At 67.4% G+C, this 56,726-nt stretch carries 53 protein-coding genes and 1 tRNA gene (1 of these 54 running past the window's edge); 10 read left to right on the forward strand and 44 right to left on the reverse strand.

All coding sequences use genetic code 11. From position 1 onward, the window contains the following. Positions 1-144 precede the first annotated feature (144 nt). The 6 genes from B5F85_RS04090 to B5F85_RS04115 form a co-directional block, all read right to left on the reverse strand. Positions 145-1,596: a citrate synthase gene (locus tag B5F85_RS04090; protein WP_204204628.1), complete on the reverse strand. Its 1,452-nt coding sequence runs from the start codon at positions 1,594-1,596 to the stop codon at positions 145-147. A 51-nt stretch (positions 1,597-1,647) separates the two neighbouring features. Beyond that, entirely contained in the window at positions 1,648-1,953 is a 306-nt protein-coding gene (locus B5F85_RS04095; RefSeq protein ID WP_239386672.1) for an ACT domain-containing protein, read from the reverse strand. A 123-nt stretch (positions 1,954-2,076) separates the two neighbouring features. After that, the gene (locus B5F85_RS04100) at positions 2,077-2,574 is read right to left on the reverse strand and encodes a CarD family transcriptional regulator (RefSeq protein WP_087314653.1); all 498 of its coding nucleotides are present in this window, start codon (positions 2,572-2,574) and stop codon (positions 2,077-2,079) included. Between the two features lie 127 nt (positions 2,575-2,701). Next, positions 2,702-3,397, reverse strand: coding sequence for a peptidylprolyl isomerase (locus B5F85_RS04105; RefSeq protein ID WP_239386674.1), 696 nt, complete (start codon positions 3,395-3,397; stop codon positions 2,702-2,704). A 13-nt stretch (positions 3,398-3,410) separates the two neighbouring features. Next, on the reverse strand, positions 3,411-4,802 hold the full coding sequence (gene brnQ / locus B5F85_RS04110; protein ID WP_204204629.1) for a branched-chain amino acid transport system II carrier protein: 1,392 nt from the start codon (positions 4,800-4,802) through the stop codon (positions 3,411-3,413). 14 nt (positions 4,803-4,816) lie between these two features. Then, a complete protein-coding gene (locus B5F85_RS04115) occupies positions 4,817-6,781 on the reverse strand; it encodes a subtype A tannase (RefSeq protein WP_087314655.1) in 1,965 nt (654 codons plus the stop codon). Between the two features lie 155 nt (positions 6,782-6,936). On the opposite strand from B5F85_RS04115, the gene B5F85_RS04120 reads away from it, so the two are divergent. Then, complete coding sequence (locus tag B5F85_RS04120) at positions 6,937-7,281, forward strand: acylphosphatase (protein ID WP_087314657.1); 345 nt, start codon at positions 6,937-6,939, stop codon at positions 7,279-7,281. 117 nt (positions 7,282-7,398) lie between these two features. Here the strand turns inward: B5F85_RS04120 and B5F85_RS04125 are convergent. The 15 genes from B5F85_RS04125 to rsgA form a co-directional block, all read right to left on the reverse strand. After that, positions 7,399-7,474: transfer RNA gene (locus B5F85_RS04125), tRNA-Phe, on the reverse strand. A 96-nt stretch (positions 7,475-7,570) separates the two neighbouring features. Next, entirely contained in the window at positions 7,571-8,056 is a 486-nt protein-coding gene (locus B5F85_RS04130; RefSeq protein ID WP_087314659.1) for an FHA domain-containing protein, read from the reverse strand. A gap of 12 nt (positions 8,057-8,068) precedes the next feature. Next, positions 8,069-8,431, reverse strand: coding sequence for a DUF192 domain-containing protein (locus B5F85_RS04135; protein WP_087314661.1), 363 nt, complete (start codon positions 8,429-8,431; stop codon positions 8,069-8,071). Next, positions 8,432-8,866, reverse strand: a complete 435-nt coding sequence (locus B5F85_RS04140) for a hypothetical protein (RefSeq protein ID WP_087314663.1) — start codon at positions 8,864-8,866, stop codon at positions 8,432-8,434. A gap of 41 nt (positions 8,867-8,907) precedes the next feature. Beyond that, positions 8,908-10,956 carry a hypothetical protein gene (locus B5F85_RS04145; RefSeq protein WP_239386676.1) on the reverse strand — a complete coding sequence of 683 codons (2,049 nt, stop codon included), beginning with the start codon at positions 10,954-10,956 and terminating at the stop codon, positions 8,908-8,910. Further along, complete coding sequence (locus B5F85_RS04150) at positions 10,940-11,407, reverse strand: TadE/TadG family type IV pilus assembly protein (RefSeq protein ID WP_087314982.1); 468 nt, start codon at positions 11,405-11,407, stop codon at positions 10,940-10,942. Before B5F85_RS04150 ends, B5F85_RS04145 begins: the two co-directional genes overlap by 17 nt. A gap of 8 nt (positions 11,408-11,415) precedes the next feature. Then, positions 11,416-11,667, reverse strand: a complete 252-nt coding sequence (locus B5F85_RS04155) for a hypothetical protein (RefSeq protein WP_239386678.1) — start codon at positions 11,665-11,667, stop codon at positions 11,416-11,418. Then, positions 11,634-12,098, reverse strand: coding sequence for a hypothetical protein (locus tag B5F85_RS04160; RefSeq protein WP_143786127.1), 465 nt, complete (start codon positions 12,096-12,098; stop codon positions 11,634-11,636). The genes B5F85_RS04155 and B5F85_RS04160 overlap by 34 nt, the downstream gene beginning before the upstream one ends. Next, positions 12,062-12,253, reverse strand: a complete 192-nt coding sequence (locus tag B5F85_RS04165) for a class III signal peptide-containing protein (RefSeq protein ID WP_087314668.1) — start codon at positions 12,251-12,253, stop codon at positions 12,062-12,064. The genes B5F85_RS04160 and B5F85_RS04165 overlap by 37 nt, the downstream gene beginning before the upstream one ends. 37 nt (positions 12,254-12,290) lie before the next feature. Further along, positions 12,291-12,935: a type II secretion system F family protein gene (locus tag B5F85_RS04170; RefSeq protein WP_087314671.1), complete on the reverse strand. Its 645-nt coding sequence runs from the start codon at positions 12,933-12,935 to the stop codon at positions 12,291-12,293. Then, positions 12,935-13,876, reverse strand: coding sequence for a type II secretion system F family protein (locus tag B5F85_RS04175; RefSeq protein WP_087314673.1), 942 nt, complete (start codon positions 13,874-13,876; stop codon positions 12,935-12,937). The genes B5F85_RS04170 and B5F85_RS04175 overlap by 1 nt, the downstream gene beginning before the upstream one ends. Continuing rightward, positions 13,855-15,177, reverse strand: coding sequence for a CpaF family protein (locus tag B5F85_RS04180; protein WP_087314675.1), 1,323 nt, complete (start codon positions 15,175-15,177; stop codon positions 13,855-13,857). The genes B5F85_RS04175 and B5F85_RS04180 overlap by 22 nt, the downstream gene beginning before the upstream one ends. Further along, entirely contained in the window at positions 15,178-16,410 is a 1,233-nt protein-coding gene (locus B5F85_RS04185) for a hypothetical protein (RefSeq protein ID WP_087314677.1), read from the reverse strand. Continuing rightward, positions 16,407-17,117, reverse strand: coding sequence for an SAF domain-containing protein (locus tag B5F85_RS04190; protein WP_087314679.1), 711 nt, complete (start codon positions 17,115-17,117; stop codon positions 16,407-16,409). The genes B5F85_RS04185 and B5F85_RS04190 overlap by 4 nt, the downstream gene beginning before the upstream one ends. 247 nt (positions 17,118-17,364) lie before the next feature. Continuing rightward, positions 17,365-18,525, reverse strand: coding sequence for a GTPase RsgA (rsgA, locus tag B5F85_RS04195; RefSeq protein ID WP_239386680.1), 1,161 nt, complete (start codon positions 18,523-18,525; stop codon positions 17,365-17,367). Positions 18,526-18,706: 181 nt separating this feature from the next. On the opposite strand from rsgA, the gene B5F85_RS04200 reads away from it, so the two are divergent. After that, positions 18,707-20,014, forward strand: a complete 1,308-nt coding sequence (locus tag B5F85_RS04200) for a GntP family permease (RefSeq protein WP_087314683.1) — start codon at positions 18,707-18,709, stop codon at positions 20,012-20,014. A 50-nt stretch (positions 20,015-20,064) separates the two neighbouring features. Here the strand turns inward: B5F85_RS04200 and B5F85_RS04205 are convergent, their stop codons facing one another. Both B5F85_RS04205 and B5F85_RS04210 read right to left on the reverse strand, forming a co-directional pair. Beyond that, positions 20,065-20,991: a hypothetical protein gene (locus tag B5F85_RS04205; RefSeq protein WP_087314685.1), complete on the reverse strand. Its 927-nt coding sequence runs from the start codon at positions 20,989-20,991 to the stop codon at positions 20,065-20,067. A 395-nt stretch (positions 20,992-21,386) separates the two neighbouring features. After that, positions 21,387-24,074, reverse strand: a complete 2,688-nt coding sequence (locus B5F85_RS04210) for a cation-translocating P-type ATPase (RefSeq protein ID WP_087314687.1) — start codon at positions 24,072-24,074, stop codon at positions 21,387-21,389. Positions 24,075-24,452: 378 nt separating this feature from the next. On the opposite strand from B5F85_RS04210, the gene B5F85_RS04215 reads away from it, so the two are divergent. Both B5F85_RS04215 and pyk read left to right on the forward strand, forming a co-directional pair. After that, the gene (locus tag B5F85_RS04215) at positions 24,453-25,454 is read left to right on the forward strand and encodes a 2-hydroxyacid dehydrogenase (protein ID WP_087314689.1); all 1,002 of its coding nucleotides are present in this window, start codon (positions 24,453-24,455) and stop codon (positions 25,452-25,454) included. A 46-nt stretch (positions 25,455-25,500) separates the two neighbouring features. Beyond that, entirely contained in the window at positions 25,501-26,949 is a 1,449-nt protein-coding gene (gene pyk, locus B5F85_RS04220) for a pyruvate kinase (RefSeq protein ID WP_087314691.1), read from the forward strand. 139 nt (positions 26,950-27,088) lie between these two features. Here the strand turns inward: pyk and B5F85_RS04225 are convergent, their stop codons facing one another. The 6 genes from B5F85_RS04225 to B5F85_RS04250 form a co-directional block, all read right to left on the reverse strand. Continuing rightward, the gene (locus tag B5F85_RS04225; RefSeq protein ID WP_087314693.1) at positions 27,089-28,438 is read right to left on the reverse strand and encodes an alpha-amylase family glycosyl hydrolase; all 1,350 of its coding nucleotides are present in this window, start codon (positions 28,436-28,438) and stop codon (positions 27,089-27,091) included. A 322-nt stretch (positions 28,439-28,760) separates the two neighbouring features. Next, on the reverse strand, positions 28,761-29,921 hold the full coding sequence (gene nagA, locus B5F85_RS04230; RefSeq protein WP_087314695.1) for an N-acetylglucosamine-6-phosphate deacetylase: 1,161 nt from the start codon (positions 29,919-29,921) through the stop codon (positions 28,761-28,763). 11 nt (positions 29,922-29,932) lie between these two features. Further along, entirely contained in the window at positions 29,933-30,748 is an 816-nt protein-coding gene (locus B5F85_RS04235; protein WP_087314697.1) for a glucosamine-6-phosphate isomerase, read from the reverse strand. 126 nt (positions 30,749-30,874) lie between these two features. Further along, the gene (locus tag B5F85_RS04240) at positions 30,875-31,975 is read right to left on the reverse strand and encodes a substrate-binding domain-containing protein (RefSeq protein WP_087314699.1); all 1,101 of its coding nucleotides are present in this window, start codon (positions 31,973-31,975) and stop codon (positions 30,875-30,877) included. Between the two features lie 89 nt (positions 31,976-32,064). Then, on the reverse strand, positions 32,065-32,856 hold the full coding sequence (locus B5F85_RS04245) for an ABC transporter ATP-binding protein (protein WP_087314701.1): 792 nt from the start codon (positions 32,854-32,856) through the stop codon (positions 32,065-32,067). Next, positions 32,832-33,578, reverse strand: coding sequence for an ABC transporter permease (locus B5F85_RS04250; RefSeq protein ID WP_239386682.1), 747 nt, complete (start codon positions 33,576-33,578; stop codon positions 32,832-32,834). Before B5F85_RS04250 ends, B5F85_RS04245 begins: the two co-directional genes overlap by 25 nt. A gap of 444 nt (positions 33,579-34,022) precedes the next feature. Between B5F85_RS04250 and B5F85_RS04255 the strand changes: the two genes are divergently transcribed. From B5F85_RS04255 to B5F85_RS04280, 6 genes are all read left to right on the forward strand, one after another. Then, positions 34,023-35,081: a LacI family DNA-binding transcriptional regulator gene (locus tag B5F85_RS04255; RefSeq protein ID WP_087314705.1), complete on the forward strand. Its 1,059-nt coding sequence runs from the start codon at positions 34,023-34,025 to the stop codon at positions 35,079-35,081. Between the two features lie 110 nt (positions 35,082-35,191). Continuing rightward, on the forward strand, positions 35,192-36,349 hold the full coding sequence (locus B5F85_RS04260; protein ID WP_087314707.1) for a class II fructose-bisphosphate aldolase: 1,158 nt from the start codon (positions 35,192-35,194) through the stop codon (positions 36,347-36,349). A gap of 2 nt (positions 36,350-36,351) precedes the next feature. Then, positions 36,352-37,518 carry a diphosphate--fructose-6-phosphate 1-phosphotransferase gene (locus B5F85_RS04265; protein ID WP_087314709.1) on the forward strand — a complete coding sequence of 389 codons (1,167 nt, stop codon included), beginning with the start codon at positions 36,352-36,354 and terminating at the stop codon, positions 37,516-37,518. A gap of 45 nt (positions 37,519-37,563) precedes the next feature. Beyond that, positions 37,564-38,403, forward strand: coding sequence for a triose-phosphate isomerase family protein (locus tag B5F85_RS04270; RefSeq protein ID WP_087314711.1), 840 nt, complete (start codon positions 37,564-37,566; stop codon positions 38,401-38,403). A 35-nt stretch (positions 38,404-38,438) separates the two neighbouring features. Next, positions 38,439-39,935, forward strand: coding sequence for a lactate racemase domain-containing protein (locus B5F85_RS04275; RefSeq protein WP_087314713.1), 1,497 nt, complete (start codon positions 38,439-38,441; stop codon positions 39,933-39,935). Positions 39,936-39,944: 9 nt separating this feature from the next. Next, positions 39,945-41,231, forward strand: coding sequence for a glucose-6-phosphate isomerase (locus B5F85_RS04280; protein ID WP_087314715.1), 1,287 nt, complete (start codon positions 39,945-39,947; stop codon positions 41,229-41,231). Between the two features lie 268 nt (positions 41,232-41,499). On the opposite strand, the gene B5F85_RS04285 is transcribed toward B5F85_RS04280, so the two are convergent. The 15 genes from B5F85_RS04285 to B5F85_RS04355 form a co-directional block, all read right to left on the reverse strand. Then, the gene (locus tag B5F85_RS04285) at positions 41,500-42,153 is read right to left on the reverse strand and encodes a hypothetical protein (RefSeq protein WP_143786129.1); all 654 of its coding nucleotides are present in this window, start codon (positions 42,151-42,153) and stop codon (positions 41,500-41,502) included. Between the two features lie 87 nt (positions 42,154-42,240). Continuing rightward, entirely contained in the window at positions 42,241-44,709 is a 2,469-nt protein-coding gene (gene pheT / locus B5F85_RS04290; protein WP_087314719.1) for a phenylalanine--tRNA ligase subunit beta, read from the reverse strand. Positions 44,710-44,898: 189 nt separating this feature from the next. Further along, positions 44,899-45,978 carry a phenylalanine--tRNA ligase subunit alpha gene (gene pheS / locus B5F85_RS04295; RefSeq protein WP_087314721.1) on the reverse strand — a complete coding sequence of 360 codons (1,080 nt, stop codon included), beginning with the start codon at positions 45,976-45,978 and terminating at the stop codon, positions 44,899-44,901. A gap of 317 nt (positions 45,979-46,295) precedes the next feature. Next, positions 46,296-47,594 carry a hypothetical protein gene (locus B5F85_RS10650; RefSeq protein WP_087314723.1) on the reverse strand — a complete coding sequence of 433 codons (1,299 nt, stop codon included), beginning with the start codon at positions 47,592-47,594 and terminating at the stop codon, positions 46,296-46,298. A gap of 120 nt (positions 47,595-47,714) precedes the next feature. Further along, positions 47,715-48,503, reverse strand: a complete 789-nt coding sequence (locus B5F85_RS04305; protein WP_087314725.1) for a sulfite exporter TauE/SafE family protein — start codon at positions 48,501-48,503, stop codon at positions 47,715-47,717. A gap of 153 nt (positions 48,504-48,656) precedes the next feature. Then, complete coding sequence (locus tag B5F85_RS04310) at positions 48,657-49,370, reverse strand: SIS domain-containing protein (protein WP_087314727.1); 714 nt, start codon at positions 49,368-49,370, stop codon at positions 48,657-48,659. Between the two features lie 12 nt (positions 49,371-49,382). Further along, the gene (gene nagA, locus B5F85_RS04315; protein ID WP_087314729.1) at positions 49,383-50,549 is read right to left on the reverse strand and encodes an N-acetylglucosamine-6-phosphate deacetylase; all 1,167 of its coding nucleotides are present in this window, start codon (positions 50,547-50,549) and stop codon (positions 49,383-49,385) included. A 101-nt stretch (positions 50,550-50,650) separates the two neighbouring features. Continuing rightward, complete coding sequence (locus B5F85_RS04320; protein ID WP_087314732.1) at positions 50,651-51,817, reverse strand: SIS domain-containing protein; 1,167 nt, start codon at positions 51,815-51,817, stop codon at positions 50,651-50,653. Between the two features lie 62 nt (positions 51,818-51,879). Continuing rightward, complete coding sequence (locus B5F85_RS04325) at positions 51,880-52,605, reverse strand: GntR family transcriptional regulator (RefSeq protein ID WP_087314734.1); 726 nt, start codon at positions 52,603-52,605, stop codon at positions 51,880-51,882. A 52-nt stretch (positions 52,606-52,657) separates the two neighbouring features. Next, positions 52,658-53,083, reverse strand: coding sequence for a PTS sugar transporter subunit IIA (locus tag B5F85_RS04330; protein WP_087314736.1), 426 nt, complete (start codon positions 53,081-53,083; stop codon positions 52,658-52,660). Between the two features lie 66 nt (positions 53,084-53,149). Further along, complete coding sequence (locus B5F85_RS04335; RefSeq protein ID WP_087314738.1) at positions 53,150-53,773, reverse strand: hypothetical protein; 624 nt, start codon at positions 53,771-53,773, stop codon at positions 53,150-53,152. Between the two features lie 152 nt (positions 53,774-53,925). Continuing rightward, positions 53,926-54,756 carry a PTS system mannose/fructose/sorbose family transporter subunit IID gene (locus B5F85_RS04340; RefSeq protein ID WP_087314740.1) on the reverse strand — a complete coding sequence of 277 codons (831 nt, stop codon included), beginning with the start codon at positions 54,754-54,756 and terminating at the stop codon, positions 53,926-53,928. After that, entirely contained in the window at positions 54,737-55,624 is an 888-nt protein-coding gene (locus B5F85_RS04345) for a PTS sugar transporter subunit IIC (RefSeq protein ID WP_087314742.1), read from the reverse strand. The genes B5F85_RS04340 and B5F85_RS04345 overlap by 20 nt, the downstream gene beginning before the upstream one ends. 101 nt (positions 55,625-55,725) lie before the next feature. Beyond that, on the reverse strand, positions 55,726-56,190 hold the full coding sequence (locus tag B5F85_RS04350; RefSeq protein ID WP_087314744.1) for a PTS sugar transporter subunit IIB: 465 nt from the start codon (positions 56,188-56,190) through the stop codon (positions 55,726-55,728). A gap of 1 nt (position 56,191) precedes the next feature. Then, positions 56,192-56,726, reverse strand: the 3' portion of a protein-coding gene (locus tag B5F85_RS04355) for a beta-galactosidase (RefSeq protein ID WP_087314745.1). It continues 1,271 nt past the right edge of the window; only the last 535 of its 1,806 coding nucleotides appear in the window; the start codon falls outside the window, past its right edge — the gene reads right to left on this strand; it ends in the stop codon at positions 56,192-56,194.

Below are 56,726 nucleotides of genomic sequence, written 5' to 3' on the forward strand. Positions count from 1 at the left end.
GTCCATGTGGTCATCTCCCAAGTCTCTGTCAGCGTGGTAACTGAAGATTCTAGGCGGTGGCCACACCCCTTTTCAGGGGTGCTCTGACACCAACGTTTGGCACGCGATCTGGAGATGGCGGGCGAGAAGAACGAGGCCTTGACCCTAGCGCTCGTCGAGCGGCACGTAGCCCTCCGAGTTGGGCATGACGGAGTTGTAGGCGGGACGGATGATGCGCCCCGCGCCGTAGAGCTCCTCCATGCGGTGGGCCGTCCAGCCCGCAAGGCGCGCCATCGCGAAGATCGGGGTGTAGAGGTCCTGGGGGATGCCGAGCATCGAGTACACGAAGCCGGTGTACATGTCGATGTTGGTACTGATGGACTTGGTGATGCCACGGACGTCGCGCATGACCTGCGGGCCCAGGCGCTCGATGCTCGCGATGAGGTCGAGCTTCTCGACCTGACCCTTCTGCTCGGCGAGCTTGCGCGCATAGGAGCGGATGATCTCGGCGCGCGGGTCGGTCTTGGTGTAGACGGCATGGCCCAGGCCGTAGAGCAGACCGGCCTTGTCGAAGGCCTCCTTGCGCAGAATCTTGCCCAGGTAGTCCGCCACCTCGTCGTCATTTGACCAGTCGCGCACGTGGGCGGCGACGTCCTCGATCATGTCGTTGGCCTTGTAGTTGGCGCCGCCGTGCTTGGGACCCTTGAGCGATCCGATGGCCGCCGCGTAGGCTGAGTAGGCGTCGGTCCCGGAGGACGACAGGACGCGCGTGGTGAACGTGGAGTTGTTGCCGCCGCCGTGCTCGGCGTGGAGGATGAGCATGACGTCGAGTAGCATCGCCTCCTCGTGCGAGAAGCCCTCGTCGCTGCGCAGGACGTCGAGCACGGTCTCGGCCATCGAGTAGCCCTCGCGGACGGGCGGGACCATGAGCTTGGTGTCGTTCTGCTCGGCGACGTGCGCAGCGTGCGCCACGGCCGCCGTGCGAGGCCAGCGGCCGAGCAGCGAGAGCGCGACGTCGATCTCGTGCGTAGGCGAGGTGTCGTCCGGCGTGGGGTCGAAGGCGTAAAGCAGCAGCGTCGCGCGCTGCAGCACGTTCATGATGGAGTGGCTGTACGTGGCGCGCGGGAAGATGCCCAGATAGCCCTCGGGGAGCTGCTTGCGCGCGTCGATGCGGGCGCGGAAGTCGTCGAGCTCGTCGCGCGTGGGAAGGCGCCCGGAGATGAGCAGGTAGGCGACCTCCTCGTAGCCAAAGCGGTCATCGGCCTGCGCGGCGTTGATGAGCTGGTCCACGCCGTAGCCACGATAGATCAGCTGGCCGTCGTCGGGCTCGATGCCGTGCTCGGTCCGGTTGTAGCCGTGGACGTTGGAGATCGTCGTGAGGCCCACGAGCACGCCTGAGCCGTCCGCGTTGCGCAGGCCGCGCTTGACGTCGTACTTCTCGTACAGCTCGGCGGGGACCACGTCCACGTCCTCGTAGCCGTGATAGAGCCCGTCGGAGACGGGGGGCAGCCCGAGGGCGACCGAGGGCATGGGATAGGCGTCGGCGACATGGTCGAAGGCCGGCGTGTCGCGCGGCGTCAGGATGGGCCAGCCGGCCCCCTTGGGAATGCGGATCATGGGCTACCTCCTCATCTGTTGCCGGGCCGAGGAGACGGCCCGACGCGCCCCCTAGAGACGGTACATGTACCTGAAGACCTCCTCGCGCTGCATCATGATCTGCACGCCGAGGGTTGCGGAGAGCTCGTCCAGGCAGGCCTTGAGGTCGGAGAAGTCCGCAGGGCCCAGGTCGACGAGCATCGTCATCGTGAAGGTGCCCTGCAGGATGGTCTGAGAGATGTCGAGGATGTTGGCATTGCGCTCGCTGAGCGCGCCGGCGACCGCGGCAACGATTCCGGGGCGGTCCCCACCCAGAACGGTGATGATCGCGCGGCTCTCGGTTGCGGCGTTAGTCGTCGCCATGTCGTTTTCCGCCATGGTGCCTCCTTGGGTACGGCTCATTCAGATGGTGCCCATTCTACCGGCAGAGCCGACCGCCGTCACAACTTGCCCACGCAACCGTGCGAGAGACGTAACCTCCGAGGGGCTGCCAAAGCGGCGCTAGTTCTGACTCTCCTCGCCCATGCGCTGCTCAAAGAGGACGGCGACGTCCTCCGGCGTGATGCCGAGCGCGACCGCCAACTCCGCACACGAACGCTCGCGCGCCTCCTTGAGAATGCGCTCGTAGGCCACGGGCGGCTTCTTGTTGCGCGCCGAGAGGTCCTCTATGCGGATGCGGAAGGTCTTGGCGATGCGCACGGAGTCGAGGCACGAGCCCTGCCGCATCTCGCTGCGGTAGTGCTCCTCCTCGAGCGAGTTGTTGCGCGCGGTGAAGCTCTCGACCTCGAGGGCGGGATAGACGTCGATGATGTGCTGCGCCTCGTCGCGCGTGAGGACCGGCCTCAGGCGTGCCTCGTTGGCGATGGGAAAGCTGATGTGCACCGGATGACGCTTGCCAACGGGCAGCAGCCGATAGACCGCCTGGGGTCCCTCCGTCACTTCCTCCACGCGACAGACGCCCTGACCGGGATGGACGAGGTACTCCCCTATGCCATACATTGGCAGCTCCTTTCACTGCTGCTCAGTATAGCACGGAGACAGGTGAATCCATGTCGTTTACGGAAACGGTATTGAAACCTTAAGCACACTCAAGTAGGTTAGTACGTTTATGTCTTGCAAGCGGTTTCTAGTCAACGAGCGTGATGCTCGAGATGACGGGCTGGGTCTGCTCCGTGACCAGGCCGCTTGCCTCGTCGGCGATGGACACGCCCTCGCAGATGGCGTCGACGACCTCGATGCCCGAGGTCACGGTCCCAAACGCCGCGTACTGGCCGTCCAGGTAGTCCGCCTCCTCCTGCATGATGAAGAACTGGGAGCTCGCGGAGTCGTAGTCGCTCGCGCGCGCCATGGAGATCGTCCCGCGCACGTGCGGGATGTTGTTCTCCACGCCGTTGTCCTCGAACTCGCCCTTGATCGTGGCGTCCGAGCCGCCGGTCCCGTTGCCCTCGGGGTCCCCGCCCTGGATCATGAAGCCCGGCACCACGCGATGAAACGTCAGGCCGTCGTAGAAGCCCTCCTCCACGAGGTGACAGAAGTTGGAGACCGTGATGGGCGCCACGTTGGCGTTGAGCGCCACCTCGATCGTGCCGTAGCCCTCGACCTCGATCTTGGCGTGGTGCACGCCCGTGGCGTAAGGGTCGTCCGCGTCGACGGAGGAGATGTCGGCGCCCGAGGTCTGCTCGGCGGGGGCCGTGGCGTCGTCTCCCTGCGTCTGCGAGGCGGTCTCGCCCGTGCAGCCCGCCGCGAGGACGACGAGGCACGCCGCGAGCGCGAGCGCAAAGATGCCGAGAAGGGCGCGGGGCTTTCTGTTTCTGACGGTCACGACGGTTCCTTTCTCACGAGGTCCTGCCGCCCGGAGCCTGAGCCGGGCGGAGACGCCGCGCGACGAGCGTCGCGGCGCAGCAGAGGGCGGCGGCGAGCGCCGCGGGAAGCACCCATCCGAGGCCGAGGTCTGCCAGCGGGAGCGCGTCGAGGGGCAGGGAGAGGTCGGGCGCGAGCACGTCACGCGCCGACTCGACCGAGCTCACGACCACGGTCACCCCGACCGTCCATGGCCAGACGCTCGGGAGGGCGTCGTAGGGTCTTCTCAGCATGCCCATGACCACGAGCACGATCGCGGGCGGGTAGAGCGCCCCAAGCAGCGCCGCCGAGAAGCTCAGGATCGCGTCGAGCCCGAGGTTGGAGACGGCGCAGGAGAAAACCGCGAAGACGAGCGCGCAGGCACGGTACGAGACGCGGGGCAGCTCGCCCGAGAAGTACGTCCCACAGCAGCTGATGAGGCCGACGCACACGTTCAGGCACGCGAGCAGGAAGATGGCGGCGACGAGCACCGTCCCGAGCAGGCCAAAGTGCAGCGTCGCCGACTCCGTGATGACCTCGGCCCCGTTGGTGGCACCCGCAAGCGGGGCGCTCAGCTCAAGTCCCACGAGACAGAGCCCGCCGTAGACGAGCATCATGAGCGCGCCAGCGATCACGCCGGCGCGGCAGACCTCCCGCATCACGCCGCGCCCGTCCGCGACGCCGAGCCCACGGACGTTCTCGGCGATGACGAGGCCGAAGGTGAGCGAGGCGAGCAGGTCCATGGTCTGGTAGCCTGTGAGGAAGCCCTGGACGGGGGCGTTGCCGTCATAGGGGGCCACCGGCGCGGCGGGCGCCTCTGCGCCTCCCGAGAGCAGCGAGAAGAGCGCGGCGCCGACCACCGCGACGATGAGTGCTATGAGCGCGGGCCCGGTGACGCGCCCGAGAAACCTCGTGAGCCGCCCCGGACGCAGCGCGAGCAGAAACGCCAGCGCGAAGAAGGCGAGCGAGAACGCGAGGCGCGCCGCGTCGACCGAGCTGTCCGCGGGCAGAAGCGGGGCGAGCATCTCAAAGGCGGTCGAGGCCGTGCGCGGGATGGCGAGGCACGGACCGATGGCCAGATAGACGAGGGCGACGAAGACGCGGGCAAAGAGCGGGTGCACGCGCGCGGCGAGCTCGCGCAGGGTGCCCGCGAGCGCGACGGCGACGATCCCCAGGACCGGCAGCCCCACGCCCGCGGCAAAGAACCCCAGCAGGGCAGGAAGGCTCTCGGTGCCCGCCTGGACGCCGAGCAGGGGCGGGAGGATGAGGTTGCCCGCGCCAAAGAACATCGAGAAGAGCGTGATCCCCACGGCGAGGGTCTGTCGCATGGGGAGGCTGCCCGAGGGTTCCTCTCCCCTGTCGCGGCACTCGATCGAGACGGCTGCCATCGTCAGACGTGACCTTACGCCGAGCAGCAGGACGTGACCCAGGCGACGAGGTTGGCCGTCGCCGAGCCGGAGCGCTCCGCCAGGACGTGCCCCTGACCCCAGACCGGGGTGTGGGCGACGTCGGTCACGCCGTCGTACTTCCTCAGCGCGAAGACGATGTTGGGCGCGGTGCCGAGGGGGACGTCGGTGTCAAAGAGTCCCTCGTTGATGCGCCAGTGCGGCGCAACGGTCGCCTGCCCGTAGCCCTCGTAGTGGCCGCTCAGCCAGAAGAGCGGGTTCATCATGGCCACGCGCGTCACCATGTCGGTCTCGAGGGAGTCGACCTTCTCGAGGTCCTCCTCCCAGTCCGCCTCAAGCTCGGCCGGCCAGTCCTCGCAGGACGCATAGGCGTCGAGGTTGGCCTGGATCAGGCCCTCGGCGAGGGCGTCGAAGTGCAGCGTCGACTCCTCGCCGATGCCAAAGAGCTGGTTGGTCTGGGAGCTGCGGTCCGGATGGTCGAAGGGGGACGCGTCGAGCGCGGCGGGGCGCAGGTTCAAGACAAAGTCGCGCAGACTCGAGACCGAGACGCTCCCGGAGCGGTGGTTGTAGTTGATCCACCAGTTCTGCGCGTTGAGCGCGGCGAAGTAGCTCTGCGCGGTGTCGTAGATGGTCGACTGGACCTGGGCGACGCCCGTGAGCGTGACCTGCGCGGGATCCTGAGCGGGCGTCTCGGCGGGCGCCTCTGCCGTCTCGGCGTCCCCCGCGGCGGCCTCGCCCACCGTCTCCTGACCCGTCCCGTCGGCGACCGCCTCGGCGGGAGCGGCGCTCATGGCGGCATCCGCCTCGCGCGTCGCGGCGAGGTTGGGGTCGCCGGGGAAGGTGGGGTCCTCGAGGCGCTGCGGGGTGTAGGCATAGGGGAACGAGGTGTTCTGCACGAAGTGCGTGGCGGCCTCGTCGATGACGTCGAGCAGGGCACTCGCGTAGGAGCCCATCGAGTAGACGCCCGCCTCGGTCTCGTCGAGCGTGAGCTGGGCGTCATCCGCGTCGCGGAGATCCATCTCGTTGACCCAGGTCCCGTAGGCCCCGGCGAGATCCTGCGAGAACAGGCGCGTCCAGGTGCCCTCAGCGCGCGTGGCTTCGCTCGCGTACTGGCCCTGGCCCCACTCGTAGGCGGCGTCCGCCACGTCAAAGGACGTGACGGGGCACCACGAGGCGCTGCCGGCGATGGCGTCCGAGACCGCCTGCCCCTCGGCGTCGTGCGTGATCGCGCCGATCGAGTCCAGGTAGGGCTCGAAGAGAGCGGCATCGCCGGAGGAGCCGAGCACCGCGCTCAGCCCGCCGCCGGCGCCGAAGCCAAAGACAAATACCCGGCTCGCGTCGCAAGGAAGGGCGGCGGCGTTGTAGCGCAGGTACCTGATCGCCGCCTTGAGGTCCACGACCGGCCAGGGAGAGCCGCCCGGGAAGAGCTCGTCGGAGCCGGAGGCCGTGTCATAGCCCGCGGACCTGCCGCGGAAGCCGGCGTAGACGTAGATGCAGCCGGCGTCTAGATAGGGCGCGAGGCCGTCGAAGGCGTAGGTGGTGGGGCTTGCCTGCGCGGCGAGCGTCCCGGTGTTGATGGGCATGAGGACAGGCGCGGTGGCGGCGGTGAAGGCGCCCACCACGGCCTTCTCGTTCACGGTGCAGGTATACGTTGACCCGTTCTTCTCGGCCGTGAAATAGGCCCCGGGGACAAAGACCGCGAGGGACTCGTAGGTCTCGGTCGCAGGAGACAGGCAGTAGCGCAGGCCGAGCTGGTAGTAGACGTCGTTCTCCTCGTCGTAGCGCCAGGCGCCGGCGTCGAGCGCCAGCGACTCGAACTCCGTGAGGTCGACGGAGGGGTCGGGGGACTCGGGGTCCTCGGTCGGGGTCTGGGGCGGCTGCGCGGCGGGGGTGCAGCCGGCCAGGCCAACGGCGGCGCCCGCGGACGCCAGCGCGAGGAACTCTCTTCTTGTGCAGCCCATCGATCCTCCTTGCGAGCGGGCGCGGCGCATCCGTTCGCCGCCCGCGCCTCGTGGGATTGCTCAACGCAGCTAGTATTGTACGCGTACGCATACGCGCGCGGCGTTTCTCGCGCGGTAACCATCAATTGCCGACAGGGCTCGAAGGGACGGCCGCCATGCTCAGGTTTGGGCGCAGAGACGACGGGACGAGGCGGGAGCCGGCGCAGCCGCTGCCCGAGGACGCGCGTCGGCTGCGGCTGCGCTTCGTCGGGCAGGTGCAGGGCGTCGGCTTTCGCTGGACCTCGATGAGCGTGGCGCGCGGGCTCGGCCTCACCGGCTGGGTGAGAAACGAGCGCGACGGCTCGGTCAGCGCGGAGATCCAGGGCAGCGCGGCCCACGTGGGAGCGTTCTTCTCGGGCATGCTCGAGGCGTATCGCCGCCACCCCATCAGCTACACCGTGGACCAGCGCGAGGACATCCCCCTGGTGGAGGGCGAGCGCGACTTCGAGGTGCGCTACTAGCGAGAAGGGTGACACGGGGGCGACGAGGCGCAGGCGGCCTTAGCGGAGCTTAGCGGAGAAAAACGTGCAGATAGCAAAGCAGGCCGGAGACACATGGCCTCCGACCTGCGAAAGTTCTGGTGGCGGGGAAGGGAGTCGAACCCCTGACACGGGGATTTTCAGTCCCCTGCTCTACCAACTGAGCTACCCAGCCATTTGGTGCGGGAATTACTATACCAAACTCGCCGTCGCTGTCAAAGACTTTTTTCTGGGAAGAGGAGGCGCGCGACCCTGCGCTGCCGAGGGGCCGTCACGTCCCGCTCGGAGATGTCGGCCGCGGGCCCGTCATCGTGAGCTGGCAGCCGCAGACATCGATTGCGTCGCCGTACGGGACCACGACGCGGCGGTCGATGGGGCGGCTGCGATACGTCGCCCGGACGGAGGAGCCGAGGTCACTCACCTCCATCCCGTCCGACGTGGGCACAAGGCGCAGGTGCCGGTCGGAGACGGGAGGCGCGCGGAGGATGACGTCGCACGACGCTCTCCCGCCAACGACCGCTCCCCCATCGCCCACCGGCGTCCACACCTCGAGCGCAGAGCCCCGCACGACGACGCCGACCTCATCTGCATGGCGCAGCGCCAATGAGCGCTCCATCACCGACGGGAGCGGCACCTCCCTCGCGGCGCCCCGCGAGAAGTCGTAGAGGCACCCGTAGCAGACGTCCATGTCCGCGTAGAGCTCCGAGTCGCACCGTGGGCATCGCTTGACCTCGTATCTTCCCGAACCGTTACCCATGATTCACCCCTTCTAGAGAGCCCCGACGCCGTCCGCGCTGATCGAGCAGGCCCACAGATGCTCGCCCTCCTCGAGCCAGCCCCCTTCGCGGGCCGGCCTCTCCACGACGCACCGGGCGCGCGGGTGAGACGCGCCCCGCCCCGGCGAAAGTCCCCTCTTGACGAGAAGCACCTCCCCACGCTCCCCAATAAAGGCGACGTCAAGGGGGTATCGCATCCCAAAGGTGTGTATGGAGGAACACAGGGTCAGAAGCACCGCGGGGGCGTCCTCGTCCGTGCCGAGAAGACCCCTCAGCCTGTCTCTCCAGGCGGAGAGCACCGTGACCTCGAGAACCTCCCCCGGGCGCTCGTCAGAGCGCAGACGCGCCGCCACCATCTAGACCACCACCCCGGGCCGATAGCGGTCCACCACGAGCTGTCGCTCGTGGCGCAGGGCGAGCGGTGCGGCGTAGGTGATTCCCGGCATCCTGAGAAGGCGTGGCCACGGACGATAGGTGAGCGTGCAGGTATAGCGCGTGAGCAGGGGCGATATGACAAACGTCGTCCCCTCCCCGCCGCCCTCCACCGCGCTCGCGCTCACCTCGACCTCACAGGTTTCTTCCCGACCCAGCGCCTCGGAGAGGGCGGACTCCACCTCGTCGACAGCCGCGACCTGGGTCTGCTCGCCTGCCGGAGCCACGCCGTGGGAGATGACCGCGTCGAGCGCGGCCTGGTCGAACGCGGCGCACGCCTCGATGAACCACATCAGGTTGAGCACGATGAGGGCGACCACGATGACCACGGGCGTCATCACCGCGAGCTCTACGGTCATCTGGCCCTCCTCCCCTCGCCGCGGGCGGGCGACGCGCGCGCTCATGCCGCTCCCCCGAGCTTCGAGAGGTCGATGGTGAGGGGGATGCCGATGCCCGTCCCCGGGATCGGGAGCTCGGCGACGGTGAACTCCTCCGTGCCCACCTCGTCGGCAAGCCATAGCCCCACCGACTGCGCGAAGTCGGTCGCCGAGCCCGAGTCCGGAAGCGTCGCCACGAGCTCGCGGACGGAGGAGACCTGGTCGAAGCCTCCCTGGTCGAGCACCTTCTGGGAGTTCACAAGGACGGGCTTTCGCAGCCGCAGGTCAACGGGCTCGAGGCCGGCGTCGCTCATGACTTGCTTGAGACGCCCCTTCAGCCAGGCGCCGACCGTCCCCCCGAGCACCCCGTCGAGGTTGTCAAGAAACTCGCCGCCCTTCTCGGCCACGCTCCCGTACGCCGAGCCGTACCCCAGAAGCAGGCTTCCCCAGAGGTCCATCACGCCATCCAGGGCCCCGCCAAGGGCGGAGTCGCTCGCCGAGATGGCGTCAAAGAAGCGCGAGAGCACGTTGTTCTCGGCAGTGGAAGGGTCCGGGGCGAGGACGGCTGCGGAGACGGCCGCCCCCTCGGGGAGCTCTGCGGACGAGAGGAACGCGGCGGTGAGCTCGGTCGGGACCACCCTCGAGGCATCGCGGGCGACGACGGCGACGCAGCCCCAGGCGCCCGGCGGGCACAGGGAGGGTCGCGCGACGCTCAACTGGTCGAGGGCCGTCGAGAAGGCCCCCTCGCCCTCCTCGGCTAGTCCCTTCAGGCGCTGCTCCAAGGCGACCTCCTCGTTTCTCGCGCGCTCGTGGTCCTCGGACGCCTCGACGATGATCCTCCAGTAGTACTCAAACCCGTTGTCGATGGGCGTCGAGGCGGCGGCGACCCTTCCGAGATCGCCGACGTCCATCCGGCACTCGTCGCAGCGGGCAACCGAGCCCGCGTCGACCTCGGCGACCGAGGCCAGCCCCGCGGAGGCCCCCGTTGCCCCGGGGCACAGCAGCGAGGAGTGCAGGGTCCTCCCGCCCTCCTCGGTCGTGCACGGCCAGCGAACGTCGGTGTAGAGGGTGGTCGAGCGGGTCTGGTCGGCGTTTCTCGGCAGGCTCGGAAGGTCGATGGAGACGCTGCCGTCCGGAAGCTCCTGATACGACCCGCCCCTCACCTGCTCGAGCGCATACTCGTAGAAGGCCTCGCGACAGGCGGAGTCGGTGATCTCCTCGGCGGTCGAGCCTCCGACCTGCGCGGACGCCACGCGCGCCGCATAGTAGTTTCGGGCGCGGGCGAGCGGCGCGCCGAACGTCCACCCGGCAGACGTCGGGTAGCGGGGGTTGAGCGATCCCCCCAAGCCGGCGAGCGTGGATGCCCGCTCCCACAGACAGTACGGCGACGACCCGCAGTCGGCCTCCCAGCCGCGATCGAGCGCCTCCTGCGCCCGGAGGCGCGCCCGCTCCATCTCGTCCGAGACCTCGCCCATCTCGACCGAAAGCTCGGCGAGGCGCTCGTCGTCGACCTCCTTGCGCAGCCCGGAGAAGTCCGACCTGGACTCGGACGGAAACGGAAGCGCGCATCCCGCGTAGGACATCCCGCCCACGGAGTTGGCCTCGACGCAGCTCGCCGAGTTCGCGACGATCAGCAGCGGCAGCGTCGCCTCGAGGCGCTCGATTCCGTCCGCGGCGCTCCGCGCGAACTCCCCGCGCGCGTCGAGGATGCGGCTCCCCGCCTGAACAATCTGCGCCCCCGTGGCGGAAAGCCCCGGGACGCACGAGACGACCAGGCCCGCGCCCAGCACCACGACTCCCGTGAGCCCCAGGCTCAGGACGCACGCGTCGATCGCCTGGGTCACGGTCGAGAAGGCCGCGACCGCGTTCTGTCCCGCCATGGCGCAGGCATCGGCCACGCGCTGGACCTCGGAGGAGCGCCCCGCCACCCACGTCGCCCCCGCGGAGGCGAAGACGAGCGACAGGCTCAGAACCAGGGCGACCGCGACGCCCACCGTCGTGAAGCCGTCCTCGTCGTCCCTGAACAGCGAGAGCACGGGCGCGCCCGCGACGCGCTCAGCCCCAGACCCCAATCCACTCCGCATAGTCTCCCCCAATCCAGTCCGCCCGCACCTCGCGAGTCACCTCTGCCTCCAGCTCGACCACGCCGCCCGCCGAGGTCCCCAGCGCCAGCACGACCGCGCCGAACAGCGGGAGCGGCCGCACGGAGCCCCCGACGGACGCCGTCACCCTCCCGTCGTCCCCCGGGCCCTCGACCTCGACCTCCCAGGCGCCCGGGCCTCCCTCGTGAAACACGGGCACGTTGGGGACGGCGGCAAGACGCCGAAGCGCGTAGGAGCGCAGGTCCCCCTCCGTCCCGAGCGACGTGGCGGCGAGACGAGTCAGCTCGGCTGCCGTCGACGCCATGACGGAGCGCGTGTACAGCACGCACGCCGGCTGCACGAGCAGCGCCAGCAGCGTCAGCACGACGGGCACGAGCAGGGCGGCCTCGACGCTCGCCTGGCCGCTCCCTCCCCGCGCCATGAGGCGCGTCAATACTCCAGGACGTCCTTGAGCAGCGACGTCATGCCGCCACCCGAGCTGTGGGACGCCGCGTCGACGGAAAGCTCGAGGAGCCTGCCGTCCCTCGCGGCGTGCCACAGCAGCGCGAGCGCCCCGACCATTGCGACAAAGGCCACGAGCAGCAGGAGGTACTCGAGCGTCGACTGCCCCGCGTCCCCCGCCGCGCCAGGCCTTCGTGGCCAAGCGATCAGAGCTCGACGTCGTCGACGTCCATGCGCCATGACGTGACCTCGCTTCCACCGCCGTCCCCCTCTCGTATGACGCACAGCTCGACCCATCCCGCCCCCTGAATCACGCAGGCCCACGTCTTTCCGGACAAGTCGAGGTAGCCCGCCTGCGCGACGATGCAGTCGCCGCGCAGGCGAAACCCCTCGAGGACCTTCTCGCCCTCCTCGACGAGCGAAAGCTCGCTCTCGCGCCGCGTCTGCCGTGCGCCGTCGAGCAGGTCGAGGGCGACCTCAGAAGCCTCGTCCTCGCCCAGGGCGTCCAGGGACCCCTCCACGACCTCCTCTAGTTCGCGCGAGGTCTCTCGCCGCCCTCCCGCCCACAGCGCCGCCAGCGAGAGGGCCGCGCAGAGCACGAGAAGGACGGCGGCCGCGACGCCGCGGCCTCGCCCTACAGCGAGTTGATGCCGCTCGCGATGGCGTCCCACAGCTCCGCCACCTTGTCCCTGAACAGCAGGATGGCCGCGATGGCGATGACCACCAATACGCCGACGAGGATCGCGTACTCGGTCGTCCCCTGGCCCCTCCTGTCCGCGAGGACCTCCCTCGCCCTGGCCCTCCCCATCGTCACGATCTCAGCCATGCGTCTCTCCTCTCTTCCCACGGTCTCATGCGACCTCCTAACCAACCACCAGCGCCGAGCCCAGAAGCGGGCCCAGAATCGCCAGAAACATCGCCGGGACGATGAGCGTCCCCAGAGGGACGAGCATCTTGACCGGCACCTTCTCGATCTGCTCCTCGACCCTAGAGCGCTGCTCCTCGCGAACGGCATGGGCCTGCCGCTCGAGAGCGCCGGCGAGCGGGGCGCCAAACGAGAGCGCCTCGGCGACGACCGACGCAAAGCGCCGCAGCGCGCCGATCCCCAGCTCGTCCGCGAGGCGAGCGAGCGCGTCCTCTCGCGTCCTCGCCCCGATGCGCCAGCTGAGCATCGCCTCCCCAAAGGCCTCCGAGAGCGCGTTTTTGTACTGCTCGCAGTACAGCTCGAGGGACGAGTCAAAGGAGAGCCCCGCCGAAAGCCCCAGCGTCACGATGTCGAGAAGAACCGGTAGCTCAGAGAGGCACGCCTCCCTGCGCTGCGATCGTGCCTCCGCCTCGCGAGCCCTGCGCACGACGGGAAGGTCCAGCGCCAGGTCCGCGAGCCGGGAGATCCGCGTCGTCCCGAGCGACTCCCGACGCAGGTGCAGCGGACCTCCGAGCGCGAGATAGCACGACAGCGCCGTCAGCGCCGCGACGCAAAGCGTCAGCGCAAGTCCCTCGGGCCCCATCACATCACCCCCCGAATGAGCCTTCTGATCAGCAGCAGTGCCGCTCCGTCAAGCACCATGGCCAGAAGGACGCACCCGGCGCCTGAGGGCGTGAACAGGCCCTGCTGGAAGTCGGGGGACACGAGGGAGAGCACCCCGACCATCACCACCGGAAGCAGGCACACGATCCTGACCGAGAGCCTGACCTGCGCCGTCTTGACCACGAGCATGCGCTCGAACTCCTCTTGGCGCTCGGCGAGGCGCGCGGAGCGAAGCAGCAGGTCCCTCAGGGGACTTCCCGTCCGATGCGAGATGACGAGCGCAGCCGCGAGCAGGCGCGCGCCGGGGACGTCGAGCTCCTCCGCAAGGCTCGCGACGGCCTCCTCCGTCGCCACTCCGCACCTCAGACGCAAGGACATGCGCGCGAACACGCCCGAGGCGGGCCCACGCTCGTGCGACCCCACGTAATCCACCGCCTGGGAGAGCGTCTGCCCCGACCCCATGGCAACGGCGAGCGTCCGATAGATCCCCGGCATCTCGGCGAGCACCTCCCGACGCATGCGCTGCCGGCGCGCGGCATCCCGGGCAACCACGAGCGCGCACAGGGCGCAGGCGACGACGGGAAACGCCAGCGGCGTGAGAAACAGCACGGATGACGCCGCGGAGGCCAGCCCAATGCCCATGAGAAGGGCGGCGAGGGCCTCCGCCCCACCCAGACCAAGCGAGGCGAGAAACCCCTGCGCCTGAGCCTCGCGCGCCATGCGGCGGCCAAGCTCCGTCCCGAGCAGCGCCGCGACGGGCCTCGTCCCCGCCACTCGACGGACGACGCGAGACGCCCGGCGCGCGACGAGAAACGCCATGCGGCCCCCTGAGCGCAGGACGTCACCCGTCCCGGTGGCCAGCAGCACGGAAAGCCCGGCGAAGGCAGCCAGGCCAACGCTCATCGGAAGCAGGACCTCCATCGCCGCACCTCCCCCTCCTCCAGCACGCCGTCCAAGACCGCCGAGGCGACGAACCCCGGCTCGTGGCCCATCGACCACGTACCCTCCGACGCGTCGAACGTGACGCACTCGTCGAGCACCGCCTCCCCTCCCGCGCCACGGGAGACCTCGGAGAGCGACGTCACCACGCGCCGGCCGCCCGCGAGACGCCTCGTCACCACGACGAGGTCGATCGCCGTCGCGATCTGCTCCTCGATGAGATCCGTGGGCAGGTCCATGCCAAAGCGCGCCATGAGGATGAGCCGCAGGACCGCCTCCTCCGCGCTGCCCGCGTGCAGGGTCGTCAGCGACCCATCATGCCCCGTGTTGAGCGCGTTGAGCATGTCGATGCACTCCCCGCCGCGCACCTCGCCGACCACGATCCGGTCCGGGCGCATCCTCAGGGCGTTCTTCACGAGGTCCCTGATCGTGACCTCGCCTGAGCCCTCGATCGAGGTCCCGCGCGCCTCGAGGCGCACGACGTTGGGATGGGCGTCAAAGCGCAGCTCCGCTGAGTCCTCGATCGTGACGATCCGCTCGCCGAGGGGAATCTCGCACGAGAGGGCGTTGAGCAGGGTCGTCTTTCCGGACCCCGTGCCTCCCGCGACCGCAATCGAGCGCCGGGCGCGAACCGCCCAGGAGAGCAGCGTCGCGAACCAGCGGGGAATGGACCCGAGCTCGACGAGCCGCTCGAGGGACCAGGCTCGCGCCGAGAACTTCCGTATCGTGACCGCCGGCCCGTCGATAGCGATGGGCGCCGCCACGGCGTTCACACGGTCGCCGTTGGCGAGACGTGCGCTCACGAGCGGGCTCGACCTGTCGAGACGCCGCCCAAGCGGGGCGAGGATGCGGTCCATGACGATCATGATCTGCTCGGGGGAGTCAAAGACCGTCTCGGCGGGGTGCAGCTCTCCCCCGCGCTCGTAGAAGAGCGCCTTGCACCCGTTGATCATCACCTCGGTAATCTCCTCGTCCTCCAGCAGCCGCTGGATGGGGCCGAGGCCGCACACCTCGTCAAGAACCTGCGAGACGAGCGTCGAGCGCTCGTTGGGGAGCAGCCCCTCGAATCCCTGGGTGTTGAGGATGGTCTCGAGGGCAACCGCAAGCTCGTCGCGAACCTGGCCGGAGCGCTCGCTCGAGAGCATCCCGGCGATCACGGAGAGCCCCACACGCTCGACCAGCGCCGCCTTGAGCCGCTCCCGCGTTTCCCTCAGGTCGGCGGGTCCCCGCTCCTCGGGGCCTCGCTGCGCCTCGATCTCCCGGACCCGCTCGAGAACAGACATCTACCTCGCCTCCCTTCGCAATCCAAACAGCCCCCGATGCCATCGGGGCTCGCCTCCGGCCGCCCTTCTCGCCCCCTCCGCGTCCGGGAGTCGCCCGAGCTCCGCGAGCATCTGCGCGAGCGCCGACGCCACCGAGTCGGAAAACGGCGAGCCCGACTCCGCCAGGTCGATCGCCCGGCCGGACGCGAGAAGGTCCTCGGTCTCGAGCCCGCCCTCAAAGGTGCGGAACACCCGTGCGGTCTCGAGCCCCACCTCCGCTCGCCCGGTCGAGAGGTCCGCGTGCTCGCGCGGGTTCGCCCGATTCTCGATCCGGGCGATCCTGGTGCGCGCGACGCCGAGGCGCACCGCCAGCCCGCTCGTCCTCGCCAGCGCCGCCGTTGCCCCCGGCCCGCCGTCCGAGACGATCACGAGACGGTCTGCGAGCTGCGCTGCCTGGGCCACGGCATCGGTGAAGGTCGGAGAGGTGTCCACGAGCAGGAGGTCGCACGAGGTCGCAAGCGCCGAGAGAAGCTCCCCCGCCCTCGCCGCAGCGAGCTCGGACGTCTCTGGTCGGTCGCAGGGGCCCACGACGCTCAGGCCGGGATGCGCGGTGACCCTCATGCCCTCTGCCACCTCGGGCGAGATCGAGCCGACCGCGGAAAGCCGAGAGAGGTCGCTGCCCCCGGAAAGACCGAAGCAGGAAAAGAGGTTCCCGCAGGCGAGGTCGAGATCGACGGCGCAGACGTCCAGCCCCCACAGCGCCGCGTGGGCCGCGGCCGTCGCCACGATCGACGTCTTCCCGACGCCCCCGCGCCCCGAGCACATGACCACCAGCGGGGCGCGCGGCCCCGCCACATCGATGGCCACGGGACGGGGCGGGGGCGCAGGGACGACCGGGCTGACCGGGCGACCCCCATCGCCGGTCCCGATTGCCGCGTCAAGGTCGATGACGAGGTCGATGCCCGCCCGCGCGGCGCGGGAGCGCAGGGAGCCCGTGACGCCCCGCTCCGCCAGGGCAACGGTCCGCGCGCCCCCGTCGCTCACGATGGCGGCCGCGAGATTCACGGGAGAGACGCCGTCTGCCGACGGGCCCACGAGGGCGCAGAGCTCACCCGGCACCGCCTCGGCAATCGCCCCGCGCAGCGCATCGGCCGACCCCACGAGCTCGAGAGACGCCCCCGGGTCGACGCCGAGCAGCGCGGCGCGCAGGGCGGCGCGGTCGCGCTCCGCGCACAAGGCCACCCACTCGCTCATGAGCTCCCCTCCTCATCCGTCGTCTCCTCGGGCATGACCGACGTGGGCGCGATGCCCGAGCCCTCCGCGAGCCCCTCCGCATCATCTGCGGGAAGGGCGAGCCGCAGGCTTCCGTCCGCGCTCGACGAGAGGACGCTCGCCACCGCCTCGGGCGTCACCGCCACCGTGACGCTGCCCCGAGACCCGATCCCCGTCTGCTCTCCCAGCGCGCGCAGCACCACCAGATCCGCGCTCACCAGTCCCACGCCCGTGTCGCTCACCCGATAGGCGACGAGCGTCGTTCCCTCCGTCGCGGACGGGGGAAGCCCCAGGCTCTCGGTGACCGGAAGGGACAGCGCGACGCGGCCGGACGGGACCTCGATGGCGTCCTCGTCGTCGCGGAAGTTGAGATCCGTAAGAGGCGCGCCCGCGGCGGCGGGAATCGTCACCTCGGCACCCATGACCTCGTCAAGGCCAACCACCGCCCCCTCGGGAGCAAGGTCGGCGAGCCAGTCGCGCTCCGTGACGTTTCTGCCGTCCACGACCTCGCCCGCCTCGAGCCCCTCGGGGGCAACCACGAGGCTCACGACCTCGCCGCCGTAGCGCTCGAGGGCCTCGGCCCTCACGCGGTCGGCCTCCTCCTGGACGTGCTGGCCGTACAGCGCGCAGAGCATCATGGCGAGAACCGCGCACGAACCTGAGATCGCCAACCTGAAGCGACGCGTCATCGAACAGACCCCCTTCCTCGCGCCTGCGCCGCAAGCGCGGCGCGTGAGGGGATTCTCCGCCCGCCGGAGCCGGGGGACGGCAAGCTCGCGAGAAACCTCGACACGACGCCGACGGGGAGCTGACCGCACGCTGACATAACGGCCGTTCGGGCCGCTCAGCAACTTGACATAAGTGAATGAGCGTGAAACATTCGACGTTTCACGCTGAGGAGAACCTGTGAATCCGCAGGTAATCTGATTCTATATTTTATATGACCACATCAGGGTCGAGAGAAAGGGCGCTTTCGCGCATCTCCGCCGCCAAAGAGACGTAGCACTCGAGCCGACGGGACGAGAAGCGCCCCTCCCGCTCGCCGGCGCGCACGCCGCATCCCGGCTCATGCGTGTGGGTGCAGTCCCTGAAGCGGCACTCGCGCGCCGCCTCGGCAATCTCCGGGAAGACCTTCGCGAGGCCGCGCTCGTGGCCGACGATCGGAAGGCTCCGAAGCCCCGGCTCGTCGACGATGACCCCGCCTCCCGGCAGCGAGACCATGCGCCGGGCCACCGTCGTGTGCCGGCCGGCGTCATCGCTCGCCCGCACCGCGCCCGTCTCGAGCACGTCGCGTCCGAGAAGGGCGTTGAGCAGCGTGGACTTGCCCGCCCCCGACTCGCCCAGCACGATCGCCACCGTCCCACGCGGCACGAGCTCCCTCACGGCGTCCGTGCCCCAGGGCACTTCGAGCCGGGCCGCGCAGACGCCCACCCGACGAGCCTGCGCCCCGTCCGCCGTCGAGGAGGTGAGCGCGATCCCGCATCCCTCCCCCAGGACGTCGCGCACCGCCGCCACGTCCTTCTCGAGCGTCTCGTCCGAGGCGCGGTCGGCCTTGGTGAGCACCACCGCGACGTCCGACCCGCAGTCGCGCGCGATGACCGCCGAGCGGGCGATGCGGTCGCACGACACCGGTCGCTCGCCGAGCTGCTGGACCACGAGCACAAGGCCGACGTTGGCCGCGAGCGTCTGACGCTCTCCGCGGGCGCCCCCGCGCCAGCGGGCGATGTCGCTCTCGCGCGGGAGGATCTCCTCGATGAGGCCCATGTCGTGCCCGTGAGGCCTGCGGGCGCACACCCAGTCGCCCACCGCCGCGCGGGAGTCCGCGCGGCCGCGCAGGCCGTCCTTGGTGAGCCGCGTCGAGAACTCCGCCCGGAAGGTGGCGTCCGCCGCGAGCACGGCGGGATAGCCGCGGTCGAGGCGCACGACGCAGCCCATGACCAGCTCGTCCTTATCGGCACCTGCCTCGACCGCCCGCTCGCAGGCCCCGACATACGCCGCGCGCTGGCCCTCGCTCGGCGAGAGCTCGTCAAAGGAGGGCAGCTCCGTCAGCGTGGAGAGCGCAGGAAGGCTCCCCTGAGTCCCGTCGGCGCTCCGCACGCGCCTTTTCTTGGATGATCGCTTGGCCACGACACCCTTTCCGTTGCGTCTTTTGTCTCCGCAAGTATAGCCGTGGCGCATGGCCGCAGCGGGGATTGTTGCCAGTGCGTCACGCTCCGGCGCAGGCGGTCGCCGCCCGTCATACTCAGGCATGTCACGTCGCCGCAGGAACGGAGCCCCCATGATCGGCACCATCGGACTTTTGCTCGCCGTCGTCGCAATCGTGCTGCTCGTCTGGCGCGGCTGGCACATGGCCATCGTCTCGGTTGCGGCGTCGCTGATCGTCATCCTCGCGAACGGCATGGATCCGCTCGAGAGCATCAACGTGAGCTATCTGGGCGACATGTCCGCCTTCGTGGGCAGCTGGTTTCTCCTCTTTGCCCTGGGCTCTATCTTTGGGCGCATCATGGGGGACTCCGGGGCCTCGGCGGGCATAGCGGCAAGCATGCTGCGCCTCGCGGGCGAGCGCCACGCGCTGCTCGTCATCATGGTCACGGGCCTCGTGCTCTCCTATGGCGGCATCAGCGCCTTCATCATCGCGTTTTCGGTCTACCCCATCGCGGCCGAGCTCTTCGAGCGCGCGGACATCCCCAAGAAGCTCATCGTCGCCGCGATCATGGTCTGTCCCGCCACGCTCGGCATGGTCATGATGCCGGGCATCCCCTCCACGCAAAACCTCATCCCCGCGAGCTTCCTCGGAACCGACGCCTACGCCGGGGCGCTTCTCGGCGTCATCTGTTCCGTGGTGATGTTCGCCGCGTCCTACGTCTACCTGCAGTGGGAGATCGGACGGTGCCGGGCGCGCGGCGAACACTTCGTCCCGAGCCCCGGGGAGACGCTCTCCCGCCCGGACGACGCCGACACCCCGCCGATCTGGGCGTGCTTTGCCCCCATCGTTCTTCTCGTCATCTTGGTGTTTGCTCTGCAGACCGCCGGCATGGGAGCCACGGACGCGGTGGTCGTCTCGATGACGGCGGCGGTCCTTGCCGCGTGTGCGCTCTTCCGCCGGCGCGTCCCCGGCATGAGGCGCGCCGTCGGGGAGGCGTGCGCGAGCGGCCTGGGGTCGCTCGTCTCCGTGGCGGCCATCATGGGCTTTGGTGGGGTGGTCGTGGACTCCCCCGCCTACCAGGGCATCGTCGCGGCGCTCATGTCCACGAGCCTGAGCCCGCTGTGGCAGGGCTTCATCACGATCTTTGCCATCGCCGGCATCACGGGCTCGGCCATCGGGGCGCTCAACATCTACCTTGGCAGCATGGCGCAGACGCTGCTGGCGACCGGGCTCGACCCCGCGATGATGCACCGCGTCCTCTGCATGGCATCCGTGGGCCCCGCCACGCTTCTGCCCCACACCTCGGCCATGGTCGCCGCCAACCAGGCCGCCCACACCGAGGTGAGGGACACGTACCGCTACGTGCTGGTCTCCTGCGCGTTGCTGCCGATCGCCGTGTCGCTTCTGGGCATGGCCCTCGGCCTCGTTGGCGTGGTGTAGGGCGGCTCGGCGTTCTTGTCCTCCCCAGAGGACAAGAACGGAGAGCCGTCTCAACCCCTGACGTGCAGCTTCACCGCGCCGTGCGACACGGGCACGCCAAAGAGGGCCCGCTCGAGCCCAACGCCGCACCGCGTGGCCTTGAGCAGCCGCTGATGCAGCTCGGCGACCTGCTCCGCCGGGGCCGGGCCTCCCGGCTGGCGGGGGATCTCGTCCTCGAAGAGCGCCACGGCCCTCATGAGCTCCGCGTGGTCTGACATCTGGTCTAGCTTGATGGTGTTTATCGTCCAGCCCATGTGCTCGAGCGCCTCCTTGCGGCGCAGGTCCTTCTCGGGATCGAGGTGAAACTCGAGGCTGTCATACTCCGCCCCGCGCCGCACGGCCGGCCAGGCGATGTCGATCGAGCAGCTCCTCGTGCCCGTCACCGCCGCCGCGGCGTCGTCGAGCGGAACCACGTAGTTGAGCTCCGGCCGCACGAAGGCGAGCCCCCGGTGGCGCCCGGGCAAAAAGAGCTCTCCCGTCAGCACCGTCTCCATCGGGGAGCGCGCGGCGTCGCACACCCAGCGCAGCGCCTCGCGCGCCCGGCTGAGCCCGTAGAGCCCCGAGAGCGCGTCCACGACCTCACCGATCTTCTCGACGGACGTGAGCGGCGGACGCTCGTAGTAACCTGAGACCATCTCGGAGAAGTGGGAGTAGCGCCCGCACAGCTCACAGCCAAGGACGACGGCACCCACCAGAGAGAAGCCCCGCGCCATCTGCACGAAGCAAAGCTCCGGACCGGCCGCATAGACGTCCGGCGCGAGCTCCAGCAGCAGCCCCTCCGGCATGACCGGCAGTCCAAAGTTATGCGTTTCGAAGGCCTCGGACTGGATGGCGCGCACTCCCTTGGCGGCAAGAACGTGGACCGGAACGCGACGAATGCCAAACTCACTCAGGTCGAGACGACGAAGCTCCCGGGAGTCTGTCGAGATGAGTCCCATGTCCAGAGCCTCGCTTACGCGAGGATAGGCCCTCACCTGCGGCGGAACGGCACGCAAGAGCTCCAGGGCGGAGTTGTGAGAGATGACTACCGGCATACGACCCCCTTCGCTCGCAAGCGATGGGGGTCGCCGTGCCAGACACTCTACCACAGCCCGATCATGAGACATTGAGTCGACCTTAGGCCAAAGACGGAAAGAATTACCTACTTCAAAACCAGTAGGTAACGGGCCCATAATCGGAGAAGAACCCCTTTTGAATGCAGTTACCTACTGGTTTTGAAGTAGGCAACCGATCAGCCCAGAACAGCCGCGCCGAGAAGGGCATCGAGCCGCGAAAAAACGGGGGCGGGGCCAAAGCCCCGTCCCCGTGGACGCACGTATGTCGAGAAGGACCGCTAGTCCTGGTTCTTCTCGATGGAGCGCATGACGGCCTTGTAGACCTCCATGATCGGGATGATCAGGAAGGCCAGGCCGAGGGCGGCGGCGAGCGCCTCCATCGGCAGCTCCATGAAGCCGAACATCTCGGCCAGGAACGGGACCTCGACCACGATGACAGTGAGGATGAGGGCCAGGATCGCGGCGCCCCACAGCCACTTGTTCTGCTTCTTCATGGAGAACAGCGACGCGCGGCGGCTGCGCATGTTGAAGCAATGGAAGATCTCGACCATCGAGAGGGTGATGAACGCCATGGTGACGCCCTCCTCGTCGGCGGTGCCCGCGATCATGTCGGCGATGTTGATGTAGCCCATGTCGAGGTAGACGCCCACGAAGAACGAGGCCAGGACCAGGATGGTGATGACGATGCCCTGGAAGAGGATGTCGACGCCCATGCCGCCCGCGAAGACGCCGTCAGAGGCCTTGCGCGGCTTGCGCTTCATGATGTCGCCCTCGGCCTCCTCCATGCCGAGCGCCAGCGCCGGGAAGCAGTCCGTGATGAGGTTGATCCAGAGCAGCTGGACCGGCTGGAAGATCGTGAAGCCCACGAGCGTGGCCACAAAGACCGAGAGCACCTCGGCGATGTTGGCGGAGAGCAGGAACTGGATGACCTTGCGGATGTTGTCGTAGATCCTGCGGCCCTCCTCCACCGCGTTGATGATGGTGGCGAAGTTGTCGTCGGCAAGGACCATGTCGGCCACGTTCTTGGTGACGTCGGTGCCGGTGATGCCCATGCCCACGCCGATGTCGGCGCGCTTGATGGACGGGGCGTCGTTCACGCCGTCGCCGGTCATGGCCACGATCTTGTCGCGGCTCTTCCAGGCGTCGACGATGCGGGCCTTGTGCTCGGGCTGGACGCGGGCGTAGACGCTGTACTCGGTGACCTTCTCCTTGAAGTCCTCGTCGGAGATCTTGTCGAGCTGGGCGCCCGTGATGGCCTCGGAGGCATCCTTGCAGATGCCGAGGTTCTTGGCGATGGCCACGGCGGTGTCGATGTGGTCGCCGGTGATCATGACCGGGCGGATGCCGGCCTCCTTGGCCTCGGCGATGGCCGGGGCGACCTCAGGACGCTCGGGGTCGATCATGCCGGAGAGGCCTACGAAGACGAGGTCGTGCTCGAGCGCCTCGGGGCTGCAGTCGGCGGGCAGCGCCTTGTGCATGCGCACGGCGGAGGCGAGCACGCGCAGCGCCTGGTTGGCCATGTCCTTGTTGGCGGTCATGATCTTCTCGCGGCGGGCGTCGGTCAGGGTCTCGACGGTGCCGTCGGCGTTCATGACCTGGGTGCAGCGGCCGAGCACCACGTCGGGGCCGCCCTTGGTGTACTGCTCGAAGGTGCCCTCGGGGGTCTTCACCACGACGGACATCATCTTGCGGCCGGAGTCAAACGGGGCCTCGCCCACGCGCTCGTAGCGATCGGCGTTGCCGTTCTCGTAGAAGCCGAGCTTGGCGGCATCGTTGACCAGGGCGCACTCGGTGGGCTCGCCCACGGCCTCGCCCTTCTCGGCGTCCCACTTGGCGTCGGAGCACAGGGCCATGGCGCGCACGTGCAGCTCGTCGGGACCCTCGACCTCGTGCTTGGTGACGGTCATCTTGTTCTGCGTGAGGGTGCCCGTCTTGTCCGAGCAGATGATCTGGGTGCAGCCGAGCGTCTCGACGGCGGTCATCTTGCGGATGATGGCCTGGCGCTTGGACATCTTGGTGACGCCCATGGAGAGCACGATCGTGACCACGGCCACGAGGCCCTCGGGGATGGCGGCGACGGCGAGCGACACGGCGACCATGAAGGTGTCGAGGATCATCTCGGGGTTGGAGCCGAGCTCGCCGCCGTGGCGGATGAGGTCGACGGCGAAGATGATCACGCAGATCGCGAGCACCAGCTTGGTGAGGATGCCGGAGAGCTCGTTGAGCTTGATCTGGAGCGGCGTGAGCTCCTTCTTGGCGGTGGTGAGGGCGTCGGCGATCTTGCCCATCTCGGTCTTCATGCCGGTTGCGGCGACGACGGCGCGGCCGCGGCCGTAGACCACGGTGGAGCCCATGTAGCACATGTTCTTGCGGTCGCCCAGGGGCACGTCATCAGTGCCGGCGTCGAGCGCGATCGGCTCGACGTGCTTCTCCACGGGCACGGACTCGCCGGTGAGGGCGGCCTCCTCGATCTTCATCGAGGCGCTCTCCAGGACGCGGCAGTCCGCGGGCACGGAGTCGCCGGCCTCGAGAAGGACGATGTCGCCGGGCACGAGGTCGGCGGAGGGCAGGTGGGTCAGCTTGCCGTCGCGGATGACCTTGGACTGGGCCGCGCTCATCTGCTGCAGGGCCTCGAGGGCCTGCTCGGACTTTGCCTCCTGGACCACGCCGAGCACGGAGTTGATGATGACGACGGCCATAATGATGATGACGTCGGCCCACTCGGACTCGCCCTGGATGGTGCCGGTGATCGCCGAGATGGCGGCCGCCACGATGAGCATGATGACCATCGGGTCGGCCATCTGCTCGAAGAAGCGCTTCCAGAGCGGGGTCTTCTCCTCCTTCTCGAGCTCGTTGGGCCCGTATTGGGCCAGGCGAGAAGAAGCCTCGCCCGAGCTGAGACCGCTCTCCTCGTCAGAGGACAGCTCGCTCAGCACCTCGTCGGTAGGTACCAAGTACTCCTTCATTCAGTTCCCCTCCTGGGAAATAGGCGCCCGGCAGATTGATGCCCGATCATAATTCCCCAGGAAGGGGCAAGGGCCCATCAAGGCTGCCATGCCGGACGCATGGATAAAAACACGAGGGCTATTCTACCCGACGCTGGGCTTACATTTCATTGTCCCTTTGACCAGTTGAGCGGTTTTGGTGAACGTCTATCGATGTCGCCGCGACCATGCGACGTCGCCGACCTCGCCGCGCCCGTCTCGCCGTACGCCTGAGACCGATTTCAAAATCAAGCTGGAATCGGCGGGCGATCACTTACGCCACCCTTGCGTGCGCTAAACTTGGGGCCGATAGACTATCGCCGCGCGTGCGCCTTACGCACACAGAAGGGACTTCTTGCGATGAACATTCTTTTCTACGGAACCGCCAGCTACGACAGGGCTTCGTTCACCACGGAGCTGACCGACTACCCCGAGATCAAGATCGACTTCACCGAGACCAACCTCACGCCCATGACCGCCGCCCTCGCCCGCGGCTACGATGCGGTCTGCGCCTTCGTCAACGCCGACTGCGGCGCCATGACGCTCGAGATCCTTGCCGGGTTTGGCGTGAAGCTGCTGCTCATGCGCTGCGCCGGCTTCGACGCCGTCAACGTGGCCGTGGCCAAGGACCTGGGCATCAAGGTCACGCGCGTCCCCGCCTACTCCCCCGAGGCCATCGCCGAGCACGCCATGGCCCTCGCACTGGCGGCCAACCGCCGCATCTGCAAGGGCTACATCCGCGTCCGCGAGAACGACTTCTCGCTCGACGGCCTGGTGGGCAACACCCTGCACGGCAAGACCGCCGGCATCATCGGCACCGGCCGCATCGGCGCCGCCCTCTGCCGCATCTGCAAGGGCTTTGGCATGAAGGTCCTGGGCTCGGACCTCTATCCCAACCAGGGGCTCGTGGACGAGGGCGTCGTCGACGAGTACGTGGACTACGACGAGCTCTACCGCCGCTCCGACCTCATCTCGCTGCACGCCTTCCTCAACGACGAGAGCCGTCACATGATCAACGACGAGTCCATCGCCAAGATGAAGGACGGCGTGATCTTTGTGAACACCGGCCGCGGCGGGCTCGTGGACACGCAGGCCCTCATCCGCGGCATCCTCTCCGGCAAGATCGGCGCCGCGGGCATCGACGTCTACGACGAGGAGGGCCCCAACGTCTACCAGAACCGCGCCGGCCAGGTCATCGACTCCGTCACCGCGCGCCTCTGCTCCTTCCCCAACGTCGTCATGACGAGCCACCAGGCCTTCTTCACCCACGAGGCCCTCGGTGAGATCGCCCGCGTCACCCTCGACAACGCCAAGGCCTTCGCCAACGGCACTGACTTTGTTGACCGCAGCGTCGTCTGCTAGCACGGCAGCGGCGCGGTAAGAATCGCCTCTCGAAGAAAGGGCACAGATGGCATTCAACAAGAAGAAGACCAAGATCGTCTGCACGATGGGTCCCGCCGTCGAGGACGAGGAGGTGCTGCGTCAGCTCATCCTGCACGGCATGAACGTCGCGCGCTTCAACTTCTCCCATGGTAGCCACGAGTACCACCGCAAGAACATCGAGCGGGTCCGCGCCCTCTCCCGCGAGCTCGCCATCCCCGTTGCCATCATGCTCGACACCAAGGGCCCCGAGGTCCGCACCGGGCTTCTCGAGGGCGGCAAGAAGGTCACCCTCGAGACCGGCGGCACCTGCGTCATCACCACCGACGACGACGTCGTGGGCACCGCCGAGCGCTTCTCGCTCGACTACAAGAACCTCCCGAACGAGGTCGAGGAGGGCACGGTCATCCTCATCGACGACGGCCTCATCGGCCTCGAGGTCGTGAGCGTCGAGGGCAACGACATCACCTGCAAGATCAACAACGGCGGCGAGCTCGGCGAGCGCAAGGGCGTCAACTTCCCCAACCTCAACATCAACCTCCCCTCCGTCACGCCGCAGGACCGCGCGGACATCATGTTTGGCTGCGAGCTCGGCATCGACGCCATCGCCGCCTCCTTCATCCGCGACGGCGAGGCCGTTCAGGAGATCCGCAAGATCTGCATCGAGATGGGCACCCCCAACGTCCTCATCTTCCCCAAGATCGAGAGCGCCCTGGGCGTCAAGAACTTCGACGAGATCCTGCACGCGGCCGACGGCTGCATGGTCGCCCGCGGCGACCTCGGCGTCGAGGTTCCCGCCGCGCAGGTCCCGCACATCCAGAAGACCATCATCCGCAAGTGCAACGAGCACTACAAGCCCGTCATCACCGCCACGCAGATGCTCGACTCCATGCAGCGCAACCCGCGCCCCACGCGCGCCGAGATCACCGACGTCGCCAACGCCGTCTACGACGGCACCGACTGCGTCATGCTCTCCGGCGAGACCGCTGCCGGCAAGTACCCGATCGAGGCCGTCAAGACCATGTCCGACATCTGCAAGGAGACCGAGAAGTACCTGCCCGAGCGCAAGGAGTACCACGAGCGCGGCGGCATGCGCAACGTGAGCGGCGCGACCGGCTTCGCGGCGCTCGAGATGGCCGACCGCGTGGGCGCCAAGTGCATCCTCGCCCCCACCAACTCCGGCCGCTCCGCGCGCCTCATCTCGACCTTCCGCCCGCGGGTGCCGCTGTTCGCCACCTCCCCCAACGAGCAGACCATCCGTCGCACCTGCTTCTACTGGGGCGTCTACGCGTACCGCACCACCGAGCAGGGGTCACTCTCCAGCACGCTCTACAACGCGCTGACCACCGCCAAGCTCAACAACCTCGTCGACACCGGTGACATCGTGGTCATCACCGCCGGCGACCCGCAGACCTCGCCGCGCATGGGCGACTACACCACCTCCACCAACATGGCGATGGTGGCCCAGGTGCAGTAGGCGGGCCATTTCTCCCGCAACGGCTGAGGCCCCGGGAAGTTCCCTCCAGGCGTGCTCTTCGAGAAACGCCTTTCGGGAACTTCCCGGGGCCTCTTGCTGTCGACGAGTCCCTTACCGCAGGGTTTGGTTGGGACGCCCCCTACCGCTCGCAGCGCCAGTAGTACGCCGAGTAGGGCTTGAGCTCGGAGCCGCCGCCGAAGTCGTGCTCCTCGCCGGTGATGAGGTCGACCGCGCGGCCGCATTGGGCGTCGAAGTGCACCGTCGCCGGCTCGCCGCTCGCGTTGATCGCCACGATCACGCGCTCGTAGGTCCCGTGCTCGCCGCCTGCGTAGGTACGCTGGAACACCAGCTGCTGGGGCTGGCACTGGAGCTGCGCGTAGTCGCCCCAGACAAGGGCCGTCGAGTCCTCGCGGGCGCGCGCGATCGCCGCGACCCAGTCAGTGAGCGCGCCCCACTCGGGCGCGTCGAGCGCCGGTCGCAGCTCGTGGTCGCCGGGAAGCTGCTCGCCCTCGATCCCCCACTCGGAGCCGTAGTAGACGGCCGGCACGCCGCTCATCGCAAAGAGCAGGCCGTAGAGCGGGACCAGCTGGTTCTTGTCGGTGAGCTTGGTGGCGATGCGCGGCACGTCGTGGTTGTCCACGAAGTCGAGCATGTGGCGGCCGGTGTAGAGGTCCCACGGCTGGCTGCCGCTCTGGCGCTCCAGCGCGTAGGCGATCTCGTGCATGTTGGCGGCGTTCATCGACGACCAGAGGCCCTTGTAGGCCTCGTAGTTGGTGACCGAGTCGCAGAGGTCGTCGCCCATCCACTGGTTGTAGTCGCCGAACATGGTCTCGCCCACCAGCGGGAACTTCTCGCCGCGCTCGCTGCCGATCTGGTTGGCGAGGTTGCGCAGGAAGCGCAGGAACCCCTGGTCAAGGCAGTAGGCCACGTCCAGGCGCAGGCCGTCGATGTCAAACTCGCGCACCCAGCCGCGGATGACGTCCGCCAGGTAGTCGTTGAGCTCGCCGTTCCAGTGGTTGAGCTTCACGAGGTTCTGGGCACCCTCCCAGCAGCTGTAGGAGAGACCGTCGTTGAAGCAGTTGTTGCCGTTGAAGTCGATCTCGAACCAGCCGGCATAGGGGCTCTCGCCGCGGCGGGCGAGCACGTCCTGGAACGCCCAGAAGCCGCGCCCCACGTGGTTGAACACGCCGTCCAGCAGAACCTTGATGCCGGCATCGTGACAGGCGTCCACCACGCGGCGCAGGTCCTCGCCCGTGCCCAGGCGGCAGTCGACCTTGGTGTAGTCGCGCGTGTCATAGCCGTGCGCATCGGACTCGAAGACGGGGTTGAGCAGCAGGCACGTGACGCCGAGCCGGGCCATGTGGTCGATCCAGCCGTTGTCAATAAGCTGCAGGATGCGGTGCTCGAGAACGCCGTCGTTCTCATGCGGGGCGCCGGTGAGGCCCAGCGGATACACCTGATAGACAAAGGACGGCTCGTACCAACTCATGCGGGAGCTCCTCTCAAAGACAGCGGACCTCCAACATTCTAGCCGCCTCCCGCTCGCCTATTTTTGCGGTGGGTCAGCGGCAGACGGCCGCGTGGCAGGGTATGTACACCGCCTCTTGAGGGTATGTACACCCGCCGGTTTTGGGTTGGTTGCAAACGCGCAGGTAGATAAGCTGGCGAGAAGAACGGGTGGCTCGGAGGGGTGTACATACCCTCAGGCGGGGGTGCACACACCCTCGCGCTGCGGCCGCGAAGGACGCGCGGCAGGAAAAGGGCGGCCCCAGCGGGACCGCCCTCGGGAAAGGGGACGCCGGAAGCGAGCGTCAGCGCTCGTAGACGGTGCGGCCGCCCACGATCGTGCGGACCACGTCGTAGGCATCGTCCATGAGCACGAGGTCGGCGCGGGCGCCCACGGCGATACGGCCGCGGTCGGCCCAGCCGAAGAGGCGCGCCGGGTTCTCGGAGAGCGGCTTGGCGGCCAGCTCCACCGGGGCGCCCGTGAACTTCATGAAGTTGCGCAGCGCGGTGGCCTGCGTGAGCGTGGAGCCGGCACGAACCCCCGTGGTGGCGAGCTTGGCGTCGCCGTCCTCGACCACCACGTCGTTGACGCCGAGCTTGTAGTTGCCGTCGGGCAGGCCAGCGGCCATGATCGAGTCCGTGATGCCCAAGATCTTGTCCCAGCCCTTGACTTTGACGTAGAGGCGCACCGTGCCCGGGACGAGGTGACGGCCGTCGCAGATCGTCTCCGCGTAGAGGTCGCTCTCGAGCGCCACGCCAAAGATCGCGGGCTCGTGCTGGTGGAAGAGGCGCATCGCGTTGCCCACGTGCGTGGCGGACTTGGCGCCCGCGTTCACGCACGCCCAGGAGAGGTCGTAGCCAGCGCCGCTGTGGCCGATGGCGGAGGTGATGCCCAGGGCCTCGAGCTGCGGGATGAGCTCGGGCACGCCGGGGACCTCAGGCGCGAGCGTGGTATAGAGGATGTGCCCGCCCGCGGCCTCCTGGTACCGGCGGAAGAGGTCGACGGACGCCTCGTGCATGAGCAGGTGCTCGGGCATGGCGCCCTTGTACTCGCTCGAGAGGCACGGCCCCTCCAGGTGGATGCCGAGAAGCGCGGCGCCGTCGTAGGGGCCGCCCTCGATGACCTGGCGCGCCTGCTCGATGCACCAGAGCGTCTGCTCCGGCGTGTCCGTGAGGATGGAGCAGAGCCAGCCCGTGGTGCCCTGGGAGGCGAAGAAGCGACCGATGGTGCGCAGGCCCTCGACATCGGCGGCGTTCACGTCGAAGCCGGCGGCGCCGTGGGTGTGCACGTCGATGAAGCCGGGCAGGGCGAGAAGCCCGCTCGCGTCGATGACCGGCAGGCCCTTCTCGTTGTCATAGGCCGAGGAGAGGCCCGTGACGACGCCGTCCTCGACGGTGACGTTCAGGCGCGCGAGCTCGCCCTTGGACAGGACGCGCGCACCCGTGATGTAGCAGCTGGAAAGCATGGGGCGCCTCCCTAGTAGGCCTGCTGGCGGGCGACGTCGTTGACGTAGATCTTGGCGTCGGGATGGCTCTGGAGCAGCGTCGCCGGGAAGGCGGCGGTGGGCTCGCCGTAGGCCGCGCGGCGCACGACGCCGCGGTGCCAGTCGCGGAAGACGCCGAGGCGCACCTTGCGGGCGCCCAGGATCTCGCGCATGCCGATGGTCACGCAGCGGTGCGGCATGTCCTCGAGGGCGCCGCCGAGGTCGCCCACGCAGTTGGTGGCACGGGTCTCGGGGTGGATGTCGAGGGTGCGGGTCTCGAGCGCGGCAAACTCCTCGCAGGTGAGCTCGGGCTGCGGCTCGTTGAAGGCGAGGTGCCCCGTGATGCCGATGCCGCCGAAGGCGATGTCCACGCCGCCGAGCTCGTCGATCACGCGACCGATGTGGCCAAGATCGTGCGGGTCGGGGAAGACGCGCTGCTCCTCGGGCATCACGAGCTCGGGGTCGATCTTGTCGTAGACGGTTTTGGCCATGAAGCCGCGGAAGGAGAGCGGGTCGTCGGCGCTGATCCACTCGTCGTTGTCGTCCAGATACTCGTCCATGTTGATGAACCAGCAGTCCTTGAGGGAGATGCGCTGGTCGTTGACCATCTTCACGAAGTAGGGATAGTGGCCGACGGGGCCCACCGGGCAGATGAACACGGTCTTCTCGCCACGGGCGTTGTGCTCGCGGATGGTGCTCACCATCTCAAGGGCGAGGTCGAAGAAGACCTCGGCGGAGTCACCGGCGCAGACGAGCGGCACGCGGGCGCCCTGGCCCAGGTCCTCGGCCGAGATGTGATAGTACTCCATGCTTGCTCCTTGTCTCGCATAAGAGAGGCGGCCTCCCCGCGCGGATGGGGAGGGTCACCCTGCTGCGGAGAGGCCGTCTTTTCGGGGGCGTCGAGCGCCCTCAGAAAACTGCTGTGCGCGCGAGCGCTACTTGAGGGTCGTCTCGTAGAGCTCGTCGGACTCGGTGATGACGTCGGTCAGGACGTAGTCCTCGACGGGCACCTCGGCCTCGATCTGGCCGCCGTCCAGGAAGACCTTCTGCTGGGCCTCGTAGTAGCCGACGATCGTGTCGGTGTTGCCGATGGCGTCGACGGCGCCCTGCCAGTCGCCCTCGCCCGTGGACTGAAGGAGCGTGTCCTCGGGAACGCCGAGCTCGGAGGCAAGCAGCTTGGCCACGGCGTCGATGTTCTCGGCGCGATAGACCTTGCCCTTGTCCAGAGCGGCGCCAAAGCGCACGAGGACGTCGTGGTTGGCCTCGGCGTACTCGGGCAGGACGACGTAGGAGCCGGGGAAGGCGACCTCGTCGGAGTAGTCGGTGTTGGTGCCGAGGACGAGGTAGTCGTCGCCGAGCTGCTGCTCGAGGGTGACGGTGTTGGGCGACCAGGTGGCGGCGGCGTCGATCTGGCCGGCGATGAGGGCCGTCGTCATGCCGGAGACGTCCATCTCGACGGTGTTGATGTCGTCGACGGTGAGGCCGGCGTCCTGGAGGACGTACTGGAGGATGATCTCGGAGGAGGTGCCGGAGGCAACGCCCACCGTCTTGCCGGCGAGGTCGGCGCCGGTCTCGATGCCGTGGGACTTGTTGGCGACGACGCAGTCGGCCTGGGAGAGCTGGTCGAAGGCGAAGATCTTGGCCTGGCCCTGGATGCACAGGGAGTGCGCGCCGTGGCCGATCTGGGAGATGTCCACGGAGCCGGACTGCATGGCCGTGATCTCGGCGGGGCCGGCCTGGAACTGCTCGGTCTCGACGGTGATGCCGACCTCCTCGAAGTAGCCCTGGTCGATGGCCGAGAAGAGCGTGGCGGCGGAGCCCAGGTTGGGCATGAAGGCCACGTGGACGGTGACGGGCTCGTACTCGGTGCCGGCCGGCTCCTCGTCGGCGGTGTCGTCGGCGGTGTCGTCAGTCTCGGGCTCCTGGGTGCCGTTGTCGCAGCCGGCGAGCATCATGCCGGAGCCCACGACGCCGGCGGCGCCGGCGACCTTGAGGAAGGAGCGGCGGCTGAGCTGGTTCATGTCGATCTTCTTCATATCGTTTCCTTTCTCGTGGAGGCGAGTTCTTCTCGCTTCCCTCCCATTTCGGGGACTGGGCCCCGCGTAAAGCCAAAACAAGGTCGGACCTACTTGCGGACGGAGAGGTACTCCTGGTAGACCTGGCTCCAGATGTGGTTCTTGAGCTCGAGGAAGCGCGGGCTCATCTTGGTCTCCTGCGTGCGGGGATACGGGATGTCGATGTCCACGATCTCCTTCACGCGGCCCGGGCGCGCATACATGATGATGACGCGCTGGGCGAGGATGATGGCCTCCTCGACGTCGTGGGTGATGAAGAAGCAGGTCTTCTGCTCCTTCTCCCAGGTCTCGAGCAGCTCGGACTGGAGCTGGGTGCGCGTCTGGGCGTCAAGGGCGCCAAACGGCTCGTCCATGAGAAGGACCTTGGGGTTGACCGCGTAGGCGCGGGCGATGGCCACGCGCTGCTTCATGCCGCCCGAGAGCTCCTTGGGGTAGGACTGCACGAAGTCCTGCAGCTCGACGAGCTTGATGTACTTGAGCGCGATCTCCTCGGCCTCCTTGTCGGACTTACCCTGGAGCTTGAGGCCAAACTTGACGTTCTCGAGGACCGTGAGCCACGGGAACAGCGCGTACTGCTGGAAGACGATGCCGCGGTCGGGGCCGGGGCCGGTGACCTCCTGGCCGTCAACGAGGACGCGACCCTCGGTGGGCTCCTCGAGGCCGCCGATGATGTTCAGGAGCGTGGACTTGCCGCAGCCGGACGGCCCGACGACGCACACGAACTCGTTCTCGTGGATGTCGAAGTTGGCGCCGTTGAGGGCGACCACCTCGCCCTTGCGGGTGTTGAACTTCTTGACCACGTTCTCGATGTGGACCTTTACTGCTGAATCGTTTCCTGCCATCCCGTGAACCTCCTCTCAAGGAACCGGACGATCTTCTCGAAGCAGATGCCGATGATGCCGAGCATGATGATGCCCAGGAGCACGACGTCCATCTGGTAGTAACCGCTCGCCTGCTGGATCATCATGCCGATGCCCTTGTCGCCGCCGACGATCTCGGACGCCATGAGCGTGGTGAGCGAGGTGGAAAGGCCCAGGCGCGCCGCGACGAGGATGAACGGGGTGGAGGCGGGGATGGTGACCTTGAAGAAGATGTCCTTCTGGGTGGCGCCGAGCACGCGCGCCGCCTTGATGAGCGTGACGTCAACGCCCTTGACGCCCTGGTAGATGGTGATGACCATGACCAGGAACGCCGCGATGAAGATGACCGTGATCTTGGAGGTCTGGCCGATGCCGAGGGCGGCGATGATCAAGAAGACGTACGCCAGCGGCGGGATGTTGCGGATGAACTGGATCCAGGGCTCCACGACATGGCGGAACGGATCGTACCACGCCATAAGGAAGGCGACCGGAATCGACACCACGAAGGCGATGCCGAAGCCCGTGAGGACACGGGACACGGAGGCCCAGACGTGCTCCCAGAGCAGGCCGCTCTGGGCACGCTCGATGAAGGCGTTGAGGACCTTCTCGGGTGACGCGAAGACCGCCGGCCACGTGCCGGAGGCGGCGAGCCACAAAGCTATCGCCAGCGCCAGGGAGATCAGTGCCCAAGCCCAGCTTGGCACCTTACTCCAGATGGGTACTTTCTTCTCTTTCAATGACGGCCTCCTTCTTTTCATCCCGCCGTGCCCCTCCCCTTTTGAGACGCTGATGGAGGCGCGACGAGAGCATCCGGCGAACGCGCGTGCGACGTGCAAAAGACCACAGAGCCCAGGGGGCGAGAAGAGCCTTGAAGCGCTCAAACCCAATCGTCCGGCACTCAAACGATTAAGTTACTGCACATCTAAACACACCGTTTGGAGATTTCCTAGTGTAAAGTTGACGTAAGGTCCGCTGGGGGCCGATTTGGTACCGTTCAGCACTTGTTAACCAGTTGAACTCGATAAACGGTCGATTTTGACCCGTGAGCGCGATTCTCCAAGTTCTTCTCAATATGTGGCCTGTGTCATGGTAAACAGGTACTATCTCACTTAATCGAAAAAGTGAGTCTAGGAGGATGGGAGGCGGAAATGCGGAAACGGACCACGCTCAAGGATGTGGCGCAGGAAGCCGGGGTCACCGCCGCGACCGTCTCCTACGTCATCAACAACACGCCCGGCCAGTCCATCCGACCGGAGACGCGCCGGCGGGTGCTCCAGGCGGTGCGGCGGCTCAACTACATGCCCAACGCGCACGCCCGCACGCTCAGAAACCGCACCGTCCCCTGCGTGGGCGTGGTCCTGCGCAGAAACCTCTCGGTCCCGCGCTTCAGCCAGATGGCCTTTGGCATACAGACGCGCCTCGAGGAGGAGGGCTACAACGTCTTGCTCCTCGGCAACCGGGCCGACGCCCTCGGGCACGCGGACTATGCGAGCGCCTACCTCGCCGGGCGCGTGGGCGGCATCATCTTCATCGGCATCGAGAACGAGGGGCCCGACCCCGAGAGCCTCAAGATCCTCTCCGACGAGTCGGCGCCGCTCGTGGTCTTTGACTGCCAGCAGCAGGCGGACACCTACAGCACCGTGGACCTCGACTACCGCGGCGGGGCGCGCCTGATCACCTCGCGCATCCTGGAGCGCGGCTGCCGACGCGTCCTCTACCTGAGACCACAGGTCGACACTGCCCAGGAGCGCCTTCGCGAGCAGGGCGTTCGCGACATCTGCGAGGCGTCCGGCGCCGAGCTGCTCGTACGCGAGGCACCCATCGACCTGCACAACATCGACGTCTGGGACGAGCGCTACACCGTTGGCAGCACCGAGGACGGGATCAAGCTGAGCGAGGAGCTCATCGAGACGGCTCGCGACCTGCTCACGGAGGCCGAGGACGGTGACGCGATCATCACGAGCTGGGCAACGTGGACGCACTTCTTCCGCAAGATCGCCCCGGAGCGCAACCTCATCTACGCGGAGCTCGCCAACAACGGCGAGAACTGGCTCGCCGCCAACTTCTACACGCGCCTGCCCAACTACGAGACCGGCATCGCCTGTGCCGAGGAGGTCCTCTCGCTCATGCGCGGGGGCGCCCCCTCGGCGCGCATCATCAAGCTCACCAACGTCATCGAGCCCAAGCTCGAGCCCCGTCGGCACTAAGCGGGCGGGGCTCGGCCCCGTCTGTCGGACATCGCAAGGCACGACCGAACGACCAAGGAACGCAAGGGAAAGCGCCCGGGAGGCCGGGCCACGAACAAGGAGATGGTCACATGGCACTCGTACCGCTCAAGCCCGTCCTGGACGCCGCGCGCAAGGGGGGCTACGCCCAGGGCGCGTTCAACGTCAACGCCGTCTGCCAGGCCAAGGCAGTCATCGAGGTCCACGAGATGCTGAGGAGCGCCGCCATCCTGCAGGGCGCCGACCTCGCCAACGCCTTCATGGGCGGGCGCGCCGACTTTGCCAACGGCACGGTCGAGGACAAGATCGTGGGCGCCAAGAACATCGGCGACGCCGTGAAGAAGTACGGCGAGAAGAGCCCCATCCCGGTGGTCCTGCACCTCGACCACGGCCGCGACATGGAGAGCGTCAAGGCGGCCATCGCCGGCGGCTACACCTCCGTCATGATCGACGGCTCGTCGCTGCCGCTCGAGGAGAACATGGAGCTCACGCGCGAGGTCGTCAAGTACGCCCACCCGCGCGGCGTCTCCGTCGAGGGCGAGCTCGGCGTGCTGGCCGGCGTGGAGGACCACGTCTTCGCCGCGTCGAGCACCTACACCAACCCGCTCACGGCCGTCGAGTTCGTGCGCAACACCAAGGTCGACGCCCTCGCCATCAGCTACGGCACCATGCACGGCCCCTCCAAGGGCAAAGACGTCAAGCTCCGCCGCGAGATCCCCATCGCCATCCGCGAGTGCCTCTCCCACGAGGGGCTCGACTGCGCTCTCGTGAGCCACGGCTCCTCCACCGTGCCGGGCTACATCGTGCGCGAGATCAACGCCCTCGGCGGCAACATCCAAAACGCCTACGGCATCAGCCTCTCCGAGCTCAAGGCCGCCATCCCCGCCGGCATCAACAAGATCAACGTCGACACCGACATCCGCCTCGCCGTCACCCGCAACATGCGCGAGCTCTTCGCCACGCGCCCGGAGCTCCAGGAGAGCCCGTCGATCGGCGGCGTCTGGCAGCTGCTCAAGGAGCACCCTGAGAACCCCGACCCGCGCGCGTTCCTCCCGCCCGTGTACGACACCGTCATGTACGGCGTGGTCGCCGATGACGACCGCGCGGCGCTCGTCGCCGCCATCGAGGCCGGCGTGAAGGAGGCCGTGGCCACCCTCATCGTCGAGTTTGGCAGCTACGGTCACTACCCCGACGTCGAGCTCGCCACGCTCGACGAGATGGCCGAGCGCTACGAGAAGGCGGGGATCTAGCCATGGAGGCAGACGGCCTGCTCGTCGTCCACGGCGGCGGCCCGACCGCCGTCATCAACGCCTCGCTCTACGGCGCCGTCGACGAGGCCCTGAATACGCCTGGCGTGGGACGGGTCCTCGGCGCCCTGGGCGGCGTGGGCGGCATCACCGACGGCAACCTCGTCGACTTTGGCCAGGTGTCGCGCGACAAACTCGACCTGCTGCCCTTCTCGCCCTCCTCGGCCATCGGCACGAGCAGAAAGCCCCTCGAGGACGAGGACTACCGCGAGCTCGCGCACGCGCTCGACCGCCAGGGCATCCGGTGGCTTCTGTGCACCGGCGGCAACGGCACGATGGACACCTGCGGCAAGATCTGGCGCGCCTGCCACGAGGGGGGCGTGCCCATCGACGTCGTGGGCATCCCCAAGACCATGGACAACGACATCGCCGTGACCGACCATGCCCCCGGCTTCGCGAGCGCGGCGCGCTACATGGCGGCCACCACCTCGGCCATCTGCTGCGACGTGCGCGGCCTGCCCATCCACATCGTCATCGTCGAGGCCATGGGCCGAAACGCCGGCTGGGTGAGCGCCTCGAGCTGCTTCGCGGACGAGTCCGGCACCGGCGGCCCCGATCTCATCTACCTTCCCGAGCGCGCGTTCGACGAGCGCGCCTTCCTCGACGACGCGCAGCGTCTGATCGACGAGAAGGGCTCGGGCGTCGTTGTGGTGAGCGAGGGTCTGCACGCCGCTGACGGAACGCCGGTGGCGCCTCCCCTCATGACCGTGGGGCGCGCCACCTACTTTGGCGACGTCTCGGCACACCTCGCCAAGCTCGTCATCTCCGAGCTCGGCTACAAGGCGCGCTCTGAGAAGCCCGGCCTCATCGGCCGCGCGTCGATCGCCTGGCAGAGCCCCGTGGACCGCGAGGAGGCCATCGGCTGCGGCCGCGAGGCGACCCGCGCCGTGCTCGAGGGCGACTCCGGCAAGATGGTGGGCATCGAGCGCCTCTCGAACGAGCCCTACGAGTCCCGTCTCATCCGCATCCCCATCGAGCAGGTCATGCTCGATGAGCGCACCATGCCGGACGAGTACATCAACGAGCGCGGCAACGGCGTGACCGATGCCTTCCGCAGCTGGTGCCGGCCGCTTCTGGGGCCGGAGCTGCCGCGCTTCGCGAGCTTCGTGTGACGCGAGGGAGCGCCGCGACCGCCAGACCATCAGATTGGAGCCTTCATGAAGCACATCTTCCTCAACCTCAAGCGCTTTGACATCACGCCCGAGCTCGGCGGCGTCAACCGCCTCGCCGAGCCCGCCCGCTGGGGCGAGACCGTCGCCTCCTCCATCAAGGACGTGGCAGAGAAGTACGGCGAGGTCGCGGAGTTCGCCGCGTTTCTCCCCGAGGCGCACCTCGTGGGCGCCTGCGCCGGCGCCGAGGGCAGCCCGCTCGGGATCGGCTGCCAGGGCGTGCACGTGGCAGACACCGCCCCCGGCGGCAACTTCGGCGCCTTCACCACGCTGCGCACCGGCAACTCCGTCGCCCAGCTCGGCTGCTCGTGGGCGCTCATCGGCCACTGCGAGGAGCGCATGAACCTCCGCGCCATCCTCGGTGAGGTCGGGGCTGCCCCGGCCGACGTCGAGGCGGCCGTGAGCCGCATCCTCTCCCGCGAGGTCCGCGCCGCGCAGGCGGCCGGCCTCAAGGTGCTCTTCTGCATGGGCGAGCGCGAGGAGGAGGTCGACAACTGGGAGGCCGTCCTCACCGCCCAAGTGACCCAGGGCCTCGAAGGGGCCGACCTCTCCGGCGTCCGCATCGCCTACGAGCCCGTCTGGAGCATCGGCCCCGGCAAGACCCCTGCCGACGCCCCCTACATCACCAAGGTCGCGCGTCTCATCAAGAGCGTCGTGCCCGGCGTCGACGTGGTCTACGGCGGCGGCCTCAAGGCCGACAACGCCGAGATGCTCGCCGGCATCCCCGAGATCGACGGCGGTCTTATCGCCCTCACGCGCTTCACCGGCGAGATCGGCTTCTACCCGGAGGAGTACGCCCAGATCGTCGACCTGTACCTGAACGCGTAGAACGCACCGCGTCGCACAACGAGAAAGGAAACGTCATGCATCTTGATTTCGAGTGGGGCACCGGCATGATGGGCGCCGAGCTCCCCGACACCACCGACGTCTTTGTCACCGGCGAGACCGTCAAGGACCCCGAGTGCCTGCCGCAGGACTGGGACAGCCTCTACAACGCCACGCTCGAGAGCATCCGCAACCCCATCGGCATGGAGCCGCTCGCCGACCTCGCCCACCCCGGCGCCAAGGTCGTCATCGTCATCCCCGACATCGTGAAGGGCGGCACGCAGCCCACCTCACACCGCAAGGTCGCCATCCGCGCCTGCCTCGACGAGCTCTTCGCCAACGGCGTCTCCCACGACGACGTGCTGCTGCTCTTCTCCAACGGCCTGCACCCCCGCACCTCCACCGCCGAGGCCAAGCTCATCCTGGGAGAGGACCTCTACAACGAGTTCGAGGGCACCGGCCAGATCACAAGCCACGACTCCGAGGACTACGACCATCTCGTCGACCTCGGCTTCACGCCGCAGGGCGACCACGTGATCATGAACAAGTACGTCTATGACGCCGACATCGCCATCCTCATCGGCCACACGCAGGGCAACCCCTACGGCGGCTACTCGGGAGGCTACAAGCACTGCGCGACCGGCATCACCCACTGGCGCTCGATCAGCGCCCACCACGTGCCGCGCGTCATGAGCCGACCGGACTTCGTCCCCGTCTCCACCTCCTCCCTGATGCGCGACAAGTTCGACCAGCAGGGCATGTTCATGGAAGAGAAGATGGGCAAGAAGTTCTTCTGCTGCGACGCGGTGCTCGACACCTGGAGCCGCCAGATCGCGATCTTCTCGGGCTATGCCGCCGAGATGCAGCCCGTCTCCTGGGCGCTCGCCGACAAGCGCACCTACGTGCACTGGGCCGAGAAGAAGTACGACATCGTGGTCATGGGCATGCCCACCAACTTCCACTACGGCGACGGCATGGGCACCAACCCCATCCAGATGATGCAGGCCGTCTCCGCCCAGGTCATCCGCCACAAGCGCATCCTCTCCGACCACTGCGTCTTTGTCATCGCCAGCTACTGCAACGGCTGGTTCCACGACGAGCGCTGGCCGTACCTGCGCGAGCAGTGGGAGCTCTGGCAGTCCGACAAGATGAACACCCTCGACGAGATGATCAAGTACGGCGAGTACTTCGCCACTAACGAGGAGTACATCCGCAAGTACCGCTTTGCCAACGCCTTCCACCCGTTCCACGGCTTCAGCATGATGACCTGCGGCAACCTTGCCGAGAAGTACCTCAGTGCCACCTACATCGTGGGCGCGCAGAAGCCCGGCATCGCCCGCACCATGGGCCTCAAGACCCGCCCGACCTTCGAGGAGGCCATCGCGGACGCCACGCGCAAGTACACCGACGGCAACCCCAACATCCTCGCGCTGCCGCACGCCTACAACCGCGCTGTGCCGCACCTGTGCATGAAGGACCCGTCCCAGAACAGCCACTTCCGCGACGACGCCCCCGCGCACCCCTGCGGCTGCTAGCGTCCTGAGATGCTGGGGCTCAACGAGACATACCTGGGTGCCCGGGTGACCTCCGAGGAGGTCGCCCGGGCCTCGGCCGCGTGCGCCGAGGTGCTCGCGCGCTGCCAGGCCGGTGAGGAGCGTCACGCGGACTCCCTCGGCTGGCTCCACGTGGACGACTGGGCCTCCGACGAGAAGATCGCGCAGATCGAAGCCCTCGCGGCACGCCTGCGCGAGCGTGCGGACACCTTCGTCCTCATCGGCGTGGGCGGCTCCAACAACGCCGCCCGGGCCGCGCTCGCCGCCCTCGGCGCGCGCGACGGCTCGATTGACGGCACTCATCGCGTCGTCTATTCCGGCAACACGCTCTCGGCCTTCGAGCTGCGGCGCGCCCTCGAGGACCTGGAGGGCCATGAGGTCGTCATCGACTGCGTGGCCAAGAACTTCGAGACACTCGAGCCCGGGTCGTCCTTCCGGCTGCTGCGCCAGTGGCTCGTCTCGCGATACGGCGAGAAGGACGCAGCGTCGCGCATCGTCTGCTGCGGCACGCCGGGATCGCACCTCGAGGACCTCTGTCGCGAGCACGGCTACGCGTTCACGACCTTCCCCGAGCCCGTGGGCGGCCGCTACACCGCGCTCACCGAGGTGCACCTGCTGCCGCTGGCCTTTGCCGGCGTGAACGTCCGCGCCTTGGTGGCCGGAGGGCGCGCCGAGGAGGCCCTGCTGCGCGATGCTGCGGCAGACCCCGCGGACAACCCCGCCTGGCGCTACGCGCTTGCGCGACGCCTTGCCCGGGACACAGGGCTGCGCGTCGAGCTCCTGAGCTTCTTCGAGCCGCGCTTCCGCTGGTTCTCCAAGTGGTACGAGCAGCTCTTTGGCGAGAGCGAGGGCAAGGATGGGCGCGGCCTGTTCCCGGCCTCGGCCGAGTACTCCGAGGAGCTTCACAGTCTGGGGCAGTACGTCCAGGACGGAACGGCGCAGATCATGGAGACCTTCCTCGACGTGCTCGAGCCTGGAGACGAGGACTCGCTCGTCCTCGGCGGGCAGGACATCGATGACCGCTTTGGCTACCTCGACGGCGCCGACTTCTGGGACGTCAACAAGGCGAGCTTCTCCGCCTCGCGCGCGGCGCACGCCCAGACGCTGCCCTGCCCCACCATCGAGCTCGACCGCCTCGACGAGGAACACCTGGGTCGCCTGTTCTACTTCTTCATGTTCTCGTGCTATCTCTCCGCCGAGCTCCTCGGCGTGAACCCCTTTGACCAGCCCGGCGTCGAGGCGTACAAGCGCCTCATGTTCCAGACGCTCGGCAGGTAGCGGGACCTTCGGCAGTCCCCCCTTCCCTGGCCGGCCAGATTCCTACCCCCGAGTCTGGCCGGCCTCCGCTGATTTGACAATCACGTCAGGTTATATTGTCAAGTTGTCAATCGCGTCAGGTTATATTGTCAAGCTTGGCCGTCCCTCTGCCGTGCTGATTGGGGACGGGTTATTTCGTGCAGACCGTTTGGGACAGGTTTCCCATGAACCCTGTCCCAAACGGTCTGCACGAAATAACCCGTCCCCAATCAGCAGGGACTGTCCCCAATTAACAGAGGGCCTTGAGGCCGGAGACGATGGTGTCGTGCGCCTCCTTGCGCGCGGTCTCGAAGAACTCCGCGAAGAGCAGCTGGTAGATGGGCTCTCCCGTCACGTGCTCGGCACGGTTCTGCTCCACGATGTCGCGAGCGACCTCCACCGCGGCGAGCACGTCCTTCTCGGCGATCGAGTACATGGGGAAGTCGGCACACTGAGCGACCAGCGCGTCGTCGACGTGCGGGACCATCGAGATGTCGAGGGTGCGCCCAAAGAGGGCGAAGTCCGCCTGCTTGCCCACGCGCGCCCGCTCCCCCGGCTTCACGCCAACGGAGGCCAGATAGGCCCGGGTGTGCGCGTTGTAGACGTGGTCAGCGACGAGGTGTGCCCACGCGCCGCGCACAAGATCGCTCACGTGATCTTGGCGCTCCACGTAGAAGCGCCAGAAGTCATCGTAGCGCGGCAGGGGGATGTGCTCGCGCAGCGCGAGGTGCGTGAGCTTGTAGTCGATCCGAAAGCTGGGGCTGGGCACCATGTAGCCCACGTAGACGTCCGGCACGAAGTTGCCAAAGAGAAAGGCGTTGACGTCGGCCACGCCCAAGGCATCGGCCCCCTCTTCGCGAAGAAGCCGCTCGACGTGCGCGATATGTATGTTCCAGCTTGGCATGGGAGTATCCTAACACGACAGATGCGGCCGGGCACCCGAGGGCGCCCGGCCGCGACTTGGCTCCATGGCCCAAAGCTCCGGCAAAGGCTAGGAACGGACCTCGCCGCCGGTGGACTTGCAGACCTTGGTCACGAGCTTCTCGTGGGCCTTCTCGACCTCCTCGGAGGTGAGGGTGCGGTCGGCCGCGCGATACGTGAGCGAGAAGGCCATGGACTTCTTGCCCGGGCCCACACGCTTCTCGTCACGATAGACGTCAAAGAGGCGCACGTCGGAGAGGAGCTTGCCTCCGGCGGAGGTGATGCGCTGCATGAGGGTCTCGCAGGTCACAGACTCGTCGACCACGATGGCCAGGTCCACGTCCACGCCGGGAAGCGTGGGGATGTCCTGGTAGGGGCGCTGGTCCACGGCGAGGCGAAGCAGCGCCTCCTGGGAGAGCTCGAAGGCAACGACCGGCACCTCGATGCCCATGGCCGCAAGACCGCGCGGGTGGACGTTGCCGACCCAGCCCACGATCTGTCCGCCACCGGCCACGACCTCGGCGGCGCGGCCGGGCTGCAGCCAGGGGTACTTCTCGGCGTCGGCGACCTTGAAGCGCACCTTGCTCACGCGCAGGGCGTCGAGGAGCTCCTCGACCACGCCCTTGGCGTCGAAGAAGTCATAGTCGGCGAAGCGCTGGTTCCAGGCGTCGTCGGCACGCTTGCCCGCCATCACGCCGCAGACGTAGCTCGGCTCGTCCGGCAGGCTCTTGTGCTCGTGGCCAAAGAAGACGCGGCCGATCTCGTAGAGCGCCACGTTGGAGACGCCGTGATCGAGGTTGTAGGCCACCGAGCGCAGCAGGCCCGGAAGCATGTCGCGGCGCATCTCGGACTGCTCGGCCACGAGGGGGCGGATGATCTTCACGGGCACGCCGCGGCCGGTCTCGGGGATGCCCAGGCGAGAGAGGTCGTCAGGTGCGGCGAAGCAGTACGTGGAGGTCTCGGAGAGGCCACAGGCGCGCAGGACCTGGCCGATCTTGCGGACGCGACGCTGCTCGGGGGTGAGGCCGCCGGCGTGGTTTCTGGCGGAGGGGATGGTGGGCTCGATGTCGCCCTCGCCCCAGAGGCGCACGACCTCCTCGATGAGGTCGACCTCACGGGTGAGGTCGGGACGGTTGGTGGGCGCGGTCACAGCGAGCGCGTCATCGCCGGACGCCTCCACCGCGCAGCCCAGGCGACGCAGGCGGGAGACCATGAAGTCCTCGGGGATGTCCGCCCCGCCGATCAGGCGCGCACGGCTCGGGCGCAGCGTGATCTGGGCGGGGGCATCGTCGGCCTCGCCCGGATAGACGTCGACGATGCCGGGGCAGACCTCGGCGCCGCAGCACTCCTCGAAGAGGGCCGCCGCGATCTGGGCGACGTTGGCGCAGTTGGAGCCATCGACCTTGCGCTCGTAGCGGATGGAGGCCTCGCTCATGAGGTCGAGGTTGCGGGAGGTGCGAGAGGTGTGCCCGGCCGAGAAGTTCGCGCTCTCGAGAAGGACGTCGGTGGTGGCCTCGGTGATCTCGGAGTCGAGGCCGCCCATGACGCCGGCGAGGGCGATCGGGGTCACGCCGTCGTCGGTGATCAGGCACATGTCGGGCGTGAGGGCGCGCTCCTGGCCGTCAAGCGTCACGAGCTTCTCGCCGTCGCGCGCGGCGCGCACGACGATGTGGCGGCGACCGTCGCGCTCGGTAAGCGTCCCCAGGTCAAAGGCGTGAAGCGGCTGGCCGGTGAGGTACATCACGTAGTTGGTCACGTCCACGACGTTGTTGATCGAGCGTCCGCCCGCGGCGGCGACGCGCTGCGCGAGCCACTCCGGCGAGGGGCCAATCTTGACGTTGCGGACCACGCGCGCGGTGTAGCGCGGGCAGAGCTCGGGGTCGTCAATCGTCACGTCGACGAGCTCGGCGGCGTCCGGCCCCTGCTCGGCCTTGACGGCGGGCAGCTCGATGTGGGTGTCCTCGTCGAGCATCGCGGCGACCTCGACGGCCATGCCGGTCATGGAGAGGCAGTCGGGGCGGTTGGGCGTGATCTCGCAGTCGATCACGGTATCGGACATGCCGAGGTAGTCGGTGAAGTCCATGCCCACCGGCGCGTCCTCGGGAAGGATCATGATGCCCTCATGGTCGTCGCCCAGACCGAGCTCGCGGGCCGAGCAGTTCATGCCGCAGGACTCGACGCCGCGCAGCTTGCTCTTCTTGATCTTGAAGTCACCGGGCAGCACCGCGCCGATCATGGCGCACACGATGTGGTCGCCCTCGTTGAAGTTCTGGGCGCCGCAGACGATCTGCAGCGGGACGGGGTTGCCGTTCTCGTCCACGTTCTTGTCGCCCACCGAGACCTGGCAGAGCCACATGTGATCGGAGTCGGGGTGGGGCTTCTTGCTCACGACCTGGGCCGTGACCACGTGCTCGAGGTTGGCGCCGACCTTCTCCACGGCCTCGACCTCGGTGCCGGTGCGGGTGAACTCGGCCACGAGCTCGGCGGGGTCCGCCGGCACGTCGACCATGCTCTTGAGCCACTCATATGAGACGCGCATTTCTCTTCTCCTTTTCGCGCGATCAGTACAAATCTACCGAGAAGTACCTTGGGTTCCGGATTGGAATAACCTCCCAAGTCCGGCCTGAGGGTTTCACTGGTGCCCGAGATTGGCGCGAAAGCCGAGGCCGCACGCCTGACGTGCGGCGGCCGAAGGCTTGAGCGCCAAGATCGGGCGCCAGGGGAAGTCTCAGAACTGCGAGAGGAAGCGCATGTCGCCGGTCATGAGCATGCGCAGGTCGGGCAGGTCGTAGCGCAGGCAGGCGATGCGCTCGACGCCCATGCCAAAGGCAAATCCGGTGTACTTCTCGGAGTCGATGCCGCAGTACTCGAGAACGTTGGGGTCGACCATGCCGGCGCCCAGGATCTCGAGCCAGCCGGTGCCCTTGCAGAAGCGGCAGCCCTTGCCGCCGCAGACGCCGCAGGAGACGTCGACCTCGCAGGAGGGCTCGGTGAAGGGGAAGAAGTGCGGGCGATAGCGCGTAGCGCGGTCCTCGCCAAAGACCTGGCGCAGGAAGTAGTCCATGGTGCCCTTGAAGTCGCCGAAGGTGATGCCCTCATCGACGACGAGACCCTCGATCTGGGTGAACTGCGGCAGGTGGTTGGCGTCGGCCGTGTCGGGGCGGAAGACCGTGCCCGGGCAGATCATGTAGATGGGCGGCTTCTGACGCTCCATCACGTGCACCTGGACGCCGGAGGTCTGGGTGCGCAGGAGCACGTCCGACTCGCCCTGGACGTTGGTCTCCTCGGCGTGCAGCATGGTGCCCGGCGCATTGTCCACCACGTAGAAGGTGTCCTTGGCCGAACGGCTGGGGTGGTCCTCGGGGGCGTTGAGCGCGGTGAAGTTATACCAGGTGCTCTCCACGTAGGGGCCGTCCTCGACGGTGTAGCCCAGACCGCAGAAGATGTCCTCGACCTCCTCGCGGATCTGGGAGATGAGGTGCTGGGTGCCGTGGGAGAGGCGACGGCCCGGCAGCGTGACGTCACAGGCATCAGCCGCCATCTTGCGCTCCATGAGCTCGCGGCCGAGCTCCTCCCTTCGGGCCTTGAGCGCGGCCTCGACGTTGCCGCGCACGGTGTTGGCGAGCTGGCCCATCGCGGGGCGCTCCTCCGGGGCGACCTTGCCCATCGAGCGCATGATCTGCGTGAGGGAGCCCTTCTTGCCCAGCACGCTCACGCGCAGGGCCTCGAGGGCCTCCATGCTCTCGGCGGCGGCGAGGCCCTCCGCCACCTGTGCCTCAATCGCCTTGAGGTCGTCGGACATCGACATAGCTTCTCGTCCCTTCTCTACTAAAAAACCGCCCTTACGGCAGCCGTGCTGCTGCCCAAGGACGGAATGATCCGCGGTACCACCTCGGTTGGCGCGCGGGTTTTCTCTCCCGAGCGCCCTCTCGTTTGCGCCCCGTGCCGTGGGGCTCCCGGCTTCCCTACTGACGATGAGAAGGGGCCGTCCCCTCTCGTCATGTTCAGGTCGCGGCTGGTGGAGTGAACTCCGGGCCTCTGCCTTGGAGGGGGCTCTCAGCCGGTGACCCCCATCTCTTGTCCGCTGGCAACGCGACGCCCAGACCTCTCCGTCATCGCCTAGCGTCACATGGTAGCACACATCTCTGCGCGCAGCGCGTCGAGCCAGGCGATGTAGGTGTTGGGATAGTGGTTCGCGAGCAGGTGGACGACGTCGATCTGGACGACCGCCCCGGCCAGCTCGACGAGTCCCGCGGGCGAGACGAGCTCGTCGAAGCTCTCCGCGCGCTCGCCGATGCTCTCCGCGAAGCGCTCCACCACCGCGCGGTCGCCCGCCTCCGCGGGGCTCTCGGTCCCCATGGACGCGAGGTAGGACTGCCCCATCGCCCCCTCGAGCTCCGAGAAGGACGCGTCGCCCTCGCCGGGCAGCCACACGTCGCGACCGTAGCGCTCGTAGCCCCAGCTTGCCAGCGGCAGCTCCGGCACAAGGTCTGACGGATTGAGCACGTTGAAGATGTTGTCGTAGGCCGCCTCGCGCGCGTCATCCGACGAGGTGCAGTTGGGCGTCGCAAAGGTATAGGCTCGAACGTCTTTTGCCGTGGCGAGAGCGCCCACCGTGTCAGCGTAGCTCGCGAGCAGGTTGGCCACCGCGCCGCCCCGGCTGTGACCGCAGAAGAGATAGGTGCGCTCGACGCCCGGGTCGCTCTTGGCCGCGCGCTCCTCGAGGTCCGCCACGATCTCCTCTGCGGCGAGCGTGAACCCCAGGTGGTCGGGGTCGCCCTCGGCGCTCTCGATCTTGATGTTGGAGAGCCACTCGGATCCGTAGGAGCCACGCACCACGACCACGCAGAGCTGCTTCTCGGCGCCCGTCTCGGACGAGCGGACGCGCTTGGTCGCCAGGGTGTAGGCCACCACGTCCGTGCCGTCGAGCATGCCCAGCACCTCGTCGAGCACCTCGCTGCGGTAGCGGTAGGAGGCCGTGCACACCTCGTCGAAGCCTAGCTCCGCAAAGGCTTGCTCGGCGTAGGCGGGCGCGGTCGAACCCTGCTGATAGTAGGAGCTCTCGGCGTTGGCGACGGCCGAGAGCACGGCACAGGTGTGCGCGAGCTCGGGGTTGTAGGCGGTGGCGTCCTGGAAGAACCAGTCATCGTCCCAGGCAACCTCGGAGCTCACGCGGTGCCCCTCGGCCGAGAAGAGCGCGGCGTACTCGATCCGCGTCGTGAAGGCTCCCGTGCGGCGCTGGGCCTCGACGGCAGGCGCCGTGACGGCGTTGACGCCCGTGACGCGCTCGAGCCGGCGCGCGTGCAGCACGGCGGCGCCCGCAAGCGTGGCGCTGTCAAGCAGGGCAACGGTCACGAGCAGCACCAGCAGCAGGCTGCGCCTCCTGCGCCCTCTTGATCTGGGTCTGTCGACGCGTGGCCGCATGGTCACCTCCGTCCGGGCCTTATAGCGATGATACCCGGGCAGCGGGCGTCGCCGGACGAGACGAGCCAACGTGACGAAAGCGTTAGGCGGGCGGAAGGGCGGTCCTTCTCGCCCGTGCCGCTACGCCAGCGCGAACTTCCAGATGTTGTACGCGTTGATGAGGATGATCAGCACCATGAGACCCATGAAGAGCTTGTCCACGGTCTTGTCGTCGATCTTGGCGTTGACCTTGCGGCCCACGATGCCGCCCAGGATGCCGCAGACCACCATCGCGGCGAGCAGCAGCAGGTCCACGCCCACGTAGCCCCCGGTGACGATGGAGCTCGCAGTGCTCGTGGCCTGCGAGAACAAGATGATGTAGAGCGAACTCGAGGCCGCACGCTTGGTGGCCATGGTGAAGAAGTAGAAGAGCACCACGAGGTTGATCGGGCCGCCGCCGATGCCGAGGAACGACGAGCACACGCCCAGCGCAAAGCCGATAGCCAGGCACGCCGCGGCGGACGTAACGTTAAGGGTGGGGATCTTCTCCTTGTAGATGGTATAGACGAGCGTCCCCAGCGTGATGAGCAGGAGGAGCCCCGCCTGGACCGCGCCGGCGGTGTTGGGGTCGGGGAAGAGCCCTGCCACGATGGAGAAGAGCTCCTTGCCGGCAAGGCCGCCCACCGCGGCGCCGATCGCAAGCGGGGTGTCGGTCTTGGGGTCGATCGTGGAGGTGCCCGAGAGCTTGGCCTTGAGGACGGAGTAGAGCGTCATCGAGAGGACCGTGCAGCCCGAGAGGAAGTTGATCGTGGCCACGTCCGCCACGCCCGTGGCGTCGAGCACCGGCTTGATGATGATGCCGCCGCCGATGCCGCAGATGGCGCCCACCGTGCAGGCAAAGAAGCTGACGAGAAGAACGAGCACTTGCATGGTTGACGACCTTTCTTCCTCATGGGTCACTGGCCCTGCGCGGGGGCAGTGACGGCTGCCCGGACGGCCTGTAGCGGCGGACGGCCCCGGTTGTCGTCCTCCCTAGAGGATAGCAACCGGGGCCCGCGAGCGACAAGAACGCGCGATCGCCGCCTAGTACTCAGCCAGGCGCTCCTTGAACTGGTCGAGCAGGCGCTGGTTGAACTCCGGGCCGCCGTCCACGTTGGCGCTCATAAAGAGCGGCGGCTGCACGCCGCGCTCGAGCAGGATGTCGAGCGACTCCATGACGGCGCAGTCCAGCAGCAGGCAGCCCGTATAGAGCGAGGTGCCGCCCACCTTGGTGGGGATGCCCTCGATCGAAAGCGCCGCGTCGCCGAAGGAGGACTTGTTGTCCAGGACCACGTCGGCGCACTGATAGAGGAGCTTGCCGGACTTGGCGCGCGAGGTGCCCGCGCGCGAGACCTCGAGCGCCGTCACGGCGATGACGGGCACGCCCGCCTCCTGCGCGTGCTGGGCGAGCTCGATGGGCAGCGGGTTGCGACCGGAGTTGGAGATCACCACGAGGCAGTCCTCGGGACGCAGGTCGAGCTTGAGCCAGAACTGGTCGCCCACGCCGTCGATCATCTCGTAGATGCCCCAGGCAGGCTCGCGGACCACCTTGGTCTGGATGTAGCCGCCCGCGCGCCCGCAGATCTCGAGCGCGTTGGCGTGGCTGTGTCCGGAGCCGAAGGCGCGGATGATGCCGCCGCGCTCGATGGTGTTGGCAAAGATGGTCGCGGCCTGGTGCAGGGCCTCCTCCTGACCGTCGAGGACGGTGTCAAGACGCCGCAGAACCTCGGCTTTGAAGCGCGCCGCGGAATCGCCCATCGTCACCCTCCCCTACTTGACCTCGACGCCGCCCACAAAGGCGGCGGCGAGGGTCATGTCGGCGTTGAAGATCGTGAGGTCGGCGTCACGGCCGGGCTTGATGAAGCCAAAGCGCTCCTCAATGTGAGCGGAGCGGGCGGCAACCTCGGAGGCCATGCGGATGGCCTGCTCGGCGGTCACGATCTGCCAATCCACCATGTTCTTGACGCCCTCGGCGAGCGTGAGCACCGAGCCCGCGATCGAGCCCGTGGTCCCGTCCTCGTTGAGGAGGTAGCACAGGCCGCCCTTCATGACCACGGGCAGGCCGCCGGACATATACTCGCCCTCGGGCATGCCGCCACAACCCAGGCAATCGGTGATCAGGACCGTGTGGTCCCAGCCCTTGGCGTCGACGAGCGCCTTGACGGCGCCGGGAACGACGTGACGGCCGTCGCAGATGATCTCGGCATAGGTGCCGTTGGTGGTCATCGCGGCGCCCACGACGCCCGGGTCGCGGTGATGCAGGCCGCGCTGACCGTTGTAGGTGTGCACGAAGCAGCTTGCGCCGGCGTTGACAGCGGCGAGGGCCTCGTCGTAGGTGGCGTCGGAGTGGCCGATGGAGGTCACGACGTCGCGCTCGTCGAGGGCGGCGCAGTACTCGCACGCGCCGTCCTTCTCGGCGGCAAGCGCGCTCTTCACGATGCGGCCGCCGGCCTTCTCCTGCCACAGGTCAAAGGTCTCGACGCTCGGGTCGATGAGGTAGACCGGGTTCTGGGCGCCCACGTGCTTCATCGTGAAGAAGGGGCCCTCGAGGTAGATGCCGCCGATGCGCGCGCCCACGAAGTCCTCGCCACGGGACTCGTCGGCCTCGGCGATGGCGGCGCAGGAGTCGGCGATCTGGTCGACGGACTCGGTGAAGGTCGTGGGCAGCCAGCAGGTGGTGCCGCGACGGGCGAGCTCGACGCTCGAGGCGTTGATGCCGGCGGCCTCGCGGTCGGTGGTGGCGTGGTTATAGAAGCCGTGGATGTGCGTGTCCACGAGGCCCGGGCCCACGATGCAGCCCGTGAAGTCACGAATCTCGCAGTCGGGGGCGTCGGCGGACCACATACCGAACTTCCCGTCGGTCACGGTGAGGTAGCCGCCCCGCATCGTGGTTCCCGGAAGCACGAAGCGGTCGGCCTTGATGGCAAAGGTGTCCATGTCTGCTCCTTACGACAATTGTTTGCGGAGACGCCCGCCCGCAGGGTCATGCAGGCGGGCGCCGAATGTGCCTATGACGAGCTCGGAGAGCCTGTGCGACCTTACGCCTCGAACTCGTGGATCGTGACGCCCTTGACGACGCGGTTGACGGTGCCGGTGGGACTCGGCGTGTCGGGGGTGTTGCCCACGCGCACGGAGTTGAGCAGCGAGACCGTCTGCGCGACCATCACGAACGGCAGCGCGAGGTAGGCCTCGGGCAGCGCATCGTAGCCGTCGAAGGTGAACGACTCGCCCTCGAAGGCCGGCGCCACGTCCTGCTGGACGGCGATGGTCTTCTGCGCGATCTGGTCGCCGTTGATCTCGTTCAGGATGTCGAGGTCATACTGGCGGGTGTAGGCGTCGTTGTTCATGAAGACAAAGACGAGGGTCTTGTCGTCCACGAAGGACTTGGGCCCGTGACGGTAGCCCATCGAGCTGTCCCAGGAGGTGGCCACGAGGCCGTGGGCAAGCTCGAGGATCTTGAGCTGGCTCTCCTGGGCGAGGCCCACGAAGGAACCGGAGCCCAGGTAGGTCACGCGGTTGAAGTCGCCGGCGAGGAAGGCTGCGACCTCGCCCTCGCGCGCGACGACGGCCTCGCCCATCTTGGCGGCCTGCTCGACCCAGGCGCGCTTCTGCTCGAGGGAGGCCGCGTCAAAGACGAGCGTGGTGAGCAGCGTCATGCAGCTGTAGGAGCCGGTCATGGCAAAGCCCTTGTCGTTGGCGCGCGGGATGAGCAGCGTCAGGGCGTCGGGGTCGTCCGCCGACTCGACGGCGAGCTTGCCCTCGGGGGCGCAGGTGATGTTGAGGAACTTGACGTTTCTCACGAACTTCTTGGCCACCTGCACGGCGGCGAGGGACTCGGGGCTGTTGCCGGAGCGCGCGAAGGAGACGAGCAGCGTGGGCTCGTCCGGGTTCAGGAAGTCGCGCGGCGCGGAGACGATGTCGGTCGTGGCGACGGGCTTGAAGTCATAGAGCGAGACGTCGCCGGCGTGACGCAGGTACGGGCCCACGGTGTCGCCCACGTAGTCGGAGGTGCCGGCGCCGGTGAAGACGACGGACAGTCGGCCCTCGCCCATGGCGCGGGCGCTGGCGAGAAACGCCTCGATGGCGTCGAGGTTGTCCTCGTAGATCTTGAGGGTGTCGACCCAGAGCTCGGGCTGCTGGGCGATCTCTGCCGTGGTGATGTCGGCGCCCAGGGCCTTAAGCTCCTTCACGCTCTTCTCAAACATTGGCGGTTCCTTTCTTCGAACAGGGTGCGGAAGTCAACGAAACGGGACGCCCCATTTCGTCGCTACATGCGCTGGTGCAGGACCTTGTACTTGAACTGGTCCGCGCGGGCCACCGAGAGGGTGTACTCGATGATCTCGTTGGCGATATTGTAGGTGGTGCGGGCGAGCTCGAGCACGGGGGCGTTCTCGGGGATGTCGAGCAGGTGCGCCTCGCCCGGACGCGCCACGCTCGCGAAGAACTCCTCCTCTGCCACTCGGATCTTCTCGTGGTAGACGTTCTCGACGATCTCGTAGAGCGGCATGCTGTCGAGCAGCGGCCGCTTGAGGGTCAAGAACTTGCGCACGGGCAGGAAGCTCCGCTCCACCATCATGGGGATGCCGTCGGCGGAGCGCAGGCGCTTGAGCTTGAAGAGGCGGTCGCCCAGGCGCACGCCCATGTGCTGCGCGAGGTTCTTGTCGGCGTCGATCTCCGAGAACTCGAGGATTGTGGTCTCGGGGACGCGTCCGGCCGCCTTCATCTGGTCGGTGAAGCTGTACGCCTGCATGAGGTTGGTGACCTGGGCGGACTGATCCGCGACGAAGGTCCCCCGCCCATGCTTGCGCACGACCATCCCCAGGCGCTCGAGCTCCTGCAGGGCAAGGCGCACCGTGGTGCGCGAGAGCCCGTAGCGCTCGGAGAGCTCACGCTCGGAGGGCATCAGGTCTCCCGGACGATACTCCTGGTTGATCTTCTCGGTGAGAATGTCAACCAGCTGGTCATAGAGCGGCTGCTTGCTTGCTCGTGCCACGTTTCGCCTCCCCTCGCTATCTCGACTCGTCTTCTATGCCGAGAAGTGCCCGCTACTCGTCCTCGTCGTCATCGGCCGCGCCGGCGCCGAGCTCCATGTGGCAGACGCCCTCCTTGCCAACCTCGACGGCCTCGGACACGAGGTCGGCGATCGCGGAGTCCTCGGTGCGCGACATCACAATGTCAATGAGCATAGGCAGGTTGGTACCGGCGACGACGGAGACGTTGTCCTGCTCGGCGGTGATCATCATGGACTGGTTGAACGGGGTGCCGCCCATGAGGTCGCAGAAGATGAGGACGCCGTCGGTCTCGGCGCGCATGGCCTTGACGGCCTCGCGGAGCTTGTCGCCGTAGGTGCCGGCGCCCTCCTCCTCAAACGGGACGATCTCAAAGGCGGACTGCGGGCCCGCGATCATGTCAAGCGCGCTCTTGAGGCCGGTCGAGAAATGCCCGTGCCCGGTGAGGATAAAGCCGATCATGTCTGGTCCTCCTTCGTGTCGAGGGCGGTATGCCCCTGGACTCCCCTATGCGTACGGCAACGCGGCCTAAGCGACCGCCTGCTGGTTCGTGTTCGTCTTGGTGAGCTCGTCGAAGCGGCGCTTGTACTGCTTCGCGTGCGTCTTGTCGCCCTTGTTGGCGTACTGCTTCCACAAAAGGAAGCAGAGCTTGCCCTGCAGGGCCGGGTTCTTCTCCTTCTTGAGCAGCTGCTCCATCTGGTCGATGTAGCCGTGCTTCTTGGAGAAGACGATGTCGTAGGTGAGCTGGCAGTCCTGGATGACGGCCTTTTCGGCCGCCTTGCACGTCTTGAGCTGGGCGAGAAGCTCCTTGCAACGCTCCTTGTTGCCCAGCTGGGTGAAGTAGTTGAACGCCACGACGACGGTCTGGGCCTGGCGCTTGGCCGAGTTTCTCATGCGCACGAGAAGCTCGATCATGCGGGTGGCCATCTCCTCGTCGTCCATGGCCTGGTAGCACAGAAAGCGCAGGTAGTACTGGCGATAGGTGGTCAGCGTCACGCGCGCGGGTATCTTGTTCAGGGCCTCGATGGCCTCCTTGTAGTGTCCCGTCTCAAAGAAGCCCTGGTACTTGGCCTCATAGTAGTGACGAAAGCCCTCGGAGGCGGCAAAGTAGGCAACGACGAGGACGATGAATGCGATGACGCCAGGATGCACGAAATTGCCTTTCTAGAGAAGAACGGGCGCGCATCTCGGGAGATAGGGCAAAGACCGTGAGGTCTGGAGCCGTGAGATGCGCGCCCGCTCGAACGTAGCAGTCAGGTCCCGCGGAACCCGGGGAACCGGGCTCCGCGGGACCAAGAGGTGCCTTAGCCCTTCGCGACGAGGTTGAGGGCGCCAAAGACGATGCCGATGACCAGGACGATGAAGATCGCCTTGGTGGAGGTCATGCCCTTGCGGCCAAGCAGCCAGTACACGAAGCCGACGAGCGCGGCGGGGACGAGCTTGGGGCAGATGTTGTTCAGAATGTCCTGAACGTTCAGCGGAACGCCACCGATGTTCGGGTTGATCGTGAGGACGATGCCCACGTTGGTGGAGACAAGCGCGCCGACCATGAAGACGCCCATGACGGTGGCGGCGTCGGTGATGGCGTTGAGCTTGTCGGACATGGTGGTGACGAGCTTCATGCCCTGATCGTAGGCGATGTAGGTCTGCTTGCAGCGGAACCAGTCGACAACCACGCAGGAGGCGATCCAGATGAAGATGCCGAGCGGGTTGCCCTCCATGGCCATGTTGGCGGCCAGGGCGCCGAAGATCGTCGGGAGCAGCGAGCCAAAGATGGAGTCGCCGATGGAGGCGAGCGGGCCCATGAGGCCGGTCTTCAGGGAAGCGACGGTCTCGAGACCCTCGACGCCCTCGGTCTCCTCGATGGCGAGGTCGATGCCCGTGATGATCGTGTTGAGGAAGTTGGAGGTGTTGAAGAACGGCGAGCACTGGGTGCGGCAGGCGGTCTTCAGGGCCTCGGTGTTGTCCCCATAGATCTTGCGGAGCTGCGGAAGGATGATCCACAGGTAGCCAGAGTGCTGCATACGCTCGTAGTTCCAGCCAGCCTGGAAGCCGACGAGGTTACGGATGTTGATCTGACGAAGGTCAGCCTTCGTGAGCTTGTAGCCAGTGGTCTTAGAGCTCATCGTCGTCATCTCCCTCCACGCCAGCAGAGACAGCCGCGACGGCGCCGGTCTGGTGCTGCTGGTAGTAGATGTAGGCAAGAGCGAAGCCGATGAGAGCAACGGTCAGCATCGACAGACCCTTGAAGCTGCCACCGGTGATGGCGGTCTCGGTAGCACCAGCGACCGTGGCGACGTCGCCGCCGATGGTCTGGATGCTCGAGAAGGCGGTGCCGAGGAGGGCAGCGATCACGAAGCCGAGGATGAGGTAGGCAACGTGCTTCTTGACGGGCAGGTAACGGAGCAGGATGGCGAAGCCGACGGCCGGCAGCATGCCACCGGCGACGGTGAGGCCGGTGCCGAGCCAGGCGAGGTCGCCGTTGAGGGCGCCGGTGATGGCGTCAACCAGACCCTGGCCGAAGGCGAGGGCGAGGAAGACCGGGATCATACGGGAGAGGCACCAGGAGACAGCGCCCATCCAGTAGTGAACGTTGTAGGCGCCCCAGTTCATCTTCTCGACGTCAGCGTCGCAGGCGTGACCCCAGAAGGTGTTGGCCATACGACCGAGAATGTCGGTGTAGACGAGGATCGCGGCCACGGGCACGCCGAGGGCGGCGAGGGCCTGCTCCGGGTCCATGCCGGAGCTCACGGCGAAGGCCGTGGCGATCAGGGTGCCGGAGTTGGCGTCGATGCGGGAAGCGCCGCCGAAAGTGCCAACACCGAGGATGGTGAGCTGCATGCTACCACCGATGAAAAGACCAGTTGCCATGTCGCCCATCACGAGGCCCGTGAAGAAGCCAGAGAACACGGCGGAGCCGGCGCTGGAGTACCAGTGCAGCTCGTCCATGATCTGGAAGCCCGCGTAGAGCGTGAGCAGAAGAATCTGCCACCACTGAATCATGGTTCTTTTCCTCCTTCTAACAACTCGAACGTATCGTACGTTTCACGCTATATCGCTGCGGTGCATCTCCCCTCACCGCGTAGCGCCTTGCTCGCCGCAGCCTAGGGCTTGAAGGTCTCCGGGCTGTTCTGCGGGGTGAGCTGGATGACCATGGGAATGCCCATGGAGGCGAGCTCGTTCAGGGCGTCGACGTCGTCCTGGCCACAGTTGATGTTGCGGTTGTAGGTCTTGACGATGTTCATCGAGGTGATGTTGCCGAGGATGATCTCGTCGAACTTCACGCCGGCCTTGGCGAGCTTGACGTAGACCTCGGGCTTCTTGACGACGATGAACAGACGCTGGGCGTCATACTTGCCGGCGAGGATGTTGGCCGCGGCCTTCTCGACGGGCAGGACGGAGAGCTTGCAGGTGGCGGGGGTGGCCATGCGCAGGACCTGCTTCTGCGTGGCGTCCTCGGCGACCTGGTCATCGACGACCATGAAGCGGCTGACCTGGCGGGCGTTGGCCCAGAGGTTGCCGACCTGGCCGTGGATGAGGCGGAAGTCAACACGTGCTCCAACGATCATGCTACTCAACTCCTTCTTTCTCGAGGTGGTTGATGAGGGGCGTCGAACGTAGGGAGATGGCGTCGCTCACGTGACCCTCGGTCTCAAACAGCACGAGCTCGTTGACGCCGGCGCGCGTGATGCCGTGGGGGACGTAGAGGGTGGCGATGGGACCGATCTCCCAGTACCTGCCCACGTTGACCCCGTTGACAAACGCGACGCCCTTGCCAAAGCCCGTAGTGTCTATATAGGTGTCTGCCGGCTCGTCGAGCGAGAACTCGAAGCGCGAGAAGGACGGCGTCCCCTCGGCCCAGCCGGCGGTGTAGTCAAGCTTGGAGACGTCCTCGAGCGGCAGGCGGAAGGCCTCCCAGCCGAGGATGAAGTGCAGGTCGGCGCATACGCCGGTGCGGATGCCCTTGCGCTGGGTGTCCGCCAGGAACTTGTGGCCGTAGTTCACGCGGCCCATGTTCTCCACGAGGACGTCGAGCTGGTTCTTCTCGGCAGGAAGGGCGTAGCGGATGTCCTCGCCGATGTGCTCCTGGTACTGGGTGGCCACG

The organism is Olsenella sp. An293 (assembly GCF_002159495.1).
Taxonomy (GTDB): domain Bacteria; phylum Actinomycetota; class Coriobacteriia; order Coriobacteriales; family Atopobiaceae; genus Thermophilibacter.

Bases quoted from the DNA above. Each gene is read 5' to 3' on its own strand.
- B5F85_RS04200 (WP_087314683.1), top strand. From the start codon at position 18,707: ATGATCGGCACCATCGGACTTTTGCTCGCCGTCGTCGCAATCGTGCTG.
- B5F85_RS04245 (WP_087314701.1), bottom strand. From the start codon at position 32,856: ATGGCAGGAAACGATTCAGCAGTAAAGGTCCACATCGAGAACGTGGTC.
- B5F85_RS04285 (WP_143786129.1), bottom strand. From the start codon at position 42,153: ATGCCAAGCTGGAACATACATATCGCGCACGTCGAGCGGCTTCTTCGC.
- B5F85_RS04120 (WP_087314657.1), top strand. From the start codon at position 6,937: ATGCTCAGGTTTGGGCGCAGAGACGACGGGACGAGGCGGGAGCCGGCG.
- B5F85_RS04215 (WP_087314689.1), top strand. From the start codon at position 24,453: ATGAACATTCTTTTCTACGGAACCGCCAGCTACGACAGGGCTTCGTTC.
- B5F85_RS04255 (WP_087314705.1), top strand. From the start codon at position 34,023: ATGCGGAAACGGACCACGCTCAAGGATGTGGCGCAGGAAGCCGGGGTC.
- B5F85_RS04345 (WP_087314742.1), bottom strand. From the start codon at position 55,624: ATGATTCAGTGGTGGCAGATTCTTCTGCTCACGCTCTACGCGGGCTTC.
- B5F85_RS04135 (WP_087314661.1), bottom strand. From the start codon at position 8,431: ATGGTGGCGGCGCGTCTGCGCTCTGACGAGCGCCCGGGGGAGGTTCTC.
- B5F85_RS04240 (WP_087314699.1), bottom strand. From the start codon at position 31,975: ATGAAGAAGATCGACATGAACCAGCTCAGCCGCCGCTCCTTCCTCAAG.
- B5F85_RS04350 (WP_087314744.1), bottom strand. From the start codon at position 56,190: ATGATCGTTGGAGCACGTGTTGACTTCCGCCTCATCCACGGCCAGGTC.
- B5F85_RS04115 (WP_087314655.1), bottom strand. From the start codon at position 6,781: ATGGGCTGCACAAGAAGAGAGTTCCTCGCGCTGGCGTCCGCGGGCGCC.
- B5F85_RS04340 (WP_087314740.1), bottom strand. From the start codon at position 54,756: ATGACGACGATGAGCTCTAAGACCACTGGCTACAAGCTCACGAAGGCT.
- pheS (WP_087314721.1), bottom strand. From the start codon at position 45,978: ATGTCGATGTCCGACGACCTCAAGGCGATTGAGGCACAGGTGGCGGAG.
- B5F85_RS04330 (WP_087314736.1), bottom strand. From the start codon at position 53,083: ATGATCGGCTTTATCCTCACCGGGCACGGGCATTTCTCGACCGGCCTC.
- B5F85_RS04140 (WP_087314663.1), bottom strand. From the start codon at position 8,866: ATGACCGTAGAGCTCGCGGTGATGACGCCCGTGGTCATCGTGGTCGCC.
- B5F85_RS04320 (WP_087314732.1), bottom strand. From the start codon at position 51,817: ATGTTTGAGAAGAGCGTGAAGGAGCTTAAGGCCCTGGGCGCCGACATC.
- pheT (WP_087314719.1), bottom strand. From the start codon at position 44,709: ATGCGCGTCTCATATGAGTGGCTCAAGAGCATGGTCGACGTGCCGGCG.
- B5F85_RS04225 (WP_087314693.1), bottom strand. From the start codon at position 28,438: ATGAGTTGGTACGAGCCGTCCTTTGTCTATCAGGTGTATCCGCTGGGC.
- B5F85_RS04095 (WP_239386672.1), bottom strand. From the start codon at position 1,953: ATGGCGGAAAACGACATGGCGACGACTAACGCCGCAACCGAGAGCCGC.
- B5F85_RS04185 (WP_087314677.1), bottom strand. From the start codon at position 16,410: ATGAGCGAGTGGGTGGCCTTGTGCGCGGAGCGCGACCGCGCCGCCCTG.
- B5F85_RS04170 (WP_087314671.1), bottom strand. From the start codon at position 12,935: ATGGGGCCCGAGGGACTTGCGCTGACGCTTTGCGTCGCGGCGCTGACG.
- B5F85_RS04205 (WP_087314685.1), bottom strand. From the start codon at position 20,991: ATGGGACTCATCTCGACAGACTCCCGGGAGCTTCGTCGTCTCGACCTG.
- brnQ (WP_204204629.1), bottom strand. From the start codon at position 4,802: ATGGCAGCCGTCTCGATCGAGTGCCGCGACAGGGGAGAGGAACCCTCG.
- B5F85_RS04305 (WP_087314725.1), bottom strand. From the start codon at position 48,503: ATGCAAGTGCTCGTTCTTCTCGTCAGCTTCTTTGCCTGCACGGTGGGC.
- B5F85_RS04190 (WP_087314679.1), bottom strand. From the start codon at position 17,117: ATGACGCGTCGCTTCAGGTTGGCGATCTCAGGTTCGTGCGCGGTTCTC.
- B5F85_RS04310 (WP_087314727.1), bottom strand. From the start codon at position 49,370: ATGGGCGATTCCGCGGCGCGCTTCAAAGCCGAGGTTCTGCGGCGTCTT.
- pyk (WP_087314691.1), top strand. From the start codon at position 25,501: ATGGCATTCAACAAGAAGAAGACCAAGATCGTCTGCACGATGGGTCCC.
- B5F85_RS04270 (WP_087314711.1), top strand. From the start codon at position 37,564: ATGAAGCACATCTTCCTCAACCTCAAGCGCTTTGACATCACGCCCGAG.
- B5F85_RS04165 (WP_087314668.1), bottom strand. From the start codon at position 12,253: ATGGCTGAGATCGTGACGATGGGGAGGGCCAGGGCGAGGGAGGTCCTC.
- B5F85_RS04180 (WP_087314675.1), bottom strand. From the start codon at position 15,177: ATGTCTGTTCTCGAGCGGGTCCGGGAGATCGAGGCGCAGCGAGGCCCC.
- B5F85_RS04100 (WP_087314653.1), bottom strand. From the start codon at position 2,574: ATGTATGGCATAGGGGAGTACCTCGTCCATCCCGGTCAGGGCGTCTGT.
- B5F85_RS04155 (WP_239386678.1), bottom strand. From the start codon at position 11,667: ATGGCGCATGGACGTCGACGACGTCGAGCTCTGATCGCTTGGCCACGA.
- B5F85_RS04235 (WP_087314697.1), bottom strand. From the start codon at position 30,748: ATGGAGTACTATCACATCTCGGCCGAGGACCTGGGCCAGGGCGCCCGC.
- B5F85_RS04260 (WP_087314707.1), top strand. From the start codon at position 35,192: ATGGCACTCGTACCGCTCAAGCCCGTCCTGGACGCCGCGCGCAAGGGG.
- nagA (WP_087314695.1), bottom strand. From the start codon at position 29,921: ATGCTTTCCAGCTGCTACATCACGGGTGCGCGCGTCCTGTCCAAGGGC.
- B5F85_RS04280 (WP_087314715.1), top strand. From the start codon at position 39,945: ATGCTGGGGCTCAACGAGACATACCTGGGTGCCCGGGTGACCTCCGAG.
- nagA (WP_087314729.1), bottom strand. From the start codon at position 50,549: ATGGACACCTTTGCCATCAAGGCCGACCGCTTCGTGCTTCCGGGAACC.
- B5F85_RS04130 (WP_087314659.1), bottom strand. From the start codon at position 8,056: ATGGGTAACGGTTCGGGAAGATACGAGGTCAAGCGATGCCCACGGTGC.
- B5F85_RS04265 (WP_087314709.1), top strand. From the start codon at position 36,352: ATGGAGGCAGACGGCCTGCTCGTCGTCCACGGCGGCGGCCCGACCGCC.
- B5F85_RS04150 (WP_087314982.1), bottom strand. From the start codon at position 11,407: ATGGCGCGGGGAGGGAGCGGCCAGGCGAGCGTCGAGGCCGCCCTGCTC.
- B5F85_RS10650 (WP_087314723.1), bottom strand. From the start codon at position 47,594: ATGCGGCCACGCGTCGACAGACCCAGATCAAGAGGGCGCAGGAGGCGC.
- B5F85_RS04275 (WP_087314713.1), top strand. From the start codon at position 38,439: ATGCATCTTGATTTCGAGTGGGGCACCGGCATGATGGGCGCCGAGCTC.
- B5F85_RS04090 (WP_204204628.1), bottom strand. From the start codon at position 1,596: ATGATCCGCATTCCCAAGGGGGCCGGCTGGCCCATCCTGACGCCGCGC.
- B5F85_RS04175 (WP_087314673.1), bottom strand. From the start codon at position 13,876: ATGGAGGTCCTGCTTCCGATGAGCGTTGGCCTGGCTGCCTTCGCCGGG.
- B5F85_RS04210 (WP_087314687.1), bottom strand. From the start codon at position 24,074: ATGAAGGAGTACTTGGTACCTACCGACGAGGTGCTGAGCGAGCTGTCC.